The organism is Pseudomonas sp. RW407 (genome assembly GCF_003176655.1).
Classification (GTDB): domain Bacteria; phylum Pseudomonadota; class Gammaproteobacteria; order Pseudomonadales; family Pseudomonadaceae; genus Pseudomonas; species Pseudomonas delhiensis.
Genome location: NZ_QGSL01000107.1, coordinates 702331 through 750310, shown reverse-complemented (window position 1 = coordinate 750310; position 47980 = coordinate 702331). Strand labels below are relative to the sequence as shown.

General features: G+C 65.5%; 42 protein-coding genes, 6 tRNA genes and 1 pseudogene. 17 read left to right on the top strand and 32 right to left on the bottom strand.

Annotated elements, in window-relative coordinates; translation table 11 throughout:
* On the top strand, positions 1–1957 hold a 1957-nt coding region (locus DK254_RS27475), incomplete at its 5' end, for a TonB-dependent receptor (RefSeq protein ID WP_371921184.1).
* 443 nt (positions 1958–2400) lie between these two features.
* Here the strand turns inward: DK254_RS27475 and DK254_RS27470 are convergent.
* From DK254_RS27470 to DK254_RS27455, 4 genes are all read right to left on the bottom strand, one after another.
* Positions 2401–3177: an ABC transporter permease gene (locus tag DK254_RS27470; RefSeq protein WP_109936359.1), complete on the bottom strand. Its 777-nt coding sequence runs from the start codon at positions 3175–3177 to the stop codon at positions 2401–2403.
* Positions 3174–4106 (bottom strand): ABC transporter ATP-binding protein, encoded by a 933-nt coding sequence (locus DK254_RS27465; RefSeq protein ID WP_109936358.1) that lies wholly within the window; start codon positions 4104–4106, stop codon positions 3174–3176. The genes DK254_RS27470 and DK254_RS27465 overlap by 4 nt, the downstream gene beginning before the upstream one ends.
* Positions 4107–4198: 92 nt before the next feature.
* Positions 4199–4819 (bottom strand): glutathione S-transferase, encoded by a 621-nt coding sequence (locus tag DK254_RS27460; protein ID WP_109936357.1) that lies wholly within the window; start codon positions 4817–4819, stop codon positions 4199–4201.
* A gap of 115 nt (positions 4820–4934) precedes the next feature.
* On the bottom strand, positions 4935–5606 hold the full coding sequence (locus DK254_RS27455; protein ID WP_089391654.1) for a transglutaminase family protein: 672 nt from the start codon (positions 5604–5606) through the stop codon (positions 4935–4937).
* A 146-nt stretch (positions 5607–5752) separates the two neighbouring features.
* Between DK254_RS27455 and DK254_RS27450 the strand changes: the two genes are divergently transcribed.
* The 3 genes from DK254_RS27450 to DK254_RS27440 all read left to right on the top strand — a co-directional run bounded on the left by DK254_RS27450 (position 5753) and on the right by DK254_RS27440 (position 9240).
* Positions 5753–8191, top strand: coding sequence for an acyl-CoA dehydrogenase (locus DK254_RS27450; protein WP_109936356.1), 2439 nt, complete (start codon positions 5753–5755; stop codon positions 8189–8191).
* A 144-nt stretch (positions 8192–8335) separates the two neighbouring features.
* Positions 8336–8752 (top strand): PA2816 family glutamine-rich protein, encoded by a 417-nt coding sequence (locus DK254_RS27445; protein WP_109936355.1) that lies wholly within the window; start codon positions 8336–8338, stop codon positions 8750–8752.
* A 77-nt stretch (positions 8753–8829) separates the two neighbouring features.
* Positions 8830–9240 (top strand): PA2817 family protein, encoded by a 411-nt coding sequence (locus tag DK254_RS27440; RefSeq protein WP_109936354.1) that lies wholly within the window; start codon positions 8830–8832, stop codon positions 9238–9240.
* A 186-nt stretch (positions 9241–9426) separates the two neighbouring features.
* Here the strand turns inward: DK254_RS27440 and DK254_RS27435 are convergent, their stop codons facing one another.
* The gene (locus DK254_RS27435; protein ID WP_089391658.1) at positions 9427–9921 is read right to left on the bottom strand and encodes an Lrp/AsnC family transcriptional regulator; all 495 of its coding nucleotides are present in this window, start codon (positions 9919–9921) and stop codon (positions 9427–9429) included.
* Between the two features lie 137 nt (positions 9922–10058).
* Here DK254_RS27435 and DK254_RS27430 point away from each other — a divergent pair, with 137 nt between their 5' ends.
* The gene (locus tag DK254_RS27430; protein ID WP_109936353.1) at positions 10059–11102 is read left to right on the top strand and encodes an ornithine cyclodeaminase; all 1044 of its coding nucleotides are present in this window, start codon (positions 10059–10061) and stop codon (positions 11100–11102) included.
* A 259-nt stretch (positions 11103–11361) separates the two neighbouring features.
* Here DK254_RS27430 and DK254_RS27425 read toward each other — a convergent pair whose 3' ends face one another.
* From DK254_RS27425 to DK254_RS27400, 6 genes are all read right to left on the bottom strand, one after another.
* Entirely contained in the window at positions 11362–12552 is a 1191-nt protein-coding gene (locus tag DK254_RS27425) for a multidrug effflux MFS transporter (RefSeq protein WP_109936352.1), read from the bottom strand.
* 48 nt (positions 12553–12600) lie between these two features.
* Positions 12601–13200, bottom strand: a complete 600-nt coding sequence (locus DK254_RS27420; RefSeq protein WP_109937318.1) for a thermostable hemolysin — start codon at positions 13198–13200, stop codon at positions 12601–12603.
* 10 nt (positions 13201–13210) lie between these two features.
* Positions 13211–14692: an AMP-binding protein gene (locus tag DK254_RS27415; RefSeq protein ID WP_109936351.1), complete on the bottom strand. Its 1482-nt coding sequence runs from the start codon at positions 14690–14692 to the stop codon at positions 13211–13213.
* The gene (locus DK254_RS27410) at positions 14689–15621 is read right to left on the bottom strand and encodes a TauD/TfdA family dioxygenase (RefSeq protein ID WP_109936350.1); all 933 of its coding nucleotides are present in this window, start codon (positions 15619–15621) and stop codon (positions 14689–14691) included. Before DK254_RS27410 ends, DK254_RS27415 begins: the two co-directional genes overlap by 4 nt.
* A gap of 129 nt (positions 15622–15750) precedes the next feature.
* The gene (locus DK254_RS27405; protein WP_109936349.1) at positions 15751–16692 is read right to left on the bottom strand and encodes a LysR family transcriptional regulator; all 942 of its coding nucleotides are present in this window, start codon (positions 16690–16692) and stop codon (positions 15751–15753) included.
* 726 nt (positions 16693–17418) lie between these two features.
* Positions 17419–18777: an OmpA family protein gene (locus DK254_RS27400; RefSeq protein ID WP_109936348.1), complete on the bottom strand. Its 1359-nt coding sequence runs from the start codon at positions 18775–18777 to the stop codon at positions 17419–17421.
* Between the two features lie 286 nt (positions 18778–19063).
* Between DK254_RS27400 and DK254_RS27395 the strand changes: the two genes are divergently transcribed.
* Positions 19064–19666, top strand: coding sequence for a hypothetical protein (locus tag DK254_RS27395; RefSeq protein WP_146219655.1), 603 nt, complete (start codon positions 19064–19066; stop codon positions 19664–19666).
* A gap of 42 nt (positions 19667–19708) precedes the next feature.
* Here the strand turns inward: DK254_RS27395 and DK254_RS27390 are convergent.
* The 3 genes from DK254_RS27390 to DK254_RS27380 all read right to left on the bottom strand — a co-directional run bounded on the left by DK254_RS27390 (position 19709) and on the right by DK254_RS27380 (position 20023).
* Positions 19709–19784, bottom strand: a tRNA-Gly gene (locus DK254_RS27390).
* Between the two features lie 85 nt (positions 19785–19869).
* Positions 19870–19945, bottom strand: a tRNA-Gly gene (locus DK254_RS27385).
* Positions 19946–19947: 2 nt separating this feature from the next.
* Positions 19948–20023: transfer RNA gene (locus DK254_RS27380), tRNA-Glu, on the bottom strand.
* Between the two features lie 217 nt (positions 20024–20240).
* Between DK254_RS27380 and DK254_RS27375 the strand changes: the two genes are divergently transcribed.
* Both DK254_RS27375 and DK254_RS27370 read left to right on the top strand, forming a co-directional pair.
* Positions 20241–21008 (top strand): hypothetical protein, encoded by a 768-nt coding sequence (locus DK254_RS27375; RefSeq protein ID WP_109936346.1) that lies wholly within the window; start codon positions 20241–20243, stop codon positions 21006–21008.
* A 10-nt stretch (positions 21009–21018) separates the two neighbouring features.
* Positions 21019–21696, top strand: coding sequence for a glutathione S-transferase family protein (locus tag DK254_RS27370; RefSeq protein WP_109936345.1), 678 nt, complete (start codon positions 21019–21021; stop codon positions 21694–21696).
* 376 nt (positions 21697–22072) lie between these two features.
* Here DK254_RS27370 and DK254_RS27365 read toward each other — a convergent pair whose 3' ends face one another.
* The gene (locus tag DK254_RS27365; protein WP_089391670.1) at positions 22073–22555 is read right to left on the bottom strand and encodes a GAF domain-containing protein; all 483 of its coding nucleotides are present in this window, start codon (positions 22553–22555) and stop codon (positions 22073–22075) included.
* Entirely contained in the window at positions 22552–23445 is an 894-nt protein-coding gene (locus DK254_RS27360) for an ATP-binding protein (protein ID WP_109937317.1), read from the bottom strand. Before DK254_RS27360 ends, DK254_RS27365 begins: the two co-directional genes overlap by 4 nt.
* A gap of 95 nt (positions 23446–23540) precedes the next feature.
* Between DK254_RS27360 and DK254_RS27355 the strand changes: the two are divergent.
* A pseudogene (locus DK254_RS27355) lies at positions 23541–25911 on the top strand (ATP-binding protein).
* Positions 25912–25924: 13 nt separating this feature from the next.
* Here DK254_RS27355 and DK254_RS27350 read toward each other — a convergent pair.
* The 3 genes from DK254_RS27350 to msrB all read right to left on the bottom strand — a co-directional run bounded on the left by DK254_RS27350 (position 25925) and on the right by msrB (position 27388).
* Entirely contained in the window at positions 25925–26392 is a 468-nt protein-coding gene (locus tag DK254_RS27350; RefSeq protein WP_109936343.1) for a MarR family winged helix-turn-helix transcriptional regulator, read from the bottom strand.
* On the bottom strand, positions 26389–26874 hold the full coding sequence (locus DK254_RS27345) for a glutathione peroxidase (protein WP_109936342.1): 486 nt from the start codon (positions 26872–26874) through the stop codon (positions 26389–26391). The genes DK254_RS27350 and DK254_RS27345 overlap by 4 nt, the downstream gene beginning before the upstream one ends.
* Before the next feature lie 112 nt (positions 26875–26986).
* Positions 26987–27388, bottom strand: a complete 402-nt coding sequence (gene msrB / locus DK254_RS27340; RefSeq protein ID WP_109936341.1) for a peptide-methionine (R)-S-oxide reductase MsrB — start codon at positions 27386–27388, stop codon at positions 26987–26989.
* Positions 27389–27689: 301 nt separating this feature from the next.
* On the opposite strand from msrB, the gene DK254_RS27335 reads away from it, so the two are divergent.
* The 3 genes from DK254_RS27335 to htpX all read left to right on the top strand — a co-directional run bounded on the left by DK254_RS27335 (position 27690) and on the right by htpX (position 30382).
* A complete protein-coding gene (locus DK254_RS27335; protein WP_109936340.1) occupies positions 27690–28901 on the top strand; it encodes a pyridoxal phosphate-dependent aminotransferase in 1212 nt (403 codons plus the stop codon).
* Positions 28902–28903: 2 nt separating this feature from the next.
* Positions 28904–29350, top strand: a complete 447-nt coding sequence (locus tag DK254_RS27330; protein ID WP_109936339.1) for a hypothetical protein — start codon at positions 28904–28906, stop codon at positions 29348–29350.
* A 144-nt stretch (positions 29351–29494) separates the two neighbouring features.
* A complete protein-coding gene (htpX, locus tag DK254_RS27325; RefSeq protein ID WP_089391677.1) occupies positions 29495–30382 on the top strand; it encodes a protease HtpX in 888 nt (295 codons plus the stop codon).
* 47 nt (positions 30383–30429) lie between these two features.
* On the opposite strand, the gene DK254_RS27320 is transcribed toward htpX, so the two are convergent.
* Together DK254_RS27320 and DK254_RS27315 are read right to left on the bottom strand one after the other, a co-directional pair.
* On the bottom strand, positions 30430–31083 hold the full coding sequence (locus tag DK254_RS27320) for a thiopurine S-methyltransferase (protein WP_109936338.1): 654 nt from the start codon (positions 31081–31083) through the stop codon (positions 30430–30432).
* A gap of 98 nt (positions 31084–31181) precedes the next feature.
* Complete coding sequence (locus DK254_RS27315) at positions 31182–31373, bottom strand: hypothetical protein (protein ID WP_146219654.1); 192 nt, start codon at positions 31371–31373, stop codon at positions 31182–31184.
* 338 nt (positions 31374–31711) lie between these two features.
* Between DK254_RS27315 and DK254_RS27310 the strand changes: the two genes are divergently transcribed.
* Complete coding sequence (locus DK254_RS27310) at positions 31712–32482, top strand: class III extradiol ring-cleavage dioxygenase (protein ID WP_109936336.1); 771 nt, start codon at positions 31712–31714, stop codon at positions 32480–32482.
* A gap of 280 nt (positions 32483–32762) precedes the next feature.
* Here the strand turns inward: DK254_RS27310 and DK254_RS27305 are convergent, their stop codons facing one another.
* From DK254_RS27305 to DK254_RS27265, 9 genes are all read right to left on the bottom strand, one after another.
* Entirely contained in the window at positions 32763–34640 is a 1878-nt protein-coding gene (locus DK254_RS27305; protein ID WP_109936335.1) for a SurA N-terminal domain-containing protein, read from the bottom strand.
* Positions 34641–34870: 230 nt separating this feature from the next.
* Positions 34871–35143, bottom strand: coding sequence for a nucleoid-associated protein HU-beta (gene hupB, locus DK254_RS27300; protein ID WP_003087931.1), 273 nt, complete (start codon positions 35141–35143; stop codon positions 34871–34873).
* Between the two features lie 136 nt (positions 35144–35279).
* Complete coding sequence (lon, locus tag DK254_RS27295; RefSeq protein ID WP_109936334.1) at positions 35280–37676, bottom strand: endopeptidase La; 2397 nt, start codon at positions 37674–37676, stop codon at positions 35280–35282.
* Positions 37677–37811: 135 nt separating this feature from the next.
* The gene (gene clpX / locus DK254_RS27290; RefSeq protein WP_109936333.1) at positions 37812–39092 is read right to left on the bottom strand and encodes an ATP-dependent Clp protease ATP-binding subunit ClpX; all 1281 of its coding nucleotides are present in this window, start codon (positions 39090–39092) and stop codon (positions 37812–37814) included.
* 106 nt (positions 39093–39198) lie between these two features.
* Positions 39199–39837 (bottom strand): ATP-dependent Clp endopeptidase proteolytic subunit ClpP, encoded by a 639-nt coding sequence (gene clpP, locus DK254_RS27285; RefSeq protein WP_009623460.1) that lies wholly within the window; start codon positions 39835–39837, stop codon positions 39199–39201.
* A gap of 91 nt (positions 39838–39928) precedes the next feature.
* A complete protein-coding gene (gene tig, locus DK254_RS27280) occupies positions 39929–41239 on the bottom strand; it encodes a trigger factor (RefSeq protein ID WP_109936332.1) in 1311 nt (436 codons plus the stop codon).
* A 142-nt stretch (positions 41240–41381) separates the two neighbouring features.
* Positions 41382–41466, bottom strand: a tRNA-Leu gene (locus DK254_RS27275).
* Positions 41467–41518: 52 nt separating this feature from the next.
* Positions 41519–41594 (bottom strand) — tRNA-His (locus DK254_RS27270).
* A 29-nt stretch (positions 41595–41623) separates the two neighbouring features.
* Positions 41624–41700: transfer RNA gene (locus tag DK254_RS27265), tRNA-Arg, on the bottom strand.
* A 263-nt stretch (positions 41701–41963) separates the two neighbouring features.
* On the opposite strand from DK254_RS27265, the gene folD reads away from it, so the two are divergent.
* Positions 41964–42818 carry a bifunctional methylenetetrahydrofolate dehydrogenase/methenyltetrahydrofolate cyclohydrolase FolD gene (gene folD, locus DK254_RS27260; RefSeq protein WP_109936331.1) on the top strand — a complete coding sequence of 285 codons (855 nt, stop codon included), beginning with the start codon at positions 41964–41966 and terminating at the stop codon, positions 42816–42818.
* Between the two features lie 339 nt (positions 42819–43157).
* Here folD and cysS read toward each other — a convergent pair whose 3' ends face one another.
* Together cysS and DK254_RS27250 are read right to left on the bottom strand one after the other, a co-directional pair.
* Positions 43158–44543 (bottom strand): cysteine--tRNA ligase, encoded by a 1386-nt coding sequence (gene cysS / locus DK254_RS27255; protein WP_109936330.1) that lies wholly within the window; start codon positions 44541–44543, stop codon positions 43158–43160.
* Entirely contained in the window at positions 44544–46226 is a 1683-nt protein-coding gene (locus tag DK254_RS27250) for a glutamine--tRNA ligase/YqeY domain fusion protein (RefSeq protein ID WP_109936329.1), read from the bottom strand.
* 123 nt (positions 46227–46349) lie between these two features.
* Here DK254_RS27250 and DK254_RS27245 point away from each other — a divergent pair, with 123 nt between their 5' ends.
* The 3 genes from DK254_RS27245 to DK254_RS27235 all read left to right on the top strand — a co-directional run bounded on the left by DK254_RS27245 (position 46350) and on the right by DK254_RS27235 (position 47875).
* The gene (locus DK254_RS27245) at positions 46350–46844 is read left to right on the top strand and encodes a peptidylprolyl isomerase (protein ID WP_089391687.1); all 495 of its coding nucleotides are present in this window, start codon (positions 46350–46352) and stop codon (positions 46842–46844) included.
* Positions 46845–46848: 4 nt separating this feature from the next.
* Positions 46849–47592: a UDP-2,3-diacylglucosamine diphosphatase gene (lpxH, locus tag DK254_RS27240; protein WP_109936328.1), complete on the top strand. Its 744-nt coding sequence runs from the start codon at positions 46849–46851 to the stop codon at positions 47590–47592.
* Between the two features lie 73 nt (positions 47593–47665).
* On the top strand, positions 47666–47875 hold the full coding sequence (locus tag DK254_RS27235) for a YgdI/YgdR family lipoprotein (RefSeq protein ID WP_089391689.1): 210 nt from the start codon (positions 47666–47668) through the stop codon (positions 47873–47875).
* Positions 47876–47980 lie beyond the last annotated feature (105 nt).

Genomic DNA, 47980 nt, shown 5'->3' with positions numbered 1-47980 from the left:
CGCCGCCCTGCCGGACCAGGTGATCACCGCCAACCCGCTGGGCGAGGTGCAACCCGCCGCCCCCAGCAGCGTGCTGCAGGGCGATGAGCTGACGCTGCGCCAGAAAGGCAGCCTGGGCGAGACGCTCGATGGCCTGCCGGGGGTGTCCTCCACCTGGTTCGGGCCCGGCGCCAGCCGGCCGATCATCCGCGGCATGGACGGCGACCGCATCCGCGTGCTGCGCAACGGCGTGGGCGCGCTGGACGCCTCGTCGCTGTCCTACGACCACGCCGTGCCGGAAGACCCCAACGTAGTCGAGCGCATCGAGGTGGTCCGCGGCCCGGCCGCCCTGCTCTACGGCGGCAACGCCATCGGCGGGGTGGTCAACAGCTTCGACAACCGCATCCCCAGCGAACCGGTGGACGGCGTGCACGGCCAGGGCGAGCTGCGCTACGGCGGCGCCGACACCACCCGCAGCGCGGCCGGCGCGCTGGAGGCCGGCGACGGCAACTTCGCCCTGCACCTGGACGCCGGCTCCCGCGAGTTCAACGACCTGCGCATTCCCGGCTACGCCCACTCCAGCCGCCAGCGCGCCCTCGACGGCGACGACGCCAGGCACCGCGTCGAGAACAGCGACGGCCGCCAGGACAGCGGCGCCATCGGCGGCAGCTACCACTGGGAGCACGGCTACGCCGGCCTGTCCTACAGCGGCTACGACAGCAACTACGGTTCCCCGGCCGAGGACGACGTGCGCCTGAAGATGCAGCAGGACCGCTACGCCTTCGCCTCGGAAATCCGCGACCTCGAAGGCCCGTTCAGCTCGGTGAAGCTGGATGCCGCCTACACCGAGTACCAGCACAAGGAGATCGAGGACGGCGAGACCGGCACCACCTTCAAGAACGACGGCTACGAGGCGCGCATCGAGGCCCGCCACAAGCCTATCGGCCCGCTGCAGGGGATGGTCGGCGCGCAGGTGGCCAACAGCCGCTTCTCGGCCCTGGGCGAAGAGGCCTTCGTGCCGCACACCGAGACCGACAGCGCGGCGCTGTTCTTCCTGGAGAACTGGCAGGCCACCGAGCGCCTGGCGCTGAGCTTCGGCGGCCGCGTCGAACACAGCCGCATCGACCCGGACGCCAAGGGCAACGAACGCTTCGCCGAAAACGACGGCGGCCGCAGCTTCACCGCCGGCAGCCTGTCCTCCGGCGCGGTGTACCAGCTGACGCCGATCTGGGCCCTGGCCGCCACCCTCAGCTACACCGAGCGCGCGCCGACCTTCTACGAGTTGTACGCCAACGGCCCCCACGCCGCCACCGGCACCTTCGAGGTGGGCGACGCCGACGCGGACAAGGAGAAGGCGGTTTCCACCGACCTGGCCCTGCGCTTCGACAACGGCGTGCACAAGGGCAGCGTCGGCGTGTTCTACAGCCGCTTCTCCAACTACATCGGCCTGCTCGCCAGCGGCCGCTACCGCGACGAGGAAGGCGAAGTGGTCGCCGCCGACAGCGACGAGGCCCTGCCGGAATACCTCTACAGCGGCGTGCGCGCGGAGTTCTACGGCGTCGAGGCGCAGGACCGCATCCACCTGCTGGAAAGCCCCTACGGCAACTTCGACCTGGAACTGTCCGGCGACTACACCCGGGCGAAGAACCGCGACACCGGCCAGCCGCTGCCGCGCATCGCCCCGCTGCGCCTGAACAGCGCGCTGATCTGGGAACTGCAGCAATGGCAGGCGCGCCTGGACGTGGAACACGCCGCCTCGCAACACCGGGTGCCGGACGAGGAATTCGCCACCGACGGCTACACCACCCTGGGCGCCAGCGTCGGCTACAAATTCGACGTGGGTGGCAGCCAGTGGCTGGCCTTCGTCAAGGGCGAGAACCTGACCAACCAGACGGTGCGCTACGCCAGCTCCATCCTGCGCGACAGCGTGCCGGCGCCGGGACGCGGCATCGAGGCGGGGGTGAAGGTGGCGTTCTGAAGAACGTAGGGCGAATGACGCCCGGCGTTATCTGCCGCTTGGCCTTGGCCTCATCCCGCTCGCTGCCGAGCACGGAGCCGCCGTCAAAGCCGCGCCAGGCTCAACCACGCAATGGCCGGCAAGGAAGGTGTAGCGGCGGATAACCGCGAACGGTTATTCGCCCTACGTCCATGGTCGGCCTGGCGTAGGGCGCATAACGCCTACGGCGTTATCCGCCGTTTGGCCTTGGCCTCACCCCGCTCGCTGCCGAGCACGGAGCCGCCGTCAAAGCCGCGCCAGGTTCAACCACGCAATGGCCGGCAAGGAAGGTGTAGCGGCGGATAACCGCGAACGGTTATTCGCCCTACGTCCATGGCGGGCCTGGCGTAGGGCGAATAACGCTCCGCGTTATCCGCCGCTTGGCCTTGGCCTCACCCCGCTCGCTGCCGAGCACGGAGCCGCCGCTACTGCCGCATCCCCCGCCCGCTCACCAGCAGGCGTATGCAGAAGAAGTAGAGGATCACCGTCGCCACCAGCATGAACACCAGCGCCGTGCCGATCGGGATGTCCGACACCCCGAGGATGCCGAAGCGGAAGGCGTTGACCATGTGCAGGATGGGGTTGGCCAGCGACACCGTCTGCCAGAACGCCGGCAGCATGTGGATGGAGTAGAACACCCCGCCCAGGTAGGTCAGCGGCGTCAGCACGAAGGTCGGGATGATCGAGATGTCGTCGAAGTTGCGGGCGAACACCGCGTTGACGAAGCCGCCCATGGAGAAGATGGTGGCCGTCAGCACCACCACCAGCACGGTGATGCCCAGGTGGTGCACCTGCAGCTTGGTGAAGAACAGCGACAGCACCGTGACGATGATGCCCACCGCCAGCCCGCGCAACACACCGCCCACGGTGTAGCCGAGGAGGATGGTGTGCGGCGACACCGGCGACACCAGCAGTTCCTCGATGGAGCGCTGGAACTTGCTGCCGAAGAAGCTCGACACCACGTTGCCGTAGGCGTTGGTGATCACCGACATCATGATCAGCCCCGGCACTATGTACTGCATGTAGCTGAAGCCGCCCATGCCGCCGATCTGCCGGCCGATCAGGTTGCCGAAGATGACGAAGTACAGAACCATGGTGATCGCCGGGGGCAGCAGGGTCTGCGGCCAGATGCGGGTGAAACGGCGGACTTCGCGGTAGACGATGGTGTTCAGGGCCACCCAGTTGGCGCGCAGCTCGCTCATACCGCCACCTTCGACAGGTTTTTCTCGACCAGCGACACGAACAGCTCCTCCAGACGGTTGGTCTTGTTGCGCAGGCTCAGCACCTCGATGCCCTGCGCGTTGAGCGCGGCGAACAGGCCGTTGATGCCGGCCGCCTTGTCCACCTGCACCTCCAAGGTGTGGTCGTCCAGCAGCCGCGCCGGGTAGCCGGGCAGTTGCGGGAGCTGGGCCACGGCACCCTTGAGGTCGAGCACGAAGGTCTCCACGTGCAGCTGGGTCAGCAGCTTGCGCATGCTGGTGTTCTCGACGATGGTGCCGTGGTCGATGATGGCGATGTTGCGGCAGAGCTGCTCGGCCTCCTCCAGGTAGTGGGTGGTGAGGATGATGCTGATGCCCTTCTGGTTCAGTTCGGTGAGGAAGTTCCACATCGAGCGGCGCAGCTCTATGTCCACCCCGGCGGTGGGTTCGTCGAGGATCAGCAGGCGCGGCTCGTGGATCAGCGCGCGGGCGATCATCAGCCGGCGCTTCATGCCGCCGGACAGCTCCCGCGAGGCCGAGTTGCGCTTGTCCCACAGGCCCAGCTGGTTGAGGTACTTCTCGGCGCGTTCCTTGGCGATCTTCGCCGGGATGCCGTAGTAACCCGCCTGGGTCACGACGATGTCGAAGACCTTCTCGAACTGGTTGAAGTTGAACTCCTGGGGCACCACGCCCAGGCAGCGCTTGACCTTCAGCGGCTCGCGGTCGAGGTCGTGGCCGAACACCGTGACCGTGCCGCTGGTCTTGTTCACCAGGGTCGAGAGGATGCCGATGGTGGTGGACTTGCCGGCGCCGTTGGGGCCGAGCAGGGCGAAGAAATCGCCCTCGGCGACGTCCAGGTCGATCCCCTTGAGGGCCTGGAAACCGTTGCCGTAGGTTTTCGTCAGTTGACGGAGGGTAAGCGCGGAACTCATGGAATTTCCCGTGGCTGGGCGGCGCAGAAAATGGAACAGCTAGATAAGGGCCGGCGCCGGCAAATGCAACCTTCGCCGGCGTCGCGGGCGGCTCAGGTCAGCGCGGTCATCACCGCCGCGCGGTAGGCCGGGCGCTCGCGCAGGCGGGCGTACCAGGCCTCCAGGTGCGGCATCGGCGGGCGCTGGATGGGCATCTCGAACCAGGCGTAGATGAAGCTGCCCAGGGGGATGTCGCCCATGCCGAAGCGCTCGCCGGACAAGTATGGCTGGCGCGCCAGGGCCTGCTCGGGCACCGCCAGGGCCTCCACGCAGGCCTCGATGCCGGCGGCGATGGCAGCCTGGTCACGCAGCTCCGGCGGGGTGCGCAGGGTACCCCAGAACACCGTGCGGAAGGGCCCGGCGAAGGTCGAGGTGGTCCAGTCCATCCACTTCTCGGCGCCGGCGCGCTGCTGCAGGTCCTGCAGGTAGAGACTGTCGGGCGCGTATTTGGCCGCCAGGTAGCGGACGATGGCGTTGGACTCCCAGAGCACGAAGTCGCCGTCCTCCAGGGTCGGCACCACGCCGTTGGGGTTGAGCTCGCGGTAGGCCGGCTCGTTCACCACGCCGAAGGCGCCGCCGGCGTCGATGCGCTGGTAGGCCACCCCGGCCTCCTCGGCGCACCACAGCGCCTTGCGCACGTTGGACGAATTCTTGCGGCCCCAGATCTTCAGCATGGCGTTCAGCCTCTTCTTGTTCGGCGGGTGGGCGCGGCCGAGGCAGGTCGGCCGGTGGATGCGAGCACCCTACCGGTCGGCGCGGCAAGAAGAAAGGCATGCGGACTGATGATGACTATCGATTGCCTTCATGCTTCGGCGCTTCGGCCTGCATGTCGCCGGACAACGGCGTGGGGCCGGCGTCGAACAGGTGCGGGTAGCAGGCCCGCAGGTGGCTGAAGAAGAACGCCTCGGGGATGTCGGCGAACTGGCCATGGTCGCACAGGTACTCCATGTGCCGCCGGCCGCCCTGGTCGAATTCGTGGAAGACGCTGTCCTGGCGCCCGTCGAACTCCAGCGGCAGAACGCCGAAGGCTTCGCACAGCTCGCGGTTGAAGGCCGGCGTGGCCTTCACCCAGCGGCCGTCCAGGTACAGCTCGGTGTAGCCGTGCATGGCGAACGTCTCGCTGCGCAGCAGCTCCACCATGCGCCCGCTGGCCAGGTGGTTCTTCACGTCGGCCAGGCCGATGCGCGCGGGGATGCCGCACAGGCGCGCGCAAGCCGCCAGCAGCGCGGCCTTGGGCACGCAGTAGGACTGCCCGGCCTGCAGCGCGTGGCTGGCCTTGAGCGTCTGCGCATCGAGGCTGAACACGTAGGGGTTGTAGCGGATGCCGTCGCGCACCGCGTAGTACAGCGCCACCGCCTGCTCGCGCGGCTGCGTCGAGGCGCCGCGGTGCCGGCGGGCGAACTCGACCACCGCGGGGTGGTCACTATCCAGGTAGCGGCCGGGTTCGAGGTAAGCCTGCATGGGGGAATCTCCTTCACGGTTCCGGCCAGTCTAAACAGCCCGTCCGCACGCCGTGGAGGACGATCCGGCCAAGCTCGCCGAGGAAGGCGCCAACACCCGGCTAAGCTCAAGGGGATCGTCCTGTCGTTCGTCATGGAGGAAAGCGCATGTTGTTGCTCTGGTTGATCGTTCTCGTGCTCGGCGTCGCCTGGCTCGCCCACCGCCGCGTGGCGCCGGCCCCGGCGCTGGGCATCGTCGCCGTGTACCTGATCTTCATGGGCCTGTTCAGCCACGCCCACGGCTGGATGGTCCTGCTCTGGCTGCCCTGGCTGGCGGTGGCCGCCGCCCTGGCCCTGCCCGAACTGCGCCGCAAGCTGTTCAGCGGCCCGCTGTACGCCTGGTTCAAGCAGGTGCTGCCGCCGATGTCCGACACCGAGCGCGAGGCCATCGAGGCCGGCACCGTGTGGTGGGACGGCGACCTGTTCAGCGGCCGCCCGGACTGGAGCAAGCTGCTGGGCGCCCCGGCGCCGCAGTTGAGCGAGGAGGAACAGGCCTTCATCGACGGCCCCACCGAGCAGCTCTGCGCCATGGTCGACGACTGGGACATTTCCCGGCGCATGGACCTGCCGCCCGAGGCCTGGGCCTTCATCAAGGAACAGGGCTTCTTCGGCCTGATCATTCCCAGGGAGTATGGCGGCAAGGGCTTCTCCGCCTTCGCCCACTCCCAGGTGGTGATGAAGCTGGCCAGCCGCAGCGGCGACCTGGCCTCCACCGTGATGGTGCCCAACTCCCTGGGCCCGGCCGAGCTGCTGCTGCACTACGGCACCGACGAGCAGCGCCAGCGCTACCTGCCGGGCCTGGCGCGCGGCGAGGAAATCCCCTGCTTCGGCCTGACCAGCCCGCAGGCCGGCTCCGACGCCGGCGGCATGACCGACATCGGCATCGTCTGCAAGGGCCAGTGGCAGGGAGAGGAAGTGCTCGGCCTGCGCCTGACCTGGGAGAAGCGCTACATCACCCTGGGCCCGGTGGCCACGCTGCTGGGCTTGGCCTTCAAGTGCCATGACCCGGACCACCTGCTGGGCGGCGAGGAAGACCTGGGCATCACCCTGGCCCTGGTGCCCACCGACACCCCCGGGGTGGCGATCGGCCGGCGCCACGTGCCGCTGGGCGCGGCCTTCATGAACGGACCGAATTCTGGCAAGGACGTGTTCCTGCCGCTGGACTGCATCATCGGCGGCCAGGCCATGATCGGCAAAGGCTGGATGATGCTGATGAACTGCCTGTCGGTGGGCCGCTCCATCTCCCTGCCGGCGGTGGGCACCAGCGCGGCCAAGGGCTGCAGCTACAGCAGCGGGCGCTACGCGCAGATCCGCGAGCAGTTCAACGTGCCCATCGGCGCCTTCGAAGGCATCCAGGAGGCCCTCGGGCGCATCGGCGGCAACGCCTGGATGATGGACTGCGCGCGCATCCTCACCGCCCACGCGGTGGACCTGGGCGAGAAGCCCTCGGTGCTCTCGGCCATTCTCAAGTACCACCTCACCGAGCGCGGCCGCGAGTGCATCAGCCACGCCATGGACATCCACGGCGGCAAGGGCATCATCCTCGGCCCGCGCAACTACCTGGGCCGCGCCTGGCAGACGGCGCCGATCTTCATCACCGTGGAAGGCGCCAACATCCTCTCGCGCAACCTGATGATCTTCGGCCAGGGCGCCATCCGCTGCCATCCCTTCGTGCTCAGGGAAATGGCCCTGGCCCAGCAGGAGGACCAGGGCCACGCCGCCCACGAGTTCGACCGCCTGCTGCTCAGGCACATCGGCTTCGCGGTGAGCAACGCCGCCAGCAGCCTGCTGCTGGGCCTGGGCTTCGGCCGCTTCGACCACGTGCCCGGCGACCGCGTGGCGCGCCCCTACTTCCGCGCGGTGAACCGCCTGGCGGCCAGCTTCGCCATGCTCGCCGACTTCAGCATGATGCTCCTGGGCGGCGAGCTGAAGCGCAAGGAACGCCTCTCGGCGCGCCTGGGCGACGCCCTCAGCCACCTCTACCTGGCCTCGGCGGCGCTCAAGCGCTACCACGACCTGAACCACGCCGAACACCTGCAACCGCTGCTGCGCTGGGCCCTGGAGGAAAACCTGGCGAAAGCCGAGGAAGCCCTGGCCGCGCTGCTGGAGAACTTCCCCAACCGCTGCGCCGGCTGCCTGCTCAAGCTCCTGGTGTTCCCCCTGGGCCGCCGCCACAAGGGCCCGGGCGACGCGCTGGACGCGGAGATCGCCGGCATCCTCGGCCGCCCGCTGGAAGACCCGGCACTGCAGGCGATCCTCTACGGCACCTTCCTGCCCACCGCCGAGGGCGACCCGCTGGCCGACCTGGAGCGCGCCCTCACCGCCCTGCGCGAGACGGCGCCCTTGCAGAAGCAGCTGCACAAGGCGCTCAAGGAAGGCAGGCTGCGGCCCGCGCCCGGCCAGTCGCCGATCGACGCCGCGGTGGCCGCGCGGGTGCTGGACGAAGCCCAGGGCCAGCAGCTGCACGCCGCGGAAGCGGCCCGGCGCCAGGTGATCGACGTCGACGACTTCGCCAAGGAGGAACTCGGCCAGCCGGGCAAGGTCTGACCTCGCAGAACCCTTCCCTACCCCATGAAGGGAGCAGTACGCCAAGGGCGCCGACACGGCGCCCTTGGCGTTTTCGGCCCGCGGGGCTGCCAGGGCCGGCGGATGGGTGCACACTGGCAGGGAATGGCAACCGGGAGAACGCCCATGCGCATCCTGACCATCCTTCTCGTCGGCCTGGCCGTGGCGGCCACGGCCCAGGCCGACTCCTGGCTCTACCCCAGCCGCAACAGCCCGCCGCCGGCGCCGCTGGTCGACCTGGACGCGCAACAGCAGCAGATCGACAGCCTGCAGCGCCAGGCCGAACAACGCCGCGCCCAGCAGCAGGACCAGCGCCTGCAGTACGAGGACCAGCGCCTGCAGCTCAAGCAGCAACAGCTCAAGGACCAGCAGCAGTCCCTGGACCGCCAGCGCCAGCAACAGCGCCTGCAGGACCAGACGATCGAGCGCCAGCGCACCGACCTGCAACAGTTCCGCCTGCAGCAGCAACAGCAGCAGCTCGACATGCAGCGGCGGATGATCGACAACCAGCGCCGGCAGACCCAGTCGCGGCCGCTCCGTTGAACGGCGGCGCGCGGCGGGGGCGGCGAAACCCGATATACTCCGCCCCCGTTTCAGCCGTTTCCGCAGAGGACCCCACCATGGCCAGCGCCTACCTTGACCACCACCTCGCCCTACTGCAGCACCTGCGCATGATCCTTGGCGCCCTGGGCGAAGCCGAGCAGGTCCCGGAGGAGAACCACGGCCTGTTCCTCGAGCGCTTCGACGAACTGCTGGAGGAACTGCCGCGCGACCCGGTGGGCGCCCAGTACCTGGGCCAGGACCTGATTGCCCAGACCTTCCATCGCTACCCGCAGATCGCCCACCTGGTGCCGCGCGACCTGCTGTGGTTCTTCGGCGGCGACTGCCTGCACTTCATGCCCGACGAAGAAATCGACATGTACCAGCAGCTGGACGAACGCCGCTTCGCCGCCGAGGAAAACGGCGTGCCCTTCGACTGGAACAAGGAAAAGGCCCTGCTGGCGCTGCCGGAAGGCTCGGCCAAGCATTGAGCCGACACCGGGGCGCCACGTAGGGTGAATAACGCGAAGCGTTATCCGCCGATCGCGGACAGAGTCCGCTCCTACGCCGCCCCACCCACGCCATTTCCATTGTAGGAGCGCGCCCTGCGCGCGAAATCGCGGGCAGGGCCCGCTCCTACAGTATGACTCCGTCCGCGATCCAGCCATCAGGCCGCCCTACCCCTCCTCCGGCACCCGTATCCGGTGGCAATCCTTGATCTCCCGCAGCGCCAGGGTCGACTGGATCGAGGCGATCCCCGGCTGCTTGCGCAGCACCTTCTCGACGAACTCCGCGTAGGCGTCCAGGTCCTTCTCCAGCACCTGCAGGAGGAAGTCCGCGTCGCCGGTGATCTTGTGGCACGCCAGCACCTCCGGCAGCTCACGCACGGTCGCCTCGAAGCGGTCCGAGGCGTCGTCGGAATGGGCGGCGAAGCGCACGTGGACGAAGGCCAGGATGTCCAGGCCCAGGCGCCGGCGGTCGAGGTTGGCCTGGTAGTCGCGGATGTAGCCCTCCTCCTCCAGGCGCTTGCGCCGCCGCCAGCAGGGCGTGACGCTCAGCGCCAGGCGCTCGCTCAGCTCGGCGTTGGACAGGCTGGCGTCCTCCTGCAGCAGGCGCAGCATCGCCAGGTCGGTGGCATCCAGGCTGGCCAGGCTGGAATTTCTTTTCTTCATTCCCTTCATCCTGAGTCTGTCTTTGCGCAGAAGACTAGCCCATGCAGTCGGAAAGCACAGTTATTCCTGGCCAGCGGCATAGACTGACCCCAGGCGCCCGATGAACGCGCGGCGCTCCCACTCAGGAGGATGGCAGCATGACCCGTTATCTGGATGTGCAGGACGTTGGCCGACTGCTCGGCGAGATCGGCCCGGGCGCGGCGATCCGCGCGATGGCCGGCTACATCGAGGCGGACTACCGACGCTGGGACGAATTCACCAAGTGCGCCCGCGTCGCCAACCATTCCGCCCTCGGCGTGATCGAGCTGATGCCCGCCGACGACGGCAAGCTGTATGCCTTCAAGTACGTCAACGGCCACCCGAAGAACCATCGCGTCGAGCTGCCCACGGTAATGGCCTTCGGCGTGCTGGCCAGGGTGGATACCGGCTACCCCCTGCTGCTCGGCGAACTGACCCTGACCACCGCCGTGCGCACCGCCGCCACCTCGGCGCTGTTCGCCGGCTTCCTCGCCCGGCCCGACGCCCGCAGCATGGCGCTGATCGGCAACGGCGCGCAGAGCGAGTTCCAGGCCATCGCCTTCCATGAACTGCTGGGCATCGAGGAAATCCGCCTGTTCGACATCGACCCGGCGGCCACCGCCAAGCTGCAGCGCAACCTCGCCGGCCTGCCCGGCCTGAAGCTGGTGGTGGCGGGCTCCGTGCGCGACGCGGTGCGCGGCGCAGACATCGTCACCACGGTCACCGCCGACAAGACCAACGCCACCATCCTCACGGCCGACATGCTCGAGCCGGGCATGCATATCAACGCCGTGGGCGGCGACTGCCCGGGCAAGACCGAGCTGCAGGCCGAAGTGCTGGAACGCGCGCGGGTGATAGTCGAGTTCGAACCGCAGACACGCATCGAGGGCGACATCCAGCAGATGCCGGCGGACTTCCCGGTGATCGAGTTCCAGCGCATCCTCGCAGGCAGCACCGAGGGCCGGCAGAACGCCGAGCAGATCACCGTGTTCGACTCGGTGGGCTTCGCCCTGGAAGACTTCTCCGCCCTGCGCTGGCTGCACGACGCGGCGCGCGAACGCGGCATCGGCCGCGACATCGAGCTGGTGCCGCGGCCACAGGACCCGAAGGACCTGTTCCAGTTACTGCAAGCCCCTCAGCCAGCAGCACGGGCAATTGGCTGAAGGCCGCAGAAACTTATAAGCGGCACGATACAGGGAAGACCATCGACCGCCGGGGCAACAAACGCTCAGGGTAACTGGATGCCCGCTGGTCCAAGGCAACAACGGCTCTCACCATGAACAATACCGGGCTGACTGGCCATTGATGGAGGTTCCCGCCTCATACGCCCGTCGAAGAGACAGGCGTATGAGATTGCGAAGCCATCGCTAAGTCAGACAAGCCGATCCAACGTATTAGCACGTGTACGCTTGGCCTCATGCTTCAGGCCATGGATACCTGCCACCTCGCCCTGACAGCCAGCATCCCTGAAAGCGATACCAGCAACAGGACGAAAAACACGCCGGCAATCGCCAGGTTCGACTCCAGCGGCAGGGTACTGACGACACCCGAGGTCAACGCCCCGAACACCAGCATAAGGCAACCCTGCAGACTCGCCGCCACCCCTGCGCGGTCGGGGAACAACGACATGGAGCGCGCCATGGCATTAGAGAAGATGAAGCCCTGGCCGAAGGCAATGAGCATGATGCCACCGAGGATGTTCGTCAGACTCAACGCATCCGGCACTGCAGCGATGCTGATGATGCCCAGCAAGAACAGCCCCAGGCCCGTCCACATCAGCGTCTCCGGAAAGACGACGCGGATCAGAACACGATTGAGCAGGGTTCCTGCCAGATAGCAGCTGCCCACCCCCAGTGCCGTGGTACCGAAGTATTGGGCGCTATGGCCCAGGCGCTCCTGGACGATATGCGGGCCAAACACGTTCCACAACAGGAAGGCCGAAAAGCTCGAGCCGAGAATGATCACAGAGGCGCAGAAACGGCTGTCAACGAGGATGAAGCGATACCCTCCAACGATCTGCAGCACACTACGCCGGGCAACTGGAGCGAGGGATTCCTTCAGCCCGGCCAGTACGAACGCCAGCACAATCACGGCATAGGCCGCATACAGGACGAAGTTGTAGCGCCAGCCCAGGTGCACCTCGATCACCCCCCCCACGTACGGCGCGACGACCGGTCCCAGGCCGAAGGCCAGGCTCAGGTAAATGATCGCCACATAGAAGCGAGGCCCCTTGACGACGTCCACCAGCAAGGCCCGAGCAACCACCTGGCATGCACCGATGGCAAAGCCTTGCAGGGCCCGGGCCAGTAACAGCATGTCGATGGAGGTCGCGACCGTGGCCAGCAAGCTACCCGCCAGGAACACGGAAAGCCCCAGCAGCACAGCCGGCCTGCGGCCTCGAGCATCGGCCATGATGCCGAAGAACAGTTGGCCGATGGCATAGAACAATAAGGTGATGGTAATGGTGTTCTGCATGAGCGAGGGGCCAGCCCCCAACTCACGGCCCATGGAAGGAATGCTGGGCGCATACAGGTCGATGGCGATACCACCGAGGCTGTTAATCAGCGGCGCCAAAAAGACGATGAAATTCTCGTAACGCTTGTTCGCGTTCATGGCTATCTCCGGAATTCCGGGCGTGGGTATGCCCGGAATGGGATGTGGTTAGGCAAATTTCCGACTGGCGAAATGAGACTGGGCTACTGGTTGCGTGGGCGCCGTGAGCCACGCGATGGGGGATGACAAACGAGCGGCTACTACCCGTGGTGCCTGATCGTAATAGGTGCCCCAATTGACACCTGGGTCCTTGACACGACTGCGCTCGGCACCGCCGAGGTCATCGAGGTTGTCAACAATCGGCGCCAGGAGTTGGCGTACCTGCGCTGTCGCGGTCAGTACCACCAGCCCAAAATTGCGTAGCGCCAAGGCCTTGATGACATTGTCGAGCAGGTACTTGCCTGCCCCGCTGCCGCTTTGGAACGAAGAGAAAGCACCGATTTCGGCAATGCGTGCACGGTCGATCGCATAACGCTCGTCCAGCTCCTCGTCCAGGTAGTACTCGCTGAACAACTTGCCGGAATCACCGTAGCTAACGCCTGCACAGGCATAGCCCGGAGCGCCGCCATTCGAGTTGGTCAGGCAGACGAACACGTCGGGCCGGGGCTCCGGTGTCGCGCCGTAGTGCTTGAGGTAATGAGCGTGCACCGCCTCCTGCAGACAACGGTAGCCGGGGCAGCCCTTGTAGAAATTACGCACGAGATACATGGCCATCCCCCTAAACATACATCTGGTCGATGAAATGGGCCTCTATCTCGGCGCGCCGTGGCCGACCGGTGACGGTGTAGAACTGGTCACGGAAGCTGGCGATATCGTCGATAACGCGGATACGCCTTACCCGGGCGAAATCGGCAAGCCGGTGCTCCAGGCGGGCCATCTCCTCGCGCACCCGTTCCTGGTCAGAAGTGCTGAGCACAACGGCACATGGCTCGTCCCGTCCTTCGCCCATGACGATTATGTCGTCCACCACCGGGCTTTCCTTGTAGACGCTCTCCACCCATTCCGGAGAAATGTTGCGAGCAGTGGAAAGGATGATCACATGCTTCTTGCGCCCGGTGATGTAGAGGTAGCCGTCGCGCAACTCGGCAATATCACCGGTGTGCAGATAACCGTCGGACAGATCGCAGGCGGTGTCGTCGGCGTTGTAGTACCCTGCGCATAGCGTCGGCGTCTTCACCAGTAACTCGCCATCGACCAGCTTGGGCTCGATGCCGTCGAGCAACTTGCCTGCCGATCCTATGCGACGCTCAACGGGCGAGTTCAGCGAGATGATCGAAGAGTTCTCGCTCAGGCCATACGCCTCGAACACCTGCACGCCTCGAGCGTCCAGGACTTCCAGCACGCTGACCGGAATCTTCGCACCACCTGTGATGATGTGCGGGCGCAGCGGGCCGAACAGTTCCTCCACCGAACAGTGCTCGAGCAACAGGTTGGCCTCCTCCAACAGCTTTGGCGGCAGATAGAGAAAGTTGGGTTGGTTAGGCGCAATCAGCTCCAGGTACTGCCTGGCATTTCCACTCGCGGCGCCGTATTCGGCCACGCCTTCGGGCATGAGTGTCAGGGTGCCGCCAGACAGAACCGGAATGAACACCCCCAGCACCTGCTCGATCAGAAGGCTCATTGGCACGATCGAGAAATAATGCAGTGGTTGCTGTGGCAGGCGCGCCATTACATTGTCGACCAGCAACCCGACCGCCTCGTCCCGGATCATCACCCCCTTGGGGCGGGAAGTGGTGCCGGAGGTATGGATGATCGACACGATGCCCGCCGGGATCAACTCATCTTGCTGACACCATGCCTCGCCGACCTCCTCGTTCATCAAGCGCTTGGGAATGAAGCAAGACTTGCCCGGGAAAATGTTGTGCAAGCGGCTGGCAGTCCTTTCATCGCTCACAAACACCGCTGTAGCCTTGCCCAGCAGACTGCCGATCTGGTCATCGGAGAACTCGATAGGTACGGGCAGCAGCACACCGCCAACCTGCTGAATCGCCAACAGGGTGTAGATCCACTCATAGCAGGAACGCATGGCGATCCCGAACACTTTGCGTTCGCAATGCCCCACACGACCTTCCAAGGCGCATGCCAGGCGCATTACGTCCCGACGCAACTCCTGCAGCCTATAAGCACGGCCATTCATTTCCCGAATCACCACACGGTCGGGTGCGCTCGCCAAATAATCTTGCATTTTCCTGCTGATCATTGGCTGTTCCCCCCATGCCGATAGCTCTGGGCACCAAAGATCCGGCGGGAAGTATCGTCCAGCCGACGGCGACCGTGCATAACACGGGTGTTGTCAATGACAACGATGTCGCCCTTTTTCCAAAAATGGCTGTAAGTGTTGCGCGCAGTTATTTCCTTGATCTCGTCCCAGATATCCAGCGAAATATCTTCACCATCGGCCCATGTAATGAGTGGAGGCTCGTAGTTGACACTGGGCCCAAGCATGGAATTGCAAAAAGCTTTCCTGCCGCTAAAGCGGCTTATTTCCAATGCAGAGACAACAAACTCCGAAGAAATAAGATTTTGATCAATGCGTTGATAAGCCTGACCTTTCACATGTTCGTTAACCTGGTATAAATGCTCATCCGTAATATCTTCGATCGGCAGGTTCAACTCGATACTGAGGAAGCGCTTTACATTTGCCCAGGGAATACGCCGGACATAACGGATATCGCGACTTTCGAAGTGCTTGCGGGTTTTCGCCGAAAGCTCAAACAGTACTCGCCAGCCGTCGCACATCGTCGTTTCGGATCCTACCAGCGCAGGCTCCAGGCAATAGAACCACTGCAGATCGGGATTAAATGGTAGGTTGCCGTTCTCACGATGCAGGCCCATCTCGTACACGCCCGCTTCGATTTCCGCAGTGTTCGAAGTCGCGGCCTTGCGCGCCGGGTCGAAGGTGACACGTGATGAATGCGCACTGACGAGGTTGTTGAAATCCTCGAGCGTATCGGCAAAGTCACGATAGATCACTGCACCGCTATGAGCGAGATCGCCATAGAGTGTTTCGCTGTTGATCGAGTCGGAAACACGCAGTCCCGACTCGACAGCATAGACACATTCGAATCCATAGCAGGGCACAGGCTGCCGATAAAATGGAAAAACTACCGACTGGACTTTATTTAGCATCTTCAATTCCTCTTCCTATTGTGAGCAGGCAGTAGTCTTGACCACCTGGGCAAATACACAATAAGTTAGTTTTCGAAGATACTGGTTTTAAGAAATCTAAATGCCTGTAGAAAATTTAAAAGTACATTCTCAGCGTTCTATCAGCATCCCCCCGGCCACGTCGTGAACCAGCTTGCGCAGACTGGAAATGTCCTTGCTCTGTCCACGACTCCGAGCCCAAACCATGTCTAATGTGAAGGAGGGGAAGCCCATCGGCGGTTGGCAGACCTTCAGTTCCTGCGGAATGCGTAAATACGGCAGAAGACGCGCGGGCATCGCTACGGTCGAAGGCACCGCAGCAACGATGTTGACGCAAGCCTGATAACCATTCGCCCGTACCAGAACATTGCGCGAACGGCCGACCTTTTCCAGCCAACTGTCAACCATGTTCTTCTCCGAGATCCACGGTGTCGGAAACACCTGAGGCGAAGCGCAGAATTCATCCAGGCTCATGGCCTCTTCGCTGGTGAGTGACGCTTGGCTGGTCAAGCACACAAACTCATCGTTGAGCACCGGCTGCCATTGCAACTCCGGATGCATCTGGTGATAACCAGGCCCGAAGCCAATGGCGATATCGATGTCGCCAGAGATCAGCCGATCTACCGGCAGGTCACGGCTCAATCGTTCAAGGTGCAGAGAAGTATTCGAAGCATGGGCGCTTGATAGCACGGCCAACGCCTGAGACAGAAACAACAGCTCGAAATACTCGGGGGCGCATAGCTTCCAGATCTTGCGCTCCGTCAGGGGCGAAGCTTCACCAATGCCCTCTGCGCAGCGGTTGACCGACTCGACCACCATCCGCAGGTAAGGCGCGATCTTTTCCGCCTTGGTGGTAGGTTTCAGTCCCCCTTGCGACGAAGCAAACAATGCGTCGTCGAAGCAACTGCGCAAGCGCTTGAGGCAGTAGCTAACAGTGGGCTGACTGACGTTCATGAGCTCGGCGGTACGCTTGGCGCTACGCTGCTCCAACAGGTTGAGGAACACCACGATGTCCTGCAAATCCAGCTGCTTCAGATAATTGCTGTGAAGCATGAAAATTCCTCCTGAACTTTCTGGCTCATTCGGCTGTGCAAATCCTCGGTGGGATGGGCAGCAAACATCTGCTTCAACAGCTTCAACAATCGACAAAAACCTCTAGTCGATCAACAGCTTATCCTGCGTGATCAGAGCAACTGATAAGCTGCATTCGGTGCAGTCGTCAGCAATAGGTTCAACCATGGCCATACGATCGAGCCTGGCAAGATGGCCTATCATGCCCCTGCAGCGATAGGCGGCTCGGTCAGTGCGAGCAGATGGCTGGCTCTTGCACTGCCCTTCCTCAGGAACAACAAGACTCTGCCGCTGAGCTGGACCAAACATTGAGGATTCATCCTATCCCCGGTCAATGCAAAGTAAGTGAGGCACTGAGATATAAGAGACTCCTTAAAGGGATGACCATCGGAACAAGCCTATATTCCCGTATGTATTTTCCTGCTATGTGTGGGAATGCGATCTAACACCCTCATCATTACTCACCATCTCACGACGACCCAATACCCGCACCAACAAGATGCAGCTCTAGCACAGCGGCAAGTTGGTGGCCGACTTCCCGGCGAGTTGCCCACCGACTAGGCGTGCTACTAGTTGCAGCCCCCAATGGCAAGCCACCGAGCCCAGCAGTACTACTTTCCGACAATAGCTGCTGGCTACCACTGGTGGTGGCCTAGGCAGCCACTAGCCGATCCGGCATCGGGAAGCCCGGATCGGCCGGCCTCTCGATCACTCCAGCACGTTGAACTGGATGCGCTGGTTGCGTGCCCTGCCCGCCTCGGTGGCGTTGCTGAACAGCGGCTGGCTGCGCCCGTAGCCCCTGGCCTGCAGGCGGTCGGGCGTCACGCCCAGCTCCACCAGGCGCGCCACCACGGCCTCGGCGCGGGCATGGGAGGCCTGCTGGCTGCTTTGCGAATCGCCGCTGTCGTCGGTGTGCCCGCCGACTTCCACGCGGGTGCCCGGCGGCGCCTGGCGGATGGCTTCGGCGGCCTCGGCCAGCACCTCGTCGCTGTCGCGGCTGATGGTGATCGACTGGTTGTCGAAACGGATGCCCAGCTGGTTCAGGGCATCCGCCAGCTGCTGGGCGCCGGAACCCGGCGGCAGGCCGCTGAGGGCGGCCAGGGTGCGGTTCCACAGCCCCAGGAACTCGAAGCCGCCGAAGGTCTCGCGCAGCTTCTGCGACAGCTCGATGCGCTCCGCCTGGGTCAGCAGGGTGGAATCCATGCGGATGCGCTCGCCGTTGAAGCCCAGCTTCAGCCCTTCCACCTTCAGTTCCGGCAGCAGCTCCAGCAGGCCATCGAGCCAGGCCGCCGGCGCGGTTTCCCGCTTGACGCGGATGTCGCCCCTCAGGTGCTCCGCGCCGAAGACCTCCTTCAGGCGCCCCAGCAGCGAGGCGCGCTCGTCGATGCTGGCGAGCTGGCCGTTGATGCGGACCTTGCCCTCGCGCAGTTCGAGCATGAAGCGCGGGGCCTCCGCGACCGCGCTGGCCTCGGGCTGCGGCGCCACCTCCACGGCGGCGGCCACCCGTTCCTGGGCCACAGGCATGGGCGAGCACTGGCGAAGCGACAGGCCCACGGTGAGCAGCGACAGCACCAGCACCCCGCCGAGCCATGGCGCCAATAGCAGCCGCCGCCCATTGTGCCGCGGCTGCACCGGCTCGGGGGCCGGTGCCTGCAACGCCGGCAGAAGCTCCGCGGTGTCGGCCATCAGCACCGTCAGGCCGGAGGCCCCGGCGTCGGCCTGCCCACCCGCGGCGTCGATGCCGGCCAGCAGCTCCGGCAGGCAGGCGGCGACCGCCTCGGCCAGCTGCTCGTCGGGCAGCCCCAGGTGACGGGCGAAGCGGCCCAGGGTCGTGGCATCGAACACCTGCTCCAGTTGGGCGCGGTCGAGCTCCCGGGACGGGTCGCCCTCGAGCCAGGCCCCCAGCCCCTGCCGCTGCAGGTGCTGGACGAAGCCATGCCAGCCGCCACGCTGCTCGTCGAGCACCCGGTGGGCCAGCAGGCCCAGGAGCTTGCCGGCGCTGTCCGGCGCCATGCCGAAACGGCGGACGAGCGCCTCCAGGAGCCGCCCAATGAAATCGTCATGCATAGAAGAACCACTCGAAATATCGATCGACCCGTGCGGGGTCTTGCGGCCGCACGGTCCTGCGCTGCCGCCCGGGCGAGGGTGCGCGCCGGGCAAGCCTGGCTATCACAGCAAATCCCCCCGGCGGACCAAATAAGGGCAATCCGAATTCACCCGCCGGCGCCCGCATTGCCAGGGGCGCGAGGAAACGTCTCACCGCTGGCCGCGCCCGCGCCTTATTCCACCGGCCGGGCAAGCCTTGCCAAGCTGGCGGAACACTTCGCCCAGGCGCTCTCGCAGGACACCCCAGATGCCCCACCTCCCTCCGATGACCACCGGCCATGGCGGCCTGCGGCTGCGCTCGGGCAGCGTCCTCGTCCTGCTGCTGGTGCTGCTGGCGGGCCTGGCGCCCAGTAGCCAGGGCCAGGGCGGCCAGCGCACGGCGAAGGGCGAGGTGGAAAGCTTCGTGCGCCGGCTGTATGGCGACGAGGGCCCGGGGGCGTTCTCCGCCGATAGCGGCGAGGCGCGGGCCCGGCGCTGGCTGAGCCCCGCACTGGCGCAGGCGCTGGCGGCCTACCGTTCGGCCCGCCACGCGGGGCCGGGGCTGCTGGAGAAGGACCCGCTATGCCTCTGCCGGCGCTCGCGGGCGCTGGAGCTCGAGCAACTGGACGTCAGCCTGGCCGGCGACGGCCGGGCCACGGCCCGGGTGGTCCTGGTGCACGAGCAGTGGCGGCGCGGCGTGCGGCTGCACCTGGTCAGGCGGGGGAAGGCCTGGCGCCTGGACGACCTCGCGCAGCCGGCCCTGCCGAGCCTGCGCCGGGCGCTGGAGCGCGCAACGCGGGGCACGCCGGCCAGCGGGGGGCCGCCTGCCGATGGAGGAAGGGGGCGCGGAAACGAAAAAAGGCTGCCCTGAGGCAGCCTTTTTTGCTTGGATCACCGCGAGGGCGATCCGGATTGGAGCGGGAAACGAGACTCGAACTCGCGACCCCGACCTTGGCAAGGTCGTGCTCTACCAACTGAGCTATTCCCGCATCAACTTGTTGCAACCCCCAGCTTCTGGCCGGAGGGTAACGCCATTTCGCTTTCCGTTCACCGCCGGGGCGATGACCGAGAATCTGGAGCGGGAAACGAGACTCGAACTCGCGACCCCGACCTTGGCAAGGTCGTGCTCTACCAACTGAGCTATTCCCGCAATGGCGTCCCCTAGGGGACTCGAACCCCTGTTACCGCCGTGAAAGGGCGGTGTCCTAGGCCACTAGACGAAGGGGACGCGGCCCGGAACTTACAACATTCTTTCCGGCTTCTTCGCTTTGCCTTTCGGCTTTCGCGTCGAAGTGGCGCGCATTCTATGGAGCCTTTGGAGGGGCGTCAACCCTTCCGGAAAAAATTTTTTAAATCAAAGACTTCTGGTCAAATTTCGATCCGCCGCTATGAGCAGTGTCAGCGAGCCATTACACTCGGGAAAAATCCTTCAGGGAGTTTCCAAGGTGTCGCCACTCGTCATCACCGCCCTGGTCGTCGCCGGCATCGTCATTCTGATCGCCATCGTCTTCATCAACCAGCAGCTGGAAAACCGCAAGCTGGAGAAGGCCCGGGAGAAAGCCGACCTGCAGGATCGCTTCCGCCGCTGCGGCGCCATCGCCGAGAGCCTGCCCGGCCAGTTCATCTCCGCGGACCTCAAGCTGCTGCTCAGCCGTTTCGAACTCAGCCTGGGCGAACGCCTGCTCAAGCTGGAAAAGACGCCCCAGGTGGCCGAGCGCGTCGCCGAGCTCAACCGCCTGGTGGGCCAGGGCAGCGCCATCGAGGTGCGCAACGCCCCGCAGCTGATCCTCACCGAGGCCAAGGCCAAGGAAGTGCGCTTCCTCTTCGAGGGCCTGCACGCCCAGGTCAACCGCTTCGCCCAGGACGGCCTGCTGCCGCGCAACGACGCCCAGCGCTGGCTGAAGGAAATCCGCCACCTGCTCACCCAGCTGCATATAGAGTTCTTCACCAACATCGGCCAGCAGGCGCTGCAGCAGAACCAGCCCCGCCAGGCCCGCCTGGCCTTCGAGCGCGGCGTACAGTACCTGCAGAAGCAGGCCGACCTGGGCCGCTACCAGGCCCAGCTGAAGCAGCTGGAACAGCAGCTCGAGCGCGCCAATGCCCTGGTCCTGGAAAGCAGCCAGCCCTCCCCCGAGGAAAACACCGAGCTGACCGAAGGCCTGAAGGCGCTGGACGAAGACGACATTTGGAAGAAGAAGAATCTCTACGACTGAGGAGACCCGCATGAGCCTGACCCTCTACGGCGCCGCCCTATCCCCCTTCGTCCGCAAGGTCCGCCTGTGCCTGGCGGAGAAGGGCCTGGACTACCAGTTGGAGAACGTCGACCCGTTCAACCCGCCGGACTGGTACGCCGACCTCAACCCGCTGCGACGCATCCCCGCCCTGCGCGACGGCGACATCACCCTGGCCGACTCCAGCGTCATCTGCCACTACCTGGAAGACCGCGATCCCCAGGCCACGCCCCTGTGCGGCGGCAGCGCCGTGGCCCGCGCGCGGATCAGCTGGCTGGAAAAATACGCCGACTACGAAGTGGCGCCCCTGGCCACCTTCACCGTGTTCCGCAACCGCGTGCTCAAGCCGCTGATGGGCAAGTCGTGCGACGAGTCGGCGGTGGAAGGTGCGCTGCAGGAACGGCTGCCGCAGCACTTCGACTACCTGGAAGGCTGCCTGGGCGATGCCGACTACTTCGTCGACGACCGCTTCAGCCTGGCGGACATCGCCGTGGCCTGCCAACTGGTGAACATGCGCCACGGCGGCGAAAGCCTGGATGCCGGGCGCTGGCCGCGCCTGGCCGCGCACTTCGACCGCATGCTGCAACGCCCTGCCCTGCAGGCGGTTCTCGAAGGCGAGGGGCGCATCATCGACAAGATCCGCGCCCGCATCGCCCAGGCGCCGGCCTGAATAGAAAGACGCCATGCAATTCCCTTGTAGGAGCGCGCCCTGCGCGCGAAATCGCGGGCAGGGCCCGCTCCTACAGGTGCGGGGGCAACGCCGTGCATAGGAGCACGGAATCGAGCGAGCAGGCCTGCGGCCCCCTCACCCTAACCCTCTCCCGGAGGGAGAGGGAACCGTTCGGAGTACATGGGTGTTTCGGCGTTAGCCGGCTAGCACAGGGATCCCCAGTTGAAACCAGGCCTCTTCTCGGCACGGACTAGCTCCCTCTCCCCCCGGGAGAGGGCTGGGGTGAGGGGAAAGCCCGAGCGCCGATGCCATTCCCCTGTAGGAGCGCGCCCTGCGCGCGATTTCGCGGGCAGGGCCCGCTCCTACAATCCGCGGTTCAGCAATCGGTCAGGCGCAGGAAGATCCCGGCCAGGTGCTCGATGCCGGCCTGGTCCTCGGCGCTGAAGCGGCCGATGCTCGGGCTGTCCAAGTCGAGCACGCCGATCAGCCGGCCATCCTTGACCAGCGGCACCACCAGTTCGCTGTTGGAGGCGCTGTCGCAGGCGATGTGGCCCGGGAAGGCGTGCACGTCCTCGACCCGCTGCGTCTGGCGGGTACGCGCCGCGGCGCCGCACACGCCCTTGGCGAAGGGTATGCGCACGCAGGCCACCTTGCCTTGGAACGGGCCCAGCACCAGCTCCTCGTCCCTGTTCAGGTAGAAGCCGGCCCAGTTCAGGTCGCCCAGCTCATGGAACAGCAGGGCGGCGAACTGCGAGGCGTTGGCGATGAAGTCGCGCTCGTCGGCGAACAGCGCCTCGGCCTGCGCCGCCAGCAGCGCGTAGCCACCCAGCCCGGCGCCGGTCTGTTGCAGGTCGATCATGGTTCTTCTCCTTCGAGCAGTTGGCGGCCCACCCAGTAGCGGGCGAATTGATAGGCACAGCGGCCGTTGCGGTTGCCGCGCCCGAGGGCCCAGCGGATGGCTTCCTTCTCCAGCGGTTCGTCCCAGGTGAAGGCCAGCGCGGACCTGCCGGCCAGCACCTCCACCCAGTGCCGTACCACCTCCAGGAAATGTTCCTGGGTGAAGGGATAGAACGACAGCCACAGGCCGAAACGGTCGGACAGGGCGATCTTGTCCTCCACCGCCTCGCTGGGGTGCAGTTCGCCGTCGACCATCTTCCAGTTCTCGTTGTCGCTCTGCTTTTCCGAGACCAGGTGGCGGCGGTTGGAGGTGGCGTACAGCAGGACGTTCTCCGGGGCCTGCTCCAGCGAGCCGTCGAGCACGCTCTTGAGCACCCGGTAGTCGCCCTCGCCGGCGTCGAACGACAGGTCGTCGCAGAACAGCACGAAGCGTTGCGGCAGGCCGTGCAGTTGCTCCACCACCCGCGGCAGGTCGGCCAGGTGGTCGCGCTCGATCTCGATCAGGCGCAGCCCGTCGTGGGCCAGCGCGGCCAGCAGCGCGCGCACCAGCGACGACTTGCCGGTGCCGCGGGCACCCCACAGCAGGGCGTGGTTGGCCGGCTTGCCGGCGACGAACTGGCGGGTGTTGCGGGCCAGCTGCTCGCGCTGCTTGTCCACGCCCAGCAGGTCGTCCAGGCGCAGGTCGAGGTTCACCTGCAGCGCCTGCAGGTAACCGCTGCGGCCATCGCGGTGCCAGCGGGCGGCCAGGCAGCGCTGCCAGTCGATGGGCTCGCGCAGCGCCGGGAGCAACGGCTCCAGCCGGGCCAGCACGTTTTCCGCGCGGGCCAGGAAATCATTCAGACGGGAATCCACGGCTTTCTCCCAGGAGTCTTCAGCGTACCGACGCTGGTATTCGGTCATGTCACAGAGATGGCATCGCCTCTGCCGACAGCCTATCGGCTTGGGCTATGCTAGGCGCCAGAAAAGCACTCTCGAGGCGAAGTCCCGCACCTCATGGATATTGCGCTTACCCATCGCCTCTCGTTCAAGCAGGCCAGCCTGACGGTGCTGGTCGCCTTCATCCTCGGCACCCTGCTCAGCCTCATCCAGGTGGGCGTCGATTATGCCAGCCAGGACGCCTCCATCAACCGCGAAGTACGCGCCCTGCTGGACGTCAGCCACAACCCGGCGGCGCGCATCGCCTACAACATAGACGCCGAACTGGCCCAGGAACTGGTGGTGGGCCTGCTGCGCTCGCCGGCGGTGATCCGCGCGGAGATCATCGACAGCGCCGACGTCGCCCTGGCCAGCGCCGGCCGGCCGCCGGCGGAGAGCCGCCTGCGCCCGCTCAGCGACTTCCTCTTCGGGCACATGCGCGTCTACGAGGAGCCGCTTTACATAGAACACCAGCCCCGGGAATCCCTCGGCGTGCTGCGCCTGGAGATCGACACCTTCGTCTTCGGCAACGACTTCCTGCGCCGCGCCGGCATGACGCTGATCTCCGGCTTCGTCCGCAGCCTGCTGCTGTCGCTGATCCTCCTGGTGCTGTTCTACGGCCTGCTGACCAAGCCGCTGGTGAGCCTGATCGAGGTCCTCGCCCGCCACGACCCGCGCTCGCCCACGCGCCTGCGCCTGCCCTGCCCCCACGGCCACGAGCGTGACGAGATCGGCGTGCTGGTGGAGGTGACCAACCGCCAGCTCAGCCATATCGCCGTGGAGATGGAACAGCGCCGCGAGGCCGAGGACCGCCTGACCCGCTACCTGGCCGAGCTGGAGAACATAGTGGCGGCGCGCACCGCCGAGCTGAAGGCGGCCAACGCCCGGCTGACGCAGTCCAACCAGCAACTGGAAAGCGCTCGCCTCAACGCCCTGGACATGGCCCAGGCCCGCGCCACCTTCCTGGCCAACATGAGCCACGAGATCCGCACCCCGCTCAACGGCCTGCTGGGCATGCTCGGCCTGGCCCTGGACGGCCCGCTGAGCCCGGAGCAGCGCCAGCAGCTGTCCATCGCCCACGACTCGGGCAAGGTGCTGGTGGACCTGCTCAACGACGTGCTCGACCTGTCCAAGTTCGAGTCCGGCCAGTTGGAGCTGGAGAAGATTCCCTTCGACCTCGCCACCCTGGTGGAAGACACCGCCAGCCTGCTGTCGCAGAACGCCGCCCCGGCGGTGGAGCTGACCTGCCTGGTCAGCCCCGAACTGCCGGCGCAGCTGGAGGGCGACCCGACGCGGGTGCGGCAGATCGTCAGCAACCTGCTGTCCAATGCCCTCAAGTTCACCCGCCTGGGCCGCGTCGACCTGCGCGTCGAACCCTGGGAGGACGGTGTGCGCATCAGCGTCCGCGACACCGGCATCGGCATCGCCCCCGACGCCCTGCAGCGCATCTTCCAGCCCTTCACCCAGGCCGACGCCGGCATCACCCGCCAGTTCGGCGGCACCGGCCTGGGCCTGGCGCTGACGCGCAAGCTCTGCGAGGCCATGCAAGGCGAGCTGAGCGTCAGCTCGCAACCGGGCCTGGGCAGCGAGTTCGCCGCGACCCTGCCGCTACCCGCCCTGAGCCCCGCGCAGGCGCTGGAGCCCCTGAGCGGCAAGGTGATTGCACAGTGCCCGGCCAATAGCGGCCTGGCCGAGCTGTTGCAGGCCTGGCTGCCGCGCTGGGGCCTGGACTACCGGCGCCTGGACATCGACGCCAACCTGGTGGGCGTGGAGCTGGACGTGCTGCTGTCCGACTGCCCGGACTGCCTGGTCGGCCTGCGCCGGCACCTCAAGGAGCGCCCGGTGCTGCTGGTCACCGCCTACGGCAGCTTCGTCGAGGCCGAGCTGGCGCAGCAGCTGGCGCCCCTGCGCCAGCTGGCCCGCCCGCTCAGCCGCACCACCCTGCACCAGGCCCTGGAGCAGGCCCTGCGGCGCCAGGCACTGCAAGCCCAGCGGCAGGCGCCGGGCAAGGCCCCGGAGCAGTTCGCCGCGCGCGTGCTGCTGGTGGAGGACAACCCGGTCAACCAACTGGTGGCCAGGGGCCTGCTGCAGAAGCTCGGCTGCCGGGTGCGGGTCGCCGCCGACGGCGAGGAGGCCCTGGCCGCCCTGGCCCAGGAAGACTTCGAGCTGGTACTGATGGACTGCAACATGCCGGTGATGGACGGCTACGAGGCGACCCGCCTGATCCGCCAGGAGCCGCGCTGGAAGGACCTGCCGGTGATCGCCCTGACCGCCAACGCGCTGCCCGACGAGCGCGAGCGCTGCCGCCTGGCCGGCATGGACGACTACCTGGCCAAGCCCTTCCACCGCGACGAGATGGCGGCGATGCTGGAACGCTGGGCCCAACCCCGGCTGAATGCCTGAGGCCGGCGGCGCCTCAGGGTTCCAGCGCCAGCAGTTGCCCGAGCAGGTCGTCCAGGCGAACGCGCAACTCGCCCATGGCGTCGAGGTCCAGGCCGCTGGCGCACAGCAGCGCCTCGCGCAGCGGCGCCACCTTCTCGCGCAGGGCGATGCCCTCCCCGCTCAGGCCCAGGTGCACCTCGCGCTCGTCCTGCCGCGCCCGGCGGCGCTGTACCAGGCCGAGCTGCTCCAGGCGCTTGAGCAGCGGCGTGAGGGTGCCGGAGTCGAGCAGCAGGCGCTCGCCCAGGGCCTTCACGGTCGGCTGCGCGGGCGGGCGCTCCTGCCATTCCCACAGCACCAGCATCACCAGGTACTGCGGGTAGGTCAGGCCGAGGGCGTCGAGCATCGGCCGGTAGCCGCGGATGATCGCCCGCGAGGCGGCATACAGGCGGAAGCACAGCTGATTGTCCAGCAACAGCGCCTGTTCCGGTTCGCGGCGGCTCATCGCAGCAGCGCTTCGATCTCGGCGGCGAGTTCCTCCGGCCTGGTCAGCGGGGCGAAGCGCTTGACCCGGCTGCCGTCGCCGCTGACCAGGAACTTGGTGAAGTTCCACTTGATGCCCTGGCTGCCCAGCACGCCCGGCGCGCGCTTCTTCAACTGCACGTAGAGCGGGTGGGCGTCGGCGCCGTTGACGTCGATCTTCCTGAACAGCGGGAAGCTGACGCCGAAGTTCAGCTCGCAGAACTGCGAGATCTCGCCCTCGTCGCCCGGCTCCTGCTTGCCGAACTGGTTGCAGGGGAAGCCCAGCACCACCAGGCCCTTGTCGCGGTACTGCTCCCACAGTGCCTCCAGGCCCTTGTACTGCGGGGTGAAACCGCACTTGCTGGCGGTGTTCACCACCAGCAGCGCCTTGCCGCCGAAATCGGCCAGGGTCTTCTGCTCGCCCTTGATGGTCGTGCAGGGGATGTCCAGCAGTACGTCGCTCATGGAAATGGCTCCGGAGAAGTGGGGGTGCGAGCAAGATAGCGCCCAATTAAATTGTACACAATTTATTTCTGCCGAAAAAAGGCCCGCTGGTGACCAGCGGGCCTCGCGCCACTCAGGCCCCGTCGCGCGGCACCAGCTTCAGCGACGCCGAGTTGATGCAGTAGCGCAGCCCGGTCGGCCGCGGCCCGTCGGGGAAGACGTGGCCCAGGTGGGCTTCGCAGGCGGCGCAGCGCACCTCGATGCGGTGCATGCCGTGGCTGAAGTCCTCCAACTCGGCGATGGCCTGCTTCGACACCGGCTGGAAGTAGCTCGGCCAGCCGCTGCCGGAATCGTACTTGGCGTCCGAGTCGAACAGCGCCGCGCCGCAGCACACGCAGTGGTAGATGCCGGGGGTCTTGGTCGCGTAGTACTCGCCGGTGAAGGCGCGCTCGGTGCCGCCCAGGCGGCAGACGTGGAACTGCTGTTCGTCGAGCTCCTCGCGCCAGCTTTCCAGGGGCTTCTCGATCTTTTCCATCGTTGTACCTCGCAAGCTTGAAAAAAGCCCGTCCGCGCCCTTTCGCGGAAAACGGGCCGCACGTATGATGCGTGACGTCATCGCCGGATGCAGAATCTGCCGCTCAAGGGATCATCGACGATAAAAAAGCCTTTTTATGGGCTTTTTTTCGTTCGTTTCTCCGTCAACCAGGCGTTTTTTCAGTTTAACCGCCAGGACGCGCGACATTCCGCACCTCGTATTGACGCCAGTCTGTCACCCGCGTTACAGCCTGCCAAGCCGGGCCCGGCCGCGGGAACCTTCATTTCGGGAACGCCACATCATGCAGGTCAGCAAATCGAACAAGCTCGCCAACGTCTGCTACGACATCCGCGGGCCGGTGCTCAAGCACGCCAAACGCCTGGAAGAGGAAGGCCATCGCATCCTCAAGCTGAACATCGGCAACCCGGCGCCGTTCGGTTTCGAGGCCCCCGACGAAATCCTCCAGGACGTCATCCGCAACCTGCCCACGGCGCAGGGCTACAGCGACTCCAAGGGCCTGTTCAGCGCGCGCAAGGCGGTGATGCAGTACTACCAGCAGAAGCAGGTGGAAGGCGTCGGCATCGAGGACATCTACCTGGGCAACGGCGTCTCCGAGCTGATCGTCATGGCCCTGCAGGCGCTGCTCAACAACGGCGACGAGGTGCTGATCCCGGCGCCCGACTACCCGCTGTGGACCGCCTCGGTATCGCTGGCCGGCGGCAAGCCGGTGCACTACCTGTGCGACGAGCAGGCGGGCTGGTTCCCCGACATCGCCGACATGCGGGCCAAGATCACCAGCAACACCAAGGCCCTGGTGCTGATCAACCCGAACAACCCCACCGGCGCGGTCTATTCGAAGGAAGTGCTGCTGGACATCGTCGAACTGGCGCGCCAGCACAACCTGGTGATCTTCTCCGACGAGATCTACGACAAGATCCTCTACGACGACGCCGTGCACATCTCCACCGCCTCCCTGGCGCCGGACGTGCTCTGCCTGACCTTCAACGGCCTGTCCAAGGCCTACCGGGTGGCCGGCTTCCGCTCCGGCTGGATCGCCATCTCCGGGCCCAAGCACAAGGCCCAGAGCTACATCGAGGGCCTGGACATCCTGGCCAACATGCGCCTGTGCGCCAACGTGCCCAGCCAGCACGCCATCCAGACCGCCCTGGGCGGCTACCAGAGCATCAACGACCTGGTGCTGCCCGGCGGCCGCCTGCTGGAACAGCGCAACCGCGCCTGGGAACTGCTCAACGACATCCCCGGGGTCAGCTGCGTCAAGCCCATGGGCGCGCTCTACGCCTTCCCGCGCATCGACCCCAAGGTCTGCCCGATCCACAACGACGAGAAGTTCGTCCTCGACCTGCTGCTGTCCGAGAAGCTGCTGATCGTCCAGGGCACCGCCTTCAACTGGCCGTGGCCGGACCATTTCCGCGTGGTCACCCTGCCCCGCGTCGACGACCTGGAACAGGCCATCGGGCGCATCGGCAGCTTCCTCGGGAGCTACCGCCAGTAACCATGGACCTGCAGATAGACGACTTCTACAAGGATGCCGCCGCCGGGATGCTCCTGCTCTACCAGGCCTTCCCGCGCAAGGTCACCCTGTACGTGGAAGACCTCATCGGCCGCGAGGAGCACGACGAGTTCGGCCTGCCCAGCAAGCGCCACCAGGCCTGCCTGGGCGCGTTGCTGTGGCTGGCCGAGGAAGGCTACCTGCGCTACGACGACTGCATCCGCCACGAAGCCCTGGACCAGGCCGTGCTCAGCGAAAAGGGCTTCCTGCGCCTGAGCCGTGCCCTGCCCCGCGGCAGCGCCGACGATCCGCAGCTGCCCGCCAGCGTGCGCCGCCAGCAGGCCACCCTCGCGCAGCAATTGCGCGACGCGCTGGCCGATGGGCACGGCGAGCGCATCTCGCGCCTGGCCCGGATACTCTTCGAGTACGCTGGCGTGGAAAAAGAGACATAGTTTGAAATAGTCCCCACGTTGAATCGCCTAGGGGCCGACCGCATATACCCCGCATAATCCAGCCCGGCCCCGGAGCGCGCACGCCCGGGGCATCGGCGTGCCCCTGCGCGCCGTGCGCCCAAGTCGCGAGGAGAAGTCTTACCCATGATGCGCATCCTGCTGTTCCTGGCCACCAACCTGGCGGTCGTGCTCGTCGCCAGCATCACCCTGAGCCTGCTCGGCTTCAACGGGGTCATGGCCGCCAACGGCATCGACCTCAACCTGCAAGCGCTGCTGGTCTACTGTGCCGTCTTCGGCTTCGCCGGCTCGATCATCTCGCTGTTCCTGTCCAAGTGGATGGCCAAGACCACCACCGGCACGGAAATCATCAGCCAGCCGCGCACCCGCCACGAGCAGTGGCTGCTGCAGACCGTCGAGCAGCTCTCGCGCGAAGCCGGCATCAAGATGCCCGAGGTGGGGATTTTCCCGGCCTACGAGGCCAACGCCTTCGCCACCGGCTGGAACCGCAACGACGCCCTGGTGGCCGTCAGCCAGGGCCTGCTCGAGCGCTTCTCGCCGGATGAAGTGCGCGCGGTGCTCGCCCACGAGATCGGCCACGTGGCCAACGGCGACATGGTCACCCTGGCCCTGGTGCAGGGCGTGGTGAACACCTTCGTCATGTTCTTCGCGCGCATCTTCGGCAACTTCGTCGACAAGGCGGTGTTCAAGACCGAGGAAGGCCGCGGCCCGGCCTACTACATCGCGACCATAGTCGCGGAGCTGGTGCTGGGCATCCTCGCCAGCATCATCGTCATGTGGTTCTCGCGCCGCCGCGAGTTCCGCGCCGACGCCGCCGGCGCCCACCTGGCCGGCAGCAACGCGATGATCGCCGCGCTGCAGCGCCTGCGCGCCGAACAGGGCGTGCCGGTGCACATGCCCGACAGCCTGACCGCCTTCGGCATCAACGGCGGGCTCAAGCATGGCCTCGCCGGCCTGTTCATGAGCCACCCGCCGCTGGAAGAACGCATCGAGGCGCTGCGCAACGCGCGCTGATCGCGCCGATAAAGCAGAAGGGCGGCCCGGGGCCGCCCTTCTGCTTTTCAGTCCCGGTGCAAGCGGAACACCACTTCTTCCAGGCGCTTCACCCCGCGGTCGAGGAACTTCCAGTTCTCGCCCAGCACGTCCAGGCGCTCCAGTTCCACGACCTGCCACTGCGAAAAGCGCGCCCTCACTTCATCCGCCAGCACCGCGAACGGCGGCCCGGACATCTGCTCCTGGGGGTATTCCAGGGTGACGAGCAGACCCTCCAGCGGCCGCGGCAGGATGGCGGCCAGGTGCCGCGCGTAGTCCTCGCGCATGTCCGACGGCAGGGCGATGAGCGCGGCCCGGTCGTAGAGCGCCTGGCAATCGGCCAGGTGTTCGGCCGCCAGGTCGAAGAAATCGCCCTGGAGGATCTCGACGTTGCCATGCCGATAACTGCGCAGCGCACCCCGCTGCTCCACCTCGGGCTGCCAGCCCTGCTCGGCGAAGAAGTCCTTCACCGCGCGCTCGGCCAGCTCCACCCCCAGCACCCGGTAGCCCTGCTCCGCCAGCCAGACCAGGTCGCGCGACTTGCCGCACAGCGGCACCAGCACCCGCGCGCCCCGCGGCAAGGCCAGCATCGGCCAGTGGCGAACGAGGTAGGGGTTGACCTCGGCGAGGTGGAAACCGATTTCGTTGCGCGACCAGCGCGCCTGCCAGAAGTCTTCGTGCATGGGCTCCATTCCTGCTGCGGTGCAGGCCGGATTGCCTGCACGGAATCGACGGAGCGGCTCCGCCGGGTGCCCATGATCGCCCAGCGGGGCGTCTGCCGCTAGCGACCGCGCAGCAACGCCGGCCGCAGCGGCCAGTGCAGCCAGCCGTGGCGCACGGCCGGCTCATGCCGCTCGACCACCCCCAGGCTCACCCTCCCCGAGCGGATGCGGCGAACGATGAGCTCGGTACCGTCGGCGAGCACGAGACGGTCGCCTTCCCGGAGGATCAGCTCTTGCCTGAAGGTTTGCATGGATGGGACCTCGAACGCTGGAAACGACGACTGCATCGCGGGGCGCGCAGTATCTCCGCCCCCACCCCTCAGTCAAAGAGAAGCAGGCCGCAACTTGCTGTAGCTCTTTTCAGAGGATAGATGGCTTTGCGACGCAGCCTGCAAAACCACCTCGGCAACCGTCTTCGCCGAAGGCAGACAGTGGCTTGGAGCGGCCACTGGCCATCCAGGTTCAACCCGATCGTCGCCTCGGGCACAGCCTGGCAGCATCGAATTAACGGATGGTTATGGTCGAAAACCCATACTGGATTTCGATCTATCGCAGCGGGAACATAACGCCATCACTTTGGAGGTGTTCCATGCTCCCTACCCTGTTCATATCCCACGGCTCCCCCATGCTGGCGCTGGAACCCGGCGCCAGCGCGGCGCCGCTCAAGCGCCTGGCCGACGAACTGCCCCGGCCGAAGGCGATCCTGGTGGTATCGGCGCACTGGGAAACGCCGGACCTGCGCATCACCGCCAGCCCGCGGCCGGAGACCTGGCATGACTTCTACGGCTTCCCCCGCGCCCTCTACGAGGTCCAGTACCCCGCCCCCGGCGCGCCCGAGCTGGCCCGGCGGGTCGTCGAACTGCTGGCCAGCCGGCAGATCCCGGCCAGCCTCGACGCCGAGCGCCCCCTGGACCACGGCGCCTGGGTTCCACTGAGCCTGATGTACCCGGCCGCGGACATCCCGGTGCTGCAGCTGTCGCTCCCCAGCCGCCTCGGCCCGCGCCTGCAGGACCACGTCGGCAAGGCCCTGCGCCAGCTGCGCGAAGAGGGCTTCCTGCTGATCGGCTCGGGCAGCATCACCCACAACCTCGGCGAACTGGACTGGCACGCCGGCCCCGACGTGGTCGAGCCCTGGGCCCGGGCCTTCCGCGACTGGATCGTCGAGAAGCTCGCGAGCGAGGACGAGGCCGCGCTTCTCGACTATCGCCAGCAGGCCCCGTCGGCAGCGCGCAACCACCCCAGCGAAGAACACCTGCTGCCGCTGTACTTCGCCCGCGGCGCCGGCGGCCCCGCCATGCGCGTCGAGCACGCCGGCTTCACCCTGGGGGCGCTCGGGATGGATATCTACCGTTTCGGTTGAGGCTCGCCACGGCGGGAAAGATGGATTGTGCCGTGGTGATGGGTATCGCTTCGTCAACCCATCCTACGTAGCGGCCCCGTAGGGCGCATAACGCCTGCGGCGTTATGCGCTGATCGACTTACGGATGGGAATGTCGGGCTTCAAGACACCCTGTAGGAGCGGGCCCTGCCCGCGATTCGCGCGCAGGGCGCGCTCCTACATGGGGATGGCGTAGGTATGCGGCGGATACGAAAAAGGCGGAGCAGGTCACCCTGCTCCGCCTTTTCTCACAGCCGATGGATCAGTACTTCTCGACCTCTGCCTTGTCGCTCAGTTGACGACGGAAAGCGGCGAAGTCTTCCTGGCCGCTGCGCGAGGCGAGGAACTGGCGGTACATGGCCTTCTCCTGGTCGCTCAGGGTGGCGCCCGGCTCGCTGACGCCGTTCAGGCGCACCAGCACGTAGTCGCCATTGCCCAGGGTCACACCGGCGAAGGTCGGTTGCCCGGCCTTGGCCGGACGCGCCATGCGGAACACTTCCTGGAGCAGCAGCGGGTCGACGCCCTCCTGGCCACGGGAAGCGGCTTCCACCACTTTCCAGGTCTGGCCGTTCTGGGCCTGGGCCAGCGGCGTCTTGCCATCGCGCAGGCCTGCCAGCAGGGCTTCGCCCTGAGCCTTGGCGGCGTCGGCGGCATGCTGGCGCTGCAGCACTTCGCGGATGGAAGCGGTGACTTCCTCCAGGGTCTGCTGCTGCGGCTTATGGTGCTCCTTGACGCGCAGCACAACCACGGTCTCCGGGTCCAGCTCGATGGCGCCGCTGTTGGCGCCGTCTTCCAGCACCTCGGTGCTGAAGGCAGCCTGGATGACCTGGCGGTTGGCGGCGACGCCCTCGCCGCCTTCGCGGCCGAAGGGCTTGCTGGTCTCGACCTTCAGGCCCAGTTCCTGGGCCGGCTGGGCCAGGTCGGAGGCCTCGTAGGCGGAGCTTTCCAGCTGCTTGGTGGCGTCGACGAAGCGCTGCTCCACCAGTTGGCTCTTCAGGTCCTGTTCCAGCTTGGGCTTCAGGCTGGCGAAGCTCGGGACTTCCGGCGCCTGCACGCCGAGCAGCTTGACCAGGTGCCAGCCGTACTGGGTACGCACCGGCTCGGACACGTCGCCCTTGGCCTTCAGGCCATAGAGCGCATCCTCGAAGGCCGGGTCGTAGACGCCACGGCCGGCGTAACCCAGGTCACCGCCATTGCCGGCGGAGCCGATGTCGTTGGACTGCTCCTTGGCCAGCTTGGCGAAGTCCTCGCCCTTGGCCAGGCGCGCCTTGATCTCCTCGATCTTGGCCTTGGCCTGGGCATCGCTCTGCTTGGCGTTGACCTCGATGAGGATGTGCGCGGCGTCGCGCTGCTCGGAGAGGCCGGCGACTTCCTTCTGGTACTGGGCCTGCAGGTCCTCGTCCTTGGCGACGACCTGGTTGAAGAAGGACGACTTCTTCAGCTCGATGTAGTCGATCACCACCTGGTCCGGGCTCATGAACTCGGCCTTGTGGGCGTCGTAGTAGGCTTTGATGTCGGCATCCTCGACCTTGGCCTTGGACGGATCGGCCTTGAAGGTCAGGGTGGCGAAGTCGCGGGTCTGCTTCTCCAGGCGGGCGAAGGCCTGCAGTTCGTTGTCGGTGACGAAGCCGGAACCGGCGATGCCGGCGCGCAGTTGGCCGATGAGCATTTCCTGCTCGAGCATCTGGCGGAACTGCATGCGGGTGTAGCCGTTCTGGCGCAGTGCCTGGTCGAACTTGTCGGAGTTGAACTTGCCGTCGAGCTGGAACTCGGGGGTCAGCAGGATCAGTTGGTCGACCTGCTGCTGGGTGAAGGAGAACTTGTCGTTCTGTGCAGCCTGGAGCAACAGCTTGCGCTCGATCAGGCCCTTGAGTGCGGCGTCCTTGAGCAGCTTGTCGTCCAGGGTCGAGGCATCGAAGTCCTTGCCCAGGCGCTGCTGCAGCTGGCGGCGCTGCATTTCCTGAGCCTGCTGCAGCTCGGGGATGCTGATGTCGTCGCCATTGACCTTGGCAGCGACATTCTCGTGATGGGTAGCCCGGATGATGGCATCGAAACCGGTCAGCGCCATCAGCACGACGATGACACCGATGATGGTCTTGGCGATCCAGCCCTGGGAATTGTCCCTGATGTTTTGCAGCATGCGGCCCCCAAAAGCGGCCACGCACCTGCCGTCAGTGGCGGCGAGGCGTGGGTATTTAATATGCGGATATGAGAAAGGCGCATCCGAGGATGCGCCTTCTCGTAACGGGCGGAGCTAGCGAGCCTTGGCCCGCGACCCCCGGCGATGCAGGATGGTAACCCATCCCGAGCGCCGCTCCGCGGCCGATCCGACGCTAGGTCGGACCGGACAGGTCAAGACCGGAAAGACGCTTAGTTGACAGCATCCTTCAGGGCTTTACCGGCTTTGAAGCCCGGGATCTTAGCGGCAGCGATCTTGATCGGCTTGCCGGTTTGCGGGTTGCGACCGGTGCGGGCAGCACGCTCTTTGACAGCGAAGGTGCCGAAGCCAACCAGTACGACGGAGTCACCCGCCTTCAGGGCGCCAGTGACGGACTCGATTACCGCGTCCAGAGCGCGACCGGCAACAGCTTTCGGGATATCAGCAGATGCGGCAATTGCATCGATCAGTTCCGACTTGTTCACTCTAAGTCCCCTTATTTCTGTTGAGTATGTTTCTATGTGTTAGGTGTAAGCAAAAGCAGGTGCTGGTTTGCCAACTGACAAAGCGAGTGCCGCTTTATAACAAGGGCCCAAAAACAGTGTCAAGAAAGCCCCCCGGCTAATGCGTGCTGATTCGCTCCTTGGAATCAGACTCGCGTTTTTCATCCTTTGCAACCATCTCGGGAGCCGCATCGGGCAAGGGCTCCGGCGTGTATTGCAGCGCAATTTGCAGGACCTCGTCAATCCATTTAACCGGTTTAATAACGAGATCTGCCTTAATGTTATCCGGAATTTCCTTGAGATCACGGACATTTTCTTCCGGGATGATCACGGTTTTGATTCCCCCGCGGTGGGCCGCCAGAAGTTTTTCCTTGAGCCCGCCGATGGCCAGCACCTGGCCGCGCAGGGTGATCTCGCCGGTCATGGCGACGTCCGCGCGCACCGGGATCTGGGTGATCGCCGAGACCAGCGCGGTGCACATGCCGATGCCGGCGCTGGGGCCGTCCTTGGGCGTGGCGCCTTCCGGGACGTGGATGTGGATATCGTGTTTTTCGTGGAAGTCCGCCGGAATTCCCAGACTTTTCGCACGACTACGAACGACGGTCAGCGCTGCGGTAATGGACTCCGCCATCACGTCGCCCAGCGAACCGGTCTTGGTCAGCGCACCCTTGCCGGGGACGATGGCCGACTCGATGGTGAGCAGTTCGCCGCCCACCTGGGTCCAGGCCAGCCCGGTGACCTGGCCGATCTGGTCCTGCTGCTCGGCCAGGCCGTAGCGGAACTTGCGCACGCCCAGGTAGTTCTCGAGGGTCTCGGTAGTCACCTTGGCCTCGATGCGCCGGGCCTTGGTCCCCTCCTTCACCGCCTTGCGGCAGACCTTGGCGATCTGCCGCTCCAGGCTGCGCACGCCCGCCTCGCGGGTGTAGTAGCGGATGATGTCGCGGATGGCCGCCTCGTCGAAGGTCAGCTCGCCCTTCTTGAGACCATTGGCCGCAGTCTGCTTCGACACAAGATATTTCGAGGCGATGTTGACCTTCTCGTCCTCGGTGTAGCCCGGCAGGCGGATGACTTCCATGCGGTCCAGCAGCGGGGCCGGGATGTTCATGGAGTTGGCCGTGCAAAGGAACATCACGTCCGAAAGGTCGTAGTCCACTTCCAGGTAGTGGTCGTTGAAATTGTGGTTCTGCTCCGGGTCCAGCACTTCCAGCAGGGCCGAGGCCGGGTCGCCGCGCATGTCGCTGCCCATCTTGTCGATCTCGTCGAGCAGGAACAGCGGGTTGCGCACGCCCACCTTGGTCATCTTCTGGATCAGGCGGCCGGGCATGGAGCCGATGTAGGTGCGGCGGTGGCCGCGGATCTCGGCCTCGTCACGCACGCCACCCAGGGCCATGCGCACGAACTTGCGGTTGGTGGCGCGGGCGATGGACTCGGCCAGCGAGGTCTTGCCCACGCCGGGTGGGCCGACCAGGCAGAGCACCGGGCCCTTGACCTTCTTCACGCGCTTCTGCACGGCGAGGTACTCGAGGATGCGCTCCTTGACCTCGTCCAGCCCGTAGTGGTCGGCATCGAGGATGTCCTCGGCCTTGGCCAGGTCGTGGCGCACCTTGCTCTCGGCCTTCCACGGCACGTTCACCAGCCAGTCGATGTACGAGCGCACCACAGTGGCCTCGGCGGACATCGGCGACATCTGCTTGAGCTTGTTCAGCTCGGCGTTGGCCTTGGCCAGCGCCTCCTTGGTCAGGCCGGCGGCGTCGATGCGCTTCTTCAGTTCCTCGACCTCGTTGTGGCCCTCGTCGATGTCACCCAGTTCCTTCTGGATGGCCTTCATCTGCTCGTTCAGGTAGTACTCGCGCTGGCTGCGCTCCATCTGCTTCTTCACGCGGCCGCGGATGCGCTTCTCGACCTGCAGCAGGTCGATCTCGGCATCCAGCATGGCCAGCACGTGCTCGACGCGGGCGGCCAGCTCGGTGATCTCGAGGATTTCCTGCTTCTGCTCGATCTTCAGGGCCATGTGCGCGGCCATGGTGTCGACCAGGCGGCCCGGCTCGTCGATGCTGTTCAGCGACGACAGCACTTCGGCCGGGACCTTCTTGCCCAGTTGCACGTACTGCTCGAACTGGCTCAGCAGGCTGCGGATGAAGACCTCGGACTCGCGCTCGCCGACCGGCGCCTCGTCGATGATCGACACTTCGGCGCGGCAATGGGCGTCCTCGTCGATGAAACGCTCGACATGGCCACGCTGCTCGCCCTCCACCAGGACCTTCACGGTGCCGTCGGGCAGCTTCAGCAGCTGCAGCACGGTGGCCACGGTGCCCATGCGGTACAGGCCGTCTTCGCCCGGGTCGTCGTCGGCGGGGTTCTTCTGCGCCAGCAGGAGGATCTGCTTGTCGCTGGTCATCGCGGCCTCCAGGGCCTCGATGGATTTCTCGCGCCCCACGAACAGGGGAATGACCATGTGCGGATAGACCACTACGTCACGCAGGGGAAGCAGGGGCAACTCGACGAGTGTTTTCATGATATTCGGCTCTACAGCGGCACTTGGCCAAAAAAGATGGGGTTAGACCCTTGGGCCTAAGATGGGGTTAGGCCAGGGAAAAAACAAGCGCGGTAGACGGGAAGGAAAAAGGGGGCCCGAAGGCCCCCTTTTCTTTTATGCCTCAGGCGCAGCCTTGGCAGGCTGCTCGCTGTTCTCGTAGATCAGCAGGGGCTGGGACGAGCCGTCGATGACGCTCTCGTCGATGACCACCTTGCTGACCTCGGTCTGCGAGGGGATTTCGTACATGGTGTCGAGCAGGATGCCTTCGAGGATCGAGCGCAGGCCACGGGCGCCGGTCTTGCGCTCCAGGGCCCTGCGAGCCACGGCCTTGAGGGCGTCCGGGCGGAACTCCAGGTCCACGCCTTCCATCTCGAACAAGCGGGCGTACTGCTTGGTGAGGGCGTTCTTCGGCTCGGTGAGGATCTGCATCAGCGCCGCCTCGTCGAGTTCGTCGAGGGTGGCGATGATCGGCAGGCGGCCGACGAATTCCGGGATCAGGCCGAACTTGACCAGGTCTTCCGGCTCCACCTCGCGCAGCGCCTCGCCGACCTTCTTGCCCATGTCCTGGCTGCGAACCTCGGCACTGAAGCCGATGCCGCCCTTGGTGGAGCGGTTCTGGATGACCTTTTCCAGGCCGGCGAACGCGCCACCGCAGATGAACAGGATGTTGCGGGTATCGACCTGCAGGAACTCCTGCTGCGGGTGCTTGCGGCCACCCTGGGGCGGAACCGAGGCGACGGTGCCTTCGATCAGCTTCAGCAGGGCCTGCTGCACGCCTTCGCCGGACACGTCACGGGTGATGGACGGGTTGTCCGACTTGCGCGAGATCTTGTCGATCTCGTCGATGTAGACGATGCCCATCTGGGCCTTCTCTACGTCGTAGTCGCACTTCTGCAGCAGCTTCTGGATGATGTTCTCGACGTCCTCGCCCACGTAACCGGCTTCGGTCAGGGTGGTGGCGTCGGCGATGGTGAAAGGCACGTTCAGCAGGCGCGCGAGGGTCTCGGCGAGCAGGGTCTTGCCCGAGCCGGTCGGCCCGATCAGCAGGATGTTGCTCTTGCCCAGCTCGACGTCGTCCTTGCGGTCGCGCTGATTCAGGCGCTTGTAGTGGTTGTAGACCGCTACCGCCAGGGTTTTCTTCGCACGTTCCTGGCCGATCACGTACTGATCGAGGATGGAACGGATCTCTTTCGGCGCCGGAAGCTTGTGCGCGCTACTCTCCGCCTGTGCTTCCTGCACCTCCTCGCGGATGATGTCGTTGCACAGGTCGACGCACTCGTCGCAGATAAAGACCGAGGGGCCGGCAATCAACTTGCGCACTTCGTGCTGGCTCTTGCCGCAGAAGGAGCAATACAGCAGCTTGCCGTTGTCCTCGCCGTTGCGGGTGTCAGTCATTAGATCGTTCCAGTCGGATAGGCTTGAAACACAAGATGAAGGCAAATGCGGGCATTTTCAAGCCCGCGAAACGGCCGGTCGCCCGGCCGTGTTCGAGCGGAAAGACTCAGGCGGCCGAGGGGCGCTGAGTGTAAACCTGATCGATCAGACCATACTGCACCGCTTCCTCGCCGCTCATGAAGCGGTCGCGGTCGGTGTCGCGGGCGATCACGTCCAGCGGCTGGCCGGTGTGGTGCGCCAGCACCTGGTTCAGGCGCTCCTTGATGAAGAGGATTTCCTTGGCGTGGATCTCGATGTCCGAGGCCTGGCCCTGGAAGCCGCCCAGCGGCTGGTGGATCATCATCCGCGAGTGCGGCAGGCAGTAGCGCTTGCCGGCGGCGCCGCCCGCGAGGAGCAGCGCGCCCATGCTGCAGGCCTGGCCGACGCAGATGGTCGACACGTCCGGCTTGATGAACTGCATGGTGTCGTAGATGGACATGCCGGCAGTCACCGAACCGCCCGGCGAGTTGATGTACAGGTGGATGTCCTTGTCCGGGTTCTCGGCTTCGAGGAACAGCAGCTGGGCCACCACCAGGTTGGCCATGTAGTCCTCGACCTGGCCGACCAGGAAGATGATCCGCTCCTTCAGCAGGCGCGAATAGATGTCGTAGGAACGCTCACCGCGGGCGGACTGCTCCACCACCATCGGCACCAGGCCACCGGCGGCCTGGATGTTCGGAACTTGCGGCATGAAGGTATTCGGCATGTCCGACGATCACTCCCTAATGAAATAGATATGTCTCAAAGACATAAGCCAGCCCGAGGGCTGGCTTATGACGATCGAACGAAGGGTTGGATCAGGCCGCTACAGGAGCTTCAGCAGGCTTGACCGCGTCTTCGTAGGATACCTGCTTATCGGTCACTTTGGCCTTCTGCAGGACAGTATCTACAACTTGTTCTTCCAGTACAACCGAGCGCACTTCGTTCAGCTGCTGGTCGTTCTTGTAGTACCAGGCGACCACTTGCTCGGGCTCCTGGTAGGCCGAAGCCATCTCTTCGATCATCTCGCGAACGCGGGCTTCGTCGGCCTTCAGCTCGTGCTGCTTGACCAGCTCGGCGACGATCAGGCCCAGGACCACGCGGCGCTTGGCCTGCTCTTCGAACAGCTCGGCCGGCAGTTGCTCGGGCTTGATGTTGCCGCCGAACTGCTGGACGGCCTGCACGCGCAGACGGTTCACTTCGTTGCCGATCAGGGCCTTGGGCACGTCGATCGGGTTGGCGGTCACCAGACCTTCCATCACCTGGTTCTTCACCTTGGACTTGATGGCCTGGCGCAGCTCGCGCTCCATGTTCTTGCGGACTTCGGCGCGGAAGCCTTCCAGGGTGCTTTCCTTGATGCCGAACAGGGCGAAGAACTCTTCGGTCAGTTCCGGCAGCTTGGGCTCGCTGACGCTGTTCACGGTGACGCTGAACTCGGCGGCCTTGCCGGCCAGGTCGAGGTTCTGGTAGTCCTCGGGGAAGTTCAGGGTGAGCACGCGCTCTTCACCGGCCTTGGCGCCGACCAGGCCTTCTTCGAAGCCCGGGATCATGCGGCCGGAGCCCAGCACCAGCAGGGTGCCCTTGGCCGAACCGCCGGCGAAGGCTTCGCCGTCGATCTTGCCGACGAAGTCGATGTTCAGCTGGTCGTCGTTCTGCGCGGCGCGCTCGACGGCCTCGAAGCGGGTGTTCTGCTTGCGCAGGATTTCCAGCATGTTGTCGACGTCGGCGTCGGCCACGTCGGCCTGCAGGCGCTCGACCTCGATGCCGTCGAAGCCGGCGACCTGGAATTCCGGGAAGACTTCGAAGGTGGCCACGTATTCCAGGCCCTTCTCCTTCTCGAATACCTTCGGCTCCACCGACGGGGCGCCGACCGGGTTCAGCTTCTGCTCGACCACGGCTTCGTAGAAGGTTTCCTGGATCAGGTCACCGAGGGCTTCCTGACGAGCGGCGGCTTCGTAGCGCTGGCGGATCACGCTCATCGGCACCTTGCCGGGACGGAAGCCGGGAACCTTGGCGCGACGAGCGGTCTGCTGCAGACGCTTGTTGACTTCGGTCTCGATGCGCTCGGCCGGCACGCCAACGGTCATGCGGCGCTCAAGAGCGGAGGTGCTTTCAACGGAAACTTGCATGGATATTCCTCGTGGCACAGACGTAAGCCGGTCCTTCCGGCTCCCAGAATCAAGGGCAAGCATTCTAGTCACAAGAAATGCAGAAGTCACCCAGGCTGAAAGCGGCGGAAATACTCGGGCTGCGAGAGCTTCTGGAAAAGAATGGTGCGGACGGAGAGACTCGAACTCTCACAGCTTGCGCCACCGGAACCTAAATCCGGCGTGTCTACCAATTTCACCACGTCCGCAGGGAACCGCAGAAACGAAAACGCCAGGCTCTAGGCCTGGCGCTTCGGAATATGGGGTGGACGATGGGAATCGAACCCACGACACCAGGAGCCACAATCCTGTGCTCTACCAACTGAGCTACGCCCACCATATTACACGCTTTACCGCACGCCATAATGGCGCACCCGGCAGGACTCGAACCTGCGACCATCCGCTTAGAAGGCGGATGCTCTATCCAGCTGAGCTACGGGCGCTTTAGTGGCTGCAACCCTTGCTAAGCAGATCAGCGGAAACCACTGAACCGGTTTGCACCGCCTGCTGTTCTTGCTTCAGGCTGTGCTCGGCAAGCGGGGCGCATGTTAGCGACGAGCCCTACCCTCGTCAACGGTTTTTTCAAAAAAATTTCAAAGAGATAAAGGAGTTACGGCAAATCAGCGGACACCCGCCTTTGCCTTATGTGGGCGGCGTGCGAAAATGCGCGTCCTTTTTTCCCCGTCTCTATGGTTGCTCCTCCGACATGACCGCAAAACTGATCGACGGCAAAGCGATCGCCGCCAGCCTCCGCCAGCAGATAGCCCAACGCGTCGCCGAGCGCCGCCAGCAAGGGCTGCGCATCCCCGGCCTGGCGGTGATCCTGGTCGGCAGCGATCCGGCATCCCAAGTCTACGTCGCGCACAAGCGCAAGGATTGCGAGGAAGTAGGCTTCCTGTCCCAGGCCTACGACCTGCCGGAAAGCACCACCCAGGAAGAACTGCTGGCCCTGATCGACCGCCTGAACGCCGACCCGGCGATCGACGGCATCCTGGTGCAGTTGCCCCTGCCCGCCCACCTGGACGCCTCGCAGTTGTTGGAGCGCATCAATCCGGACAAGGACGTGGACGGCTTCCACCCGTTCAACGTCGGCCGCCTGGCCCAGCGCATCCCGCTGCTGCGCCCCTGCACCCCGAAGGGCATCATGACCCTGCTGCAGAGCACCGGCGCCGACCTGTACGGCATGGACGCGGTGATCGTCGGCGCCTCCAACATCGTCGGCCGCCCCATGGCCCTGGAGCTGCTGCTGGCCGGTTGCACCGTGACCGTCACCCACCGCTTCACCCGCGACCTGGCCGAGCACGTGCGCCGCGCCGACCTGGTGGTGGTGGCAGCCGGCAAGCCGGGCCTGGTCAAGGGCGAGTGGATCAAGGAAGGCGCCATCGTCATCGACGTCGGCATCAACCGCCAGGCCGACGGACGGCTGGTGGGCGACGTGGAATACGAGGTGGCGGCCGAGCGCGCCAGCTGGATCACCCCGGTGCCGGGCGGCGTAGGCCCCATGACCCGCGCCTGCCTGCTGGAGAACACCCTGTACGCCGCGGAAGAGCTGCACAAGTAACCAGCCCTGCCCCGACGCAGAAAAGGCCGCATCAGCGGCCTTTTTTCATGGCGAAACCATTGCCTCCCGGCAACCTGTAGGAGCAGGCCCTGCCTGCGATTCGCGCGCAGAGCGCGCTCCTACAGGGGATAGCGCGCCGGAACGCCCGGCCATCGCGGACAAGGTCCGCTCCTACGCTGCGGGCGGGCGCGGCTTCTCGTAGGAGCGAGCTTGCTCGCGAATGAGCCCCGCAGCGGAGTCCGTTCGCGAGCAAGCTCGCTCCTACGAAGAGCATCTCGGCGCGGCCGGCGAGGCAGAAAAAAGGCCGCATCAGCGGCCTTCCTTCATTTCAACGGCGGCTCACTCGGCCAGGCGCCAGGTGGTGCCGCCCTTGCCGTCTTCCAGGACCACGCCCATGGCGGTCAGCTCGTCGCGGATGCGGTCGGACTCGGCCCAGTTCTTCGCCGCGCGGGCTTCCAGGCGGGCCTGGATCAGCGCTTCCACCTGGGCGGCGTCGACCTTGCCGGCGGCGCCGGCCTGGAGGAAGGCATCCGGCTCAAGCTGCAGTACGCCCAGCAGGCCGGCCAGCTCGCGCAGCTTCGCCGCCAGGGCCGCCGCGCCCTGCAGGTCGGCCTCGCGCAGGCGGTTGACCTCGCGGGCCATCTCGAACAGCACGGCGACGGCCTCGGGGGTGTTGAAGTCGTCGTCCATGGCCGCGGCGAAACGCTCGGCGAAGGCTTCGCCGCCGGCCGCCTCGGCCTCGGGCAGGCCGCGCAGCGCGGTGTAGAAGCGTTCCAGCGCGCCCTTGGCTTCCTTGAGGTTGTCCTCGGAATAGTTGATCGGGCTGCGGTAGTGGCTGGACACCAGCAGGAAGCGCACCACCTCGGGGTGGTACTTCTCCAGCACCTCGCGGATGGTGAAGAAGTTGCCCAGGGACTTGGACATCTTCTCGCCGTCCACGCGCACCGCGCCGGCGTGCATCCAGGTGGCCGCGTAGGGCTTGCCGGTGGCCGCCTCGCTCTGGGCGATCTCGTTCTCGTGGTGCGGGAACACCAGGTCCGGGCCGCCGCCGTGGATGTCGAAGGTCTCGCCCAGGCAGCAGGTGGACATCACCGAGCACTCGATGTGCCAGCCCGGACGCCCGGCCCCCCAGGGCGACGCCCAGCTCGGCTCGCCCGGCTTGGCGGCCTTCCACAGGACGAAGTCCAGCGGGTCTTCCTTGGATTCGTCGACCTCGATGCGCGCGCCGATGCGCAGGTCCTCGATCTTCTTGCGCGACAGCTTGCCGTAGCCGACGAACTTGCCGACGCGGTAGTAGACGTCGCCGTTGCCCGGCGCGTAGGCGAAGCCCTTGTCGATCAGCGTCTGGATCATCGCGTGCATGCCGGCGATGTGGCCGGTGGCGCGCGGCTCGATGTCCGGGCGCAGCACCGACAGGCGCGCCTCGTCCTCGTGCATGGCGGCGATCATGCGCTCGGTCAGGGCGTCGAAGGGCTCGCCGTTCTCCTGGGCACGACGGATGATCTTGTCGTCGATGTCGGTGATGTTGCGCACGTAGGTCAGCTCATAGCCGCGCTGGCGCAGCCAGCGGGCGATGACGTCGAAGGCGACCATGACGCGGGCGTGGCCGATGTGGCAGAAGTCGTACACGGTCATGCCGCACACGTACATGCGCACCTGGTTGCCCACCAGCGGCTGGAAGGGTTCCTTGACCTTGCTCAGGGTGTTGTAGACGGAAAGCGCCATTTACTGCCCCCAGGAATCGCGCAGGGTCACGGTGCGGTTGAAGACCAGGGCGCCGGCCTTGGAATCCTTGCTGTCGGCGCAGAAGTAGCCTTCGCGCTCGAACTGGAAGCGCTCCTCGGCGCTGGCGCTGGCCAGCGACGGCTCGGCGCGGCAACCCTTGAGCACCACCAGCGAATCCGGGTTGATGTTGTCGAGGAAGCTGCCGCCCTCTTCCGCTTTTTCCGGGTTGGCCGAGCGGAACAGGCGGTCGTACAAGCGCACTTCGCACTCCACGCTCTCGGCGGCCGGCACCCAGTGGATCACGCCCTTGACCTTGCGGCCTTCCGGGTTCTTGCCCAGGGTGTTCTCGTCGTAGCTGCAGCGCAGTTCGACGATGTTGCCGGCGGCGTCCTTGACGGCTTCGTCGGCGCGGATCACGTAGCTGCCGCGCAGGCGCACCTCGCCACCGGGGACCAGGCGCTTGTAGCCGGCCGGCGGGACTTCCTCGAAGTCACCGGCGTCGATGTAGATCTCGCGGCCGAACGGCAGCACGCGCACGCCCATGTCCTGCTTCGGGTGGCGCGACAGCTCGAGGTTCTCGACCTTGCCCTCGGGGTAGTTGGTGATCACCACCTTCAGCGGCTTGAGCACGCACATGGCGCGGGCGGCGTTGGCGTCCAGGTCCTCGCGGATGGCGAATTCCAGCATGCCGATATCCACCACGCCGCCGGCGCGGTTCACGCCGATCATGTCGCAGAAGTTGCGGATCGAGGCCGGGGTATAGCCGCGGCGGCGGTATCCCGAGAGGGTCGACATGCGCGGGTCGTCCCAGCCGCTCACATGGCCTTCGTCGACCAGTTGCTTGAGCTTGCGCTTGCTGGTGATGGTGTAGTTCAGGTTCAGCCGGGCGAATTCGTACTGGCGCGGCTGGGCCGGCACCGGCAGGTTGGCCAGGAACCACTCGTACAGCGGGCGATGGTCCTCGAACTCCAGGGTGCAGATGGAGTGGGTGATGCCCTCGATAGCGTCCGACTGGCCGTGGGTGAAGTCGTAGCTGGGGTAGATGCACCACTTGTCGCCGGTCTGGTGGTGATGGGCGTGGCGGATGCGGTAGAGGATCGGGTCGCGCAGGTTGATGTTCGGCGAGGCCATGTCGATCTTCGCCCGCAGCGACTTGGCGCCGTCGGGGAACTCGCCGGCCTTCATGCGCGCGAACAGGTCGAGGTTCTCCTCCACCGAGCGCTCGCGGTAGGGGCTGTTCCTGCCCGGCTCGGTCAGGCTGCCGCGGTACTGGCGCATCTCCTCGGCGTTGAGGTCGCAGACGAAGGCCTTGCCGGCCTCGATCAGGTCCACCGCCCAGGCGTGCAGCTGGTCGAAATAGTTGGAGGCATAGCGCACCTCGCCGGCCCACTGGAAGCCCAGCCACTTCACGTCGGCCTCGATGGCGTCGATGTATTCCTGGTCTTCCTTCGCCGGGTTGGTGTCGTCGAAGCGCAGGTGGCAGTCGCCGCCGAAGTCACGGGCCAGGCCGAAGTTCAGGCAGATCGACTTCGCGTGGCCGATGTGCAGGTAGCCGTTGGGCTCCGGCGGGAAGCGGGTGACGATCTTCTGGTGCTTGCCGCTGTCCAGGTCTGCCTGGACGATGGGGCGCAGGAAGTTGGCGGCGACAGTGGCTTCTTTCGAATCGGCGGTGGGCTTGCTCATGGTGTCCTTGATCGTTACTGACGTTCAGCCAGGGTAGGCCGGCCAAACCAAAGCGCTTATCATAGCCGAAGCTGTCAACCCCCTGACAGGCCTTCGATTTTCCCGACAGAGTGGAATCCCCTCATGATCAAGCTGCACACCAACCATGGCGTCATCACCCTGGAACTCTTCGAAGACAAGGCCCCGGAGACCGTGGCCAACTTCAAGGAGTACGTGAAGAGCGGTCATTACGACAACACCATCTTCCACCGCGTGATCAACAACTTCATGATCCAGGGCGGCGGTTTCGAGCCGGGCATGAAGCAGAAGAGCACCCGCGCCCCGATCAAGAACGAAGCCAACAACGGCGTCGGCAACAAGGTCGGCACCGTCGCCATGGCCCGCACCATGGAGCCGCACTCGGCCAGCGCGCAGTTCTTCATCAACGTCGCCGACAACGACTTCCTCAACCACAGCGCGCCGACCGTGCAGGGCTGGGGCTACTGCGTGTTCGGCCAGGTCGTGGACGGCATGGACGTGGTCGACAAGATCAAGGGCGTGGCCACCACCATGCGCGCCGGTCACCAGGACGTGCCCAGCGAAGACGTGATCATCGAGAAGGCCGAGATCGTCGAGTGAGTCGATGAGCGTCCTGTTCATCTCGGACCTGCATCTGGAAGCGGAACGCCCGGACATCACCCGGGCGTTCTTGCATTTCCTCCGCAGCCGCGCCAGCCAGGCCGAAGCCCTCTACATCCTGGGCGACTTCTTCGAGGCCTGGATCGGCGACGACGGCATGGACGGGTTCCAGCACTCCATCGCCCGCGCCCTGCGCGAGGTGGCCGACGGCGGCACGCGCATCTACCTGATGCACGGCAACCGCGACTTCCTCATCGGCAAGGCGTTCTGCCGCGAGGCCGGCTGCACCCTGCTGCGCGATCCCAGCGTCATCGCCCTGAACGGCGAGAAGGTGCTGCTGATGCACGGCGACAGCCTGTGCACCCTGGACGCCGGCTACATGAAGCTGCGCCGCTGGCTGCGCAACCCGGTCTCGCTGTTCATCCTGCGCAACCTGCCGCTGTCGAAACGCCACCAACTGGCGCGCAAGCTGCGCAAGGAAAGCCGCGCGCAAACGCGGATGAAGGCCAGCGAGATCGTCGACGTGACGCCGGAAGAGGTGCTGAAGGTCATGCGCGAGCATGGCGTGCGCACCCTGATCCACGGCCACACCCATCGCCCGGCGGTGCACGAACTGCAGCTCGACGGCCAGCGCGCACGGCGCATCGTCCTCGGCGACTGGGACCGCCAGGGCTGGGCCCTGCAGGCCGATGCCAACGGCCTGGAACAGGCGCCTTTCCCCCTCGACGCAGAGCCGTCCGACCACTGACGCGAATCAAGTTCATGGCCCCGGGCCAGCAGCTATGCTCAAGCTATCCATAGCCAAACCGCCCGGGACCACCATGAAAAGACACCTGCTGCTCGCCGCTTGCCTGCTCGCCCTCGCCGGTTGCTCCAGCGAGTACATCATCAGCACCGCCGATGGCCAGATGATCACCACCGACAACAAGCCGAAGCTGGACAAGGCCAGCGGCATGATCCGCTTCGAGGACGCCGAGGGCCGGGAACAGATGATCCCGCAGTCGCAGATCCGGCAGATCATCGAGCGCTGAAGGCGCACGGGGCACGGGCGTCATCCGCCTATCGCGGACGGAGTCCGCTCCTACAGTTCCAGGGGGCACGATCGTAGGAGCAACTGTCTTGCGCCCCGCGCCGAT

Bases quoted from the DNA above. Each gene is read 5' to 3' on its own strand.
- DK254_RS27445 (WP_109936355.1), top strand. From the start codon at position 8,336: ATGCGCATCCTGACCATCCTTCTCGTCGGCCTGGCCGTGGCGGCCACG.
- DK254_RS27435 (WP_089391658.1), bottom strand. From the start codon at position 9,921: ATGAAGAAAAGAAATTCCAGCCTGGCCAGCCTGGATGCCACCGACCTG.
- DK254_RS27405 (WP_109936349.1), bottom strand. From the start codon at position 16,692: ATGCTTCACAGCAATTATCTGAAGCAGCTGGATTTGCAGGACATCGTG.
- cysS (WP_109936330.1), bottom strand. From the start codon at position 44,543: ATGGCGCTTTCCGTCTACAACACCCTGAGCAAGGTCAAGGAACCCTTC.
- DK254_RS27245 (WP_089391687.1), top strand. From the start codon at position 46,350: ATGATCAAGCTGCACACCAACCATGGCGTCATCACCCTGGAACTCTTC.
- DK254_RS27410 (WP_109936350.1), bottom strand. From the start codon at position 15,621: ATGCTAAATAAAGTCCAGTCGGTAGTTTTTCCATTTTATCGGCAGCCT.
- DK254_RS27465 (WP_109936358.1), bottom strand. From the start codon at position 4,106: ATGAGTTCCGCGCTTACCCTCCGTCAACTGACGAAAACCTACGGCAAC.
- DK254_RS27305 (WP_109936335.1), bottom strand. From the start codon at position 34,640: ATGCTGCAAAACATCAGGGACAATTCCCAGGGCTGGATCGCCAAGACC.
- DK254_RS27320 (WP_109936338.1), bottom strand. From the start codon at position 31,083: ATGCACGAAGACTTCTGGCAGGCGCGCTGGTCGCGCAACGAAATCGGT.
- DK254_RS27430 (WP_109936353.1), top strand. From the start codon at position 10,059: ATGACCCGTTATCTGGATGTGCAGGACGTTGGCCGACTGCTCGGCGAG.
- DK254_RS27335 (WP_109936340.1), top strand. From the start codon at position 27,690: ATGCAGGTCAGCAAATCGAACAAGCTCGCCAACGTCTGCTACGACATC.
- lpxH (WP_109936328.1), top strand. From the start codon at position 46,849: ATGAGCGTCCTGTTCATCTCGGACCTGCATCTGGAAGCGGAACGCCCG.
- DK254_RS27455 (WP_089391654.1), bottom strand. From the start codon at position 5,606: ATGCAGGCTTACCTCGAACCCGGCCGCTACCTGGATAGTGACCACCCC.
- DK254_RS27440 (WP_109936354.1), top strand. From the start codon at position 8,830: ATGGCCAGCGCCTACCTTGACCACCACCTCGCCCTACTGCAGCACCTG.
- DK254_RS27400 (WP_109936348.1), bottom strand. From the start codon at position 18,777: ATGCATGACGATTTCATTGGGCGGCTCCTGGAGGCGCTCGTCCGCCGT.
- DK254_RS27310 (WP_109936336.1), top strand. From the start codon at position 31,712: ATGCTCCCTACCCTGTTCATATCCCACGGCTCCCCCATGCTGGCGCTG.
- DK254_RS27330 (WP_109936339.1), top strand. From the start codon at position 28,904: ATGGACCTGCAGATAGACGACTTCTACAAGGATGCCGCCGCCGGGATG.
- DK254_RS27450 (WP_109936356.1), top strand. From the start codon at position 5,753: ATGTTGTTGCTCTGGTTGATCGTTCTCGTGCTCGGCGTCGCCTGGCTC.
- DK254_RS27420 (WP_109937318.1), bottom strand. From the start codon at position 13,200: ATGTATCTCGTGCGTAATTTCTACAAGGGCTGCCCCGGCTACCGTTGT.
- htpX (WP_089391677.1), top strand. From the start codon at position 29,495: ATGATGCGCATCCTGCTGTTCCTGGCCACCAACCTGGCGGTCGTGCTC.
- DK254_RS27460 (WP_109936357.1), bottom strand. From the start codon at position 4,819: ATGCTGAAGATCTGGGGCCGCAAGAATTCGTCCAACGTGCGCAAGGCG.
- DK254_RS27345 (WP_109936342.1), bottom strand. From the start codon at position 26,874: ATGAGCGACGTACTGCTGGACATCCCCTGCACGACCATCAAGGGCGAG.
- DK254_RS27250 (WP_109936329.1), bottom strand. From the start codon at position 46,226: ATGAGCAAGCCCACCGCCGATTCGAAAGAAGCCACTGTCGCCGCCAAC.
- clpP (WP_009623460.1), bottom strand. From the start codon at position 39,837: ATGCCGAATACCTTCATGCCGCAAGTTCCGAACATCCAGGCCGCCGGT.
- DK254_RS27365 (WP_089391670.1), bottom strand. From the start codon at position 22,555: ATGATCGACCTGCAACAGACCGGCGCCGGGCTGGGTGGCTACGCGCTG.
- DK254_RS27350 (WP_109936343.1), bottom strand. From the start codon at position 26,392: ATGAGCCGCCGCGAACCGGAACAGGCGCTGTTGCTGGACAATCAGCTG.
- DK254_RS27395 (WP_146219655.1), top strand. From the start codon at position 19,064: ATGCCCCACCTCCCTCCGATGACCACCGGCCATGGCGGCCTGCGGCTG.
- DK254_RS27315 (WP_146219654.1), bottom strand. From the start codon at position 31,373: ATGCAAACCTTCAGGCAAGAGCTGATCCTCCGGGAAGGCGACCGTCTC.
- DK254_RS27415 (WP_109936351.1), bottom strand. From the start codon at position 14,692: ATGATCAGCAGGAAAATGCAAGATTATTTGGCGAGCGCACCCGACCGT.
- DK254_RS27370 (WP_109936345.1), top strand. From the start codon at position 21,019: ATGAGCCTGACCCTCTACGGCGCCGCCCTATCCCCCTTCGTCCGCAAG.
- DK254_RS27425 (WP_109936352.1), bottom strand. From the start codon at position 12,552: ATGAACGCGAACAAGCGTTACGAGAATTTCATCGTCTTTTTGGCGCCG.
- clpX (WP_109936333.1), bottom strand. From the start codon at position 39,092: ATGACTGACACCCGCAACGGCGAGGACAACGGCAAGCTGCTGTATTGC.
- DK254_RS27235 (WP_089391689.1), top strand. From the start codon at position 47,666: ATGAAAAGACACCTGCTGCTCGCCGCTTGCCTGCTCGCCCTCGCCGGT.
- DK254_RS27470 (WP_109936359.1), bottom strand. From the start codon at position 3,177: ATGAGCGAGCTGCGCGCCAACTGGGTGGCCCTGAACACCATCGTCTAC.
- tig (WP_109936332.1), bottom strand. From the start codon at position 41,239: ATGCAAGTTTCCGTTGAAAGCACCTCCGCTCTTGAGCGCCGCATGACC.
- folD (WP_109936331.1), top strand. From the start codon at position 41,964: ATGACCGCAAAACTGATCGACGGCAAAGCGATCGCCGCCAGCCTCCGC.
- msrB (WP_109936341.1), bottom strand. From the start codon at position 27,388: ATGGAAAAGATCGAGAAGCCCCTGGAAAGCTGGCGCGAGGAGCTCGAC.
- lon (WP_109936334.1), bottom strand. From the start codon at position 37,676: ATGAAAACACTCGTCGAGTTGCCCCTGCTTCCCCTGCGTGACGTAGTG.